The organism is Enterococcus malodoratus (assembly GCF_027659535.1).
Classification (GTDB): Bacteria; Bacillota; Bacilli; order Lactobacillales; family Enterococcaceae; genus Enterococcus_A; species Enterococcus_A malodoratus.
In genome coordinates, this window is record NZ_JAQDPG010000003.1 from 287,743 (window position 1) to 345,413 (window position 57,671).

59 protein-coding genes (2 of these 59 only partly in view) are annotated in these 57,671 nt (G+C 41.4%); 6 read left to right on the top strand and 53 right to left on the bottom strand.

Features of this window, described 5'->3' with window-relative positions; translation table 11 throughout:
* Nucleotides 1-172: the start of an ABC transporter ATP-binding protein gene (locus PGP85_RS07305; protein WP_270326815.1), read on the bottom strand. 746 nt of this gene lie to the left of the window's left edge; only the first 172 of its 918 coding nucleotides appear in the window; its start codon is at nucleotides 170-172; its stop codon lies beyond the left edge, outside the window.
* Between the two features lie 276 nt (nucleotides 173-448).
* Here PGP85_RS07305 and PGP85_RS07310 point away from each other — a divergent pair, with 276 nt between their 5' ends.
* Nucleotides 449-1,120, top strand: coding sequence for a DUF998 domain-containing protein (locus PGP85_RS07310; RefSeq protein WP_270326818.1), 672 nt, complete (start codon nucleotides 449-451; stop codon nucleotides 1,118-1,120).
* A gap of 48 nt (nucleotides 1,121-1,168) precedes the next feature.
* Here PGP85_RS07310 and PGP85_RS07315 read toward each other — a convergent pair whose 3' ends face one another.
* From PGP85_RS07315 to PGP85_RS07350, 8 genes are all read right to left on the bottom strand, one after another.
* Nucleotides 1,169-1,933, bottom strand: coding sequence for an acyl-CoA dehydratase activase (locus PGP85_RS07315; protein WP_270326820.1), 765 nt, complete (start codon nucleotides 1,931-1,933; stop codon nucleotides 1,169-1,171).
* Nucleotides 1,921-3,099 carry a double-cubane-cluster-containing anaerobic reductase gene (locus tag PGP85_RS07320; RefSeq protein WP_287035100.1) on the bottom strand — a complete coding sequence of 393 codons (1,179 nt, stop codon included), beginning with the start codon at nucleotides 3,097-3,099 and terminating at the stop codon, nucleotides 1,921-1,923. Before PGP85_RS07320 ends, PGP85_RS07315 begins: the two co-directional genes overlap by 13 nt.
* Nucleotides 3,100-3,624: 525 nt before the next feature.
* The gene (locus PGP85_RS07325; protein ID WP_270326824.1) at nucleotides 3,625-4,122 is read right to left on the bottom strand and encodes a GyrI-like domain-containing protein; all 498 of its coding nucleotides are present in this window, start codon (nucleotides 4,120-4,122) and stop codon (nucleotides 3,625-3,627) included.
* Between the two features lie 104 nt (nucleotides 4,123-4,226).
* Complete coding sequence (locus PGP85_RS07330) at nucleotides 4,227-5,522, bottom strand: sensor histidine kinase (protein ID WP_270326825.1); 1,296 nt, start codon at nucleotides 5,520-5,522, stop codon at nucleotides 4,227-4,229.
* Between the two features lie 14 nt (nucleotides 5,523-5,536).
* Nucleotides 5,537-6,250 carry a LytR/AlgR family response regulator transcription factor gene (locus PGP85_RS07335; protein ID WP_270326826.1) on the bottom strand — a complete coding sequence of 238 codons (714 nt, stop codon included), beginning with the start codon at nucleotides 6,248-6,250 and terminating at the stop codon, nucleotides 5,537-5,539.
* A gap of 245 nt (nucleotides 6,251-6,495) precedes the next feature.
* Nucleotides 6,496-7,149, bottom strand: coding sequence for a TerC family protein (locus PGP85_RS07340; RefSeq protein ID WP_270326828.1), 654 nt, complete (start codon nucleotides 7,147-7,149; stop codon nucleotides 6,496-6,498).
* 138 nt (nucleotides 7,150-7,287) lie between these two features.
* Nucleotides 7,288-7,710 (bottom strand): DUF2000 domain-containing protein, encoded by a 423-nt coding sequence (locus PGP85_RS07345; protein WP_090403113.1) that lies wholly within the window; start codon nucleotides 7,708-7,710, stop codon nucleotides 7,288-7,290.
* Between the two features lies 1 nt (nucleotide 7,711).
* Complete coding sequence (locus PGP85_RS07350; RefSeq protein WP_270326829.1) at nucleotides 7,712-8,515, bottom strand: helix-turn-helix domain-containing protein; 804 nt, start codon at nucleotides 8,513-8,515, stop codon at nucleotides 7,712-7,714.
* Nucleotides 8,516-8,648: 133 nt separating this feature from the next.
* On the opposite strand from PGP85_RS07350, the gene PGP85_RS07355 reads away from it, so the two are divergent.
* Nucleotides 8,649-9,389 (top strand): DNA alkylation repair protein, encoded by a 741-nt coding sequence (locus tag PGP85_RS07355; RefSeq protein ID WP_270326830.1) that lies wholly within the window; start codon nucleotides 8,649-8,651, stop codon nucleotides 9,387-9,389.
* Between the two features lie 70 nt (nucleotides 9,390-9,459).
* Here the strand turns inward: PGP85_RS07355 and PGP85_RS07360 are convergent, their stop codons facing one another.
* From PGP85_RS07360 to PGP85_RS07510, 31 genes are all read right to left on the bottom strand, one after another.
* On the bottom strand, nucleotides 9,460-11,655 hold the full coding sequence (locus PGP85_RS07360; protein WP_270326832.1) for an immunoglobulin-like domain-containing protein: 2,196 nt from the start codon (nucleotides 11,653-11,655) through the stop codon (nucleotides 9,460-9,462).
* Between the two features lie 135 nt (nucleotides 11,656-11,790).
* On the bottom strand, nucleotides 11,791-12,021 hold the full coding sequence (locus PGP85_RS07365) for a hypothetical protein (protein ID WP_010740881.1): 231 nt from the start codon (nucleotides 12,019-12,021) through the stop codon (nucleotides 11,791-11,793).
* Nucleotides 12,022-12,039: 18 nt separating this feature from the next.
* Complete coding sequence (locus tag PGP85_RS07370) at nucleotides 12,040-12,627, bottom strand: TetR/AcrR family transcriptional regulator (protein ID WP_010740882.1); 588 nt, start codon at nucleotides 12,625-12,627, stop codon at nucleotides 12,040-12,042.
* Between the two features lie 153 nt (nucleotides 12,628-12,780).
* A complete protein-coding gene (locus PGP85_RS07375) occupies nucleotides 12,781-13,488 on the bottom strand; it encodes an N-acetylmannosamine-6-phosphate 2-epimerase (protein WP_010740883.1) in 708 nt (235 codons plus the stop codon).
* 130 nt (nucleotides 13,489-13,618) lie between these two features.
* Complete coding sequence (locus PGP85_RS07380) at nucleotides 13,619-14,287, bottom strand: ribulose-phosphate 3-epimerase (RefSeq protein ID WP_010740884.1); 669 nt, start codon at nucleotides 14,285-14,287, stop codon at nucleotides 13,619-13,621.
* Nucleotides 14,288-14,323: 36 nt separating this feature from the next.
* Nucleotides 14,324-15,199, bottom strand: a complete 876-nt coding sequence (locus PGP85_RS07385) for a class II fructose-bisphosphate aldolase (protein WP_270326834.1) — start codon at nucleotides 15,197-15,199, stop codon at nucleotides 14,324-14,326.
* 17 nt (nucleotides 15,200-15,216) lie between these two features.
* Complete coding sequence (locus PGP85_RS07390) at nucleotides 15,217-15,927, bottom strand: GntR family transcriptional regulator (protein WP_010740886.1); 711 nt, start codon at nucleotides 15,925-15,927, stop codon at nucleotides 15,217-15,219.
* A 187-nt stretch (nucleotides 15,928-16,114) separates the two neighbouring features.
* Complete coding sequence (locus PGP85_RS07395) at nucleotides 16,115-17,149, bottom strand: zinc-dependent alcohol dehydrogenase (protein WP_010740887.1); 1,035 nt, start codon at nucleotides 17,147-17,149, stop codon at nucleotides 16,115-16,117.
* A gap of 26 nt (nucleotides 17,150-17,175) precedes the next feature.
* Entirely contained in the window at nucleotides 17,176-18,024 is an 849-nt protein-coding gene (locus PGP85_RS07400; RefSeq protein WP_010740888.1) for a PTS system mannose/fructose/sorbose family transporter subunit IID, read from the bottom strand.
* Between the two features lie 11 nt (nucleotides 18,025-18,035).
* Nucleotides 18,036-18,803, bottom strand: a complete 768-nt coding sequence (locus PGP85_RS07405) for a PTS mannose/fructose/sorbose/N-acetylgalactosamine transporter subunit IIC (RefSeq protein WP_010740889.1) — start codon at nucleotides 18,801-18,803, stop codon at nucleotides 18,036-18,038.
* Nucleotides 18,804-18,815: 12 nt separating this feature from the next.
* Entirely contained in the window at nucleotides 18,816-19,289 is a 474-nt protein-coding gene (locus tag PGP85_RS07410; RefSeq protein WP_270326837.1) for a PTS system mannose/fructose/N-acetylgalactosamine-transporter subunit IIB, read from the bottom strand.
* Nucleotides 19,286-19,714 (bottom strand): PTS sugar transporter subunit IIA, encoded by a 429-nt coding sequence (locus tag PGP85_RS07415; RefSeq protein ID WP_090403141.1) that lies wholly within the window; start codon nucleotides 19,712-19,714, stop codon nucleotides 19,286-19,288. The genes PGP85_RS07410 and PGP85_RS07415 overlap by 4 nt, the downstream gene beginning before the upstream one ends.
* Before the next feature lie 341 nt (nucleotides 19,715-20,055).
* A complete protein-coding gene (locus tag PGP85_RS07420; RefSeq protein ID WP_270326839.1) occupies nucleotides 20,056-20,985 on the bottom strand; it encodes a serine hydrolase in 930 nt (309 codons plus the stop codon).
* Nucleotides 20,986-21,003: 18 nt separating this feature from the next.
* A complete protein-coding gene (locus tag PGP85_RS07425) occupies nucleotides 21,004-21,936 on the bottom strand; it encodes a zinc-ribbon domain-containing protein (protein WP_010740893.1) in 933 nt (310 codons plus the stop codon).
* Between the two features lie 178 nt (nucleotides 21,937-22,114).
* Entirely contained in the window at nucleotides 22,115-23,152 is a 1,038-nt protein-coding gene (locus PGP85_RS07430; RefSeq protein ID WP_408639891.1) for a serine hydrolase, read from the bottom strand.
* A 237-nt stretch (nucleotides 23,153-23,389) separates the two neighbouring features.
* Nucleotides 23,390-24,217, bottom strand: a complete 828-nt coding sequence (locus tag PGP85_RS07435) for an ABC transporter permease (RefSeq protein ID WP_010740895.1) — start codon at nucleotides 24,215-24,217, stop codon at nucleotides 23,390-23,392.
* Nucleotides 24,217-25,230, bottom strand: coding sequence for an ABC transporter permease (locus PGP85_RS07440; RefSeq protein WP_244266014.1), 1,014 nt, complete (start codon nucleotides 25,228-25,230; stop codon nucleotides 24,217-24,219). Before PGP85_RS07440 ends, PGP85_RS07435 begins: the two co-directional genes overlap by 1 nt.
* A gap of 33 nt (nucleotides 25,231-25,263) precedes the next feature.
* Nucleotides 25,264-26,868, bottom strand: a complete 1,605-nt coding sequence (locus PGP85_RS07445) for an ABC transporter substrate-binding protein (RefSeq protein ID WP_010740897.1) — start codon at nucleotides 26,866-26,868, stop codon at nucleotides 25,264-25,266.
* 19 nt (nucleotides 26,869-26,887) lie between these two features.
* Complete coding sequence (locus tag PGP85_RS07450; RefSeq protein WP_438778758.1) at nucleotides 26,888-27,871, bottom strand: oligopeptide/dipeptide ABC transporter ATP-binding protein; 984 nt, start codon at nucleotides 27,869-27,871, stop codon at nucleotides 26,888-26,890.
* Nucleotides 27,872-28,864 carry an ABC transporter ATP-binding protein gene (locus PGP85_RS07455; RefSeq protein WP_010740899.1) on the bottom strand — a complete coding sequence of 331 codons (993 nt, stop codon included), beginning with the start codon at nucleotides 28,862-28,864 and terminating at the stop codon, nucleotides 27,872-27,874.
* A 391-nt stretch (nucleotides 28,865-29,255) separates the two neighbouring features.
* Nucleotides 29,256-29,690, bottom strand: a complete 435-nt coding sequence (locus tag PGP85_RS07460) for a hypothetical protein (RefSeq protein ID WP_010740900.1) — start codon at nucleotides 29,688-29,690, stop codon at nucleotides 29,256-29,258.
* Nucleotides 29,691-29,927: 237 nt separating this feature from the next.
* Nucleotides 29,928-30,665, bottom strand: a complete 738-nt coding sequence (gene dagF, locus PGP85_RS07465) for a 2-dehydro-3-deoxy-phosphogluconate aldolase (protein WP_178981532.1) — start codon at nucleotides 30,663-30,665, stop codon at nucleotides 29,928-29,930.
* Between the two features lie 23 nt (nucleotides 30,666-30,688).
* A complete protein-coding gene (locus PGP85_RS07470) occupies nucleotides 30,689-31,786 on the bottom strand; it encodes a DgaE family pyridoxal phosphate-dependent ammonia lyase (RefSeq protein ID WP_178981530.1) in 1,098 nt (365 codons plus the stop codon).
* On the bottom strand, nucleotides 31,776-32,882 hold the full coding sequence (locus PGP85_RS07475) for an amidohydrolase/deacetylase family metallohydrolase (RefSeq protein ID WP_178981528.1): 1,107 nt from the start codon (nucleotides 32,880-32,882) through the stop codon (nucleotides 31,776-31,778). Before PGP85_RS07475 ends, PGP85_RS07470 begins: the two co-directional genes overlap by 11 nt.
* 15 nt (nucleotides 32,883-32,897) lie before the next feature.
* Nucleotides 32,898-33,590, bottom strand: a complete 693-nt coding sequence (locus PGP85_RS07480) for a DUF4310 family protein (RefSeq protein WP_010740904.1) — start codon at nucleotides 33,588-33,590, stop codon at nucleotides 32,898-32,900.
* 266 nt (nucleotides 33,591-33,856) lie between these two features.
* A complete protein-coding gene (locus PGP85_RS07485) occupies nucleotides 33,857-34,636 on the bottom strand; it encodes a DUF4311 domain-containing protein (protein WP_010740905.1) in 780 nt (259 codons plus the stop codon).
* Between the two features lie 21 nt (nucleotides 34,637-34,657).
* Nucleotides 34,658-35,008 (bottom strand): DUF4312 family protein, encoded by a 351-nt coding sequence (locus tag PGP85_RS07490; protein WP_010740906.1) that lies wholly within the window; start codon nucleotides 35,006-35,008, stop codon nucleotides 34,658-34,660.
* Nucleotides 35,009-35,380 carry a glycine-rich SFCGS family protein gene (locus PGP85_RS07495; protein ID WP_270326846.1) on the bottom strand — a complete coding sequence of 124 codons (372 nt, stop codon included), beginning with the start codon at nucleotides 35,378-35,380 and terminating at the stop codon, nucleotides 35,009-35,011. It abuts the gene before it with no gap.
* An 18-nt stretch (nucleotides 35,381-35,398) separates the two neighbouring features.
* Complete coding sequence (locus PGP85_RS07500; protein WP_090403160.1) at nucleotides 35,399-35,731, bottom strand: PRD domain-containing protein; 333 nt, start codon at nucleotides 35,729-35,731, stop codon at nucleotides 35,399-35,401.
* Nucleotides 35,732-35,813: 82 nt separating this feature from the next.
* Nucleotides 35,814-37,664 (bottom strand): BglG family transcription antiterminator, encoded by a 1,851-nt coding sequence (locus tag PGP85_RS07505; protein WP_178981522.1) that lies wholly within the window; start codon nucleotides 37,662-37,664, stop codon nucleotides 35,814-35,816.
* Between the two features lie 356 nt (nucleotides 37,665-38,020).
* Nucleotides 38,021-38,455 (bottom strand): MerR family transcriptional regulator, encoded by a 435-nt coding sequence (locus PGP85_RS07510; RefSeq protein ID WP_178981520.1) that lies wholly within the window; start codon nucleotides 38,453-38,455, stop codon nucleotides 38,021-38,023.
* Between the two features lie 118 nt (nucleotides 38,456-38,573).
* On the opposite strand from PGP85_RS07510, the gene PGP85_RS07515 reads away from it, so the two are divergent.
* On the top strand, nucleotides 38,574-39,545 hold the full coding sequence (locus tag PGP85_RS07515) for an alpha/beta hydrolase (protein ID WP_270326853.1): 972 nt from the start codon (nucleotides 38,574-38,576) through the stop codon (nucleotides 39,543-39,545).
* 96 nt (nucleotides 39,546-39,641) lie between these two features.
* Here PGP85_RS07515 and PGP85_RS07520 read toward each other — a convergent pair whose 3' ends face one another.
* The 5 genes from PGP85_RS07520 to PGP85_RS07540 all read right to left on the bottom strand — a co-directional run bounded on the left by PGP85_RS07520 (nucleotide 39,642) and on the right by PGP85_RS07540 (nucleotide 44,703).
* Nucleotides 39,642-40,667 carry a DUF916 and DUF3324 domain-containing protein gene (locus PGP85_RS07520; protein ID WP_270326882.1) on the bottom strand — a complete coding sequence of 342 codons (1,026 nt, stop codon included), beginning with the start codon at nucleotides 40,665-40,667 and terminating at the stop codon, nucleotides 39,642-39,644.
* Nucleotides 40,668-40,742: 75 nt separating this feature from the next.
* Nucleotides 40,743-42,800 (bottom strand): lectin-like domain-containing protein, encoded by a 2,058-nt coding sequence (locus PGP85_RS07525; protein WP_270326854.1) that lies wholly within the window; start codon nucleotides 42,798-42,800, stop codon nucleotides 40,743-40,745.
* Nucleotides 42,801-42,818: 18 nt separating this feature from the next.
* The gene (locus PGP85_RS07530) at nucleotides 42,819-43,595 is read right to left on the bottom strand and encodes a WxL domain-containing protein (RefSeq protein WP_270326857.1); all 777 of its coding nucleotides are present in this window, start codon (nucleotides 43,593-43,595) and stop codon (nucleotides 42,819-42,821) included.
* 17 nt (nucleotides 43,596-43,612) lie between these two features.
* Nucleotides 43,613-44,344 carry a WxL domain-containing protein gene (locus PGP85_RS07535; protein WP_090403175.1) on the bottom strand — a complete coding sequence of 244 codons (732 nt, stop codon included), beginning with the start codon at nucleotides 44,342-44,344 and terminating at the stop codon, nucleotides 43,613-43,615.
* Entirely contained in the window at nucleotides 44,341-44,703 is a 363-nt protein-coding gene (locus PGP85_RS07540; RefSeq protein WP_270326859.1) for an LPXTG cell wall anchor domain-containing protein, read from the bottom strand. Before PGP85_RS07540 ends, PGP85_RS07535 begins: the two co-directional genes overlap by 4 nt.
* Before the next feature lie 342 nt (nucleotides 44,704-45,045).
* On the opposite strand from PGP85_RS07540, the gene PGP85_RS07545 reads away from it, so the two are divergent.
* Nucleotides 45,046-46,539, top strand: a complete 1,494-nt coding sequence (locus PGP85_RS07545) for a helix-turn-helix domain-containing protein (RefSeq protein WP_270326861.1) — start codon at nucleotides 45,046-45,048, stop codon at nucleotides 46,537-46,539.
* 51 nt (nucleotides 46,540-46,590) lie between these two features.
* Here the strand turns inward: PGP85_RS07545 and PGP85_RS07550 are convergent, their stop codons facing one another.
* The gene (locus tag PGP85_RS07550; RefSeq protein ID WP_010740918.1) at nucleotides 46,591-47,496 is read right to left on the bottom strand and encodes a magnesium transporter CorA family protein; all 906 of its coding nucleotides are present in this window, start codon (nucleotides 47,494-47,496) and stop codon (nucleotides 46,591-46,593) included.
* Between the two features lie 367 nt (nucleotides 47,497-47,863).
* On the opposite strand from PGP85_RS07550, the gene PGP85_RS07555 reads away from it, so the two are divergent.
* Nucleotides 47,864-48,247, top strand: a complete 384-nt coding sequence (locus tag PGP85_RS07555; protein WP_178981486.1) for a hypothetical protein — start codon at nucleotides 47,864-47,866, stop codon at nucleotides 48,245-48,247.
* Between the two features lie 49 nt (nucleotides 48,248-48,296).
* A complete protein-coding gene (locus PGP85_RS07560) occupies nucleotides 48,297-48,839 on the top strand; it encodes a DUF2922 domain-containing protein (RefSeq protein WP_270326863.1) in 543 nt (180 codons plus the stop codon).
* A gap of 132 nt (nucleotides 48,840-48,971) precedes the next feature.
* Here PGP85_RS07560 and PGP85_RS07565 read toward each other — a convergent pair whose 3' ends face one another.
* From PGP85_RS07565 to PGP85_RS07595, 7 genes are all read right to left on the bottom strand, one after another.
* A complete protein-coding gene (locus tag PGP85_RS07565; RefSeq protein ID WP_034709348.1) occupies nucleotides 48,972-49,313 on the bottom strand; it encodes a hypothetical protein in 342 nt (113 codons plus the stop codon).
* Between the two features lie 25 nt (nucleotides 49,314-49,338).
* Entirely contained in the window at nucleotides 49,339-49,938 is a 600-nt protein-coding gene (locus PGP85_RS07570; protein WP_010740921.1) for an alpha/beta hydrolase, read from the bottom strand.
* 64 nt (nucleotides 49,939-50,002) lie between these two features.
* The gene (locus tag PGP85_RS07575; RefSeq protein ID WP_270326865.1) at nucleotides 50,003-50,824 is read right to left on the bottom strand and encodes a class C sortase; all 822 of its coding nucleotides are present in this window, start codon (nucleotides 50,822-50,824) and stop codon (nucleotides 50,003-50,005) included.
* 57 nt (nucleotides 50,825-50,881) lie between these two features.
* Nucleotides 50,882-52,465 carry a SpaH/EbpB family LPXTG-anchored major pilin gene (locus PGP85_RS07580; protein WP_270326866.1) on the bottom strand — a complete coding sequence of 528 codons (1,584 nt, stop codon included), beginning with the start codon at nucleotides 52,463-52,465 and terminating at the stop codon, nucleotides 50,882-50,884.
* A complete protein-coding gene (locus PGP85_RS07585; protein ID WP_270326867.1) occupies nucleotides 52,455-56,456 on the bottom strand; it encodes a SpaA isopeptide-forming pilin-related protein in 4,002 nt (1,333 codons plus the stop codon). Before PGP85_RS07585 ends, PGP85_RS07580 begins: the two co-directional genes overlap by 11 nt.
* 296 nt (nucleotides 56,457-56,752) lie before the next feature.
* A complete protein-coding gene (locus PGP85_RS07590) occupies nucleotides 56,753-57,316 on the bottom strand; it encodes a VanZ family protein (protein ID WP_270326869.1) in 564 nt (187 codons plus the stop codon).
* A gap of 134 nt (nucleotides 57,317-57,450) precedes the next feature.
* Nucleotides 57,451-57,671, bottom strand: partial view of an LCP family glycopolymer transferase gene (locus PGP85_RS07595; protein ID WP_408639892.1) — the 3' portion only. 610 nt of this gene lie beyond the right edge of the window; only the last 221 of its 831 coding nucleotides appear in the window; its start codon lies off the right edge, out of view; its stop codon occupies nucleotides 57,451-57,453.

Here is a 57,671-nt window from a genome sequence, read left to right on the forward strand (position 1 = left end):
ATTTTTTCAACATGCCTAGCAGAATTCGAATCGTCGTAGATTTTCCTGAACCATTTGGTCCAATAAAACCTAAAACCTCGCCCTTATTCACATCGAAAGTAACATCTTTCAACGCCTGAAACTTGCCAAACTTTTTTTCCACCTTACTCAATGACACAACTTGATTTCCCATCAATTTCACCCCTATTTTGAATGGTTAAATTTCTCAATCGCGAAACTGCAACAACTTGTCTTCACGGTCCAACCAGTAATAGAACTTATCTCCTTACCATATCTCTATACCGTGAGAATACTCTCTTTTGACTCGTCGGTCAATGACTAGCGAGTCAATTTGAAATCAAAATTTTTCAATGCGGGAAAGAAAATGAAAAAGACTGACTTCCCCTTATTTCTCGTGTTTTAAACAAAAATACAGTATCATAAAGAAAACTTTCGTAAGGAGCATTCGATGACTTTTTTGAAGAAACTTTCCCCGCTATTTTTAATTCTCGCAGTTGTCGGTGACTTTTCATTGCCTTATTATTTAGGACGTTTCTATCCTGGTTTTGATCAAGCAACGATGATCATTAGTCAACTTGGTGAAGCAACCAGCCCTGTTCAAACATATTTTAATCGCGGCTCGATCGTTACTGGTACTTTGTTTGTTTTATCGAGTTTTGGCGTATACAGTTTTTTTCAGTCAGAATCAAAACGTTTAGCAAAAATCTTGGCGGGGGCCATTGCACTCTATGGTTTTGGCGACTGCATTCTCACTGGGTTAGTAAAAATCAGCGATTCGGCCAGTTTCTTTAGTCCAGCCTATTTTTTGCACGCTGCTTTTTCAGGATGCTCCATGGTGGCAATGATGTTTGTCCCATTATTGTTGGCCTATCAGGCAGCACTCAAACAACAAAGAGCCACGGCGATTTTCTACTCTATCTGTCTAATTGGTTCGATTATTGCCTTGATTCTATTTGCGGCGTATTACTTGCCGCTGATCGGCAGATTCCTTTCTTCTACGCGCGGCTTTTGGCAGCGGCTTTCCCTGTTCTTCCTTTACCTGCCGGCACTTAGTATTGCTATTAGACAATTCGCTTCATTTTTTGAAAATTCATCGACCAAAAGTCGAGAAAATAGCTAGACAGGACAAACAAAAAGGATGCGGCTGTTTTTAGCCACATCCTTTTACTCATCTTAATTTTTTTAAGCCAATCTGTGCCGCTCCAATCGCTCCGGCATATTGAGACAACTCATCTCGCCTTACTGGTGCTGCTACATATTGTTCTAGGACTTTTGCAAAGATAGTACTTTTCGAAAGGCCACCTGTAAAGAGCACTTCTTCTCCGCGAACAGGTCTTAGTTTGGAGTATTGACTGCTGATCCGTTGTGCTATCGAGTGTAAGACACCTAATGCAATATCTTCTCGATCCTCTCCCTTTGAAATTAAACCAATAACTTCTGATTCGGCAAAAACCGTACACATACTATTGATCGTAACTGGTTTTGCACTCTGAACAAATTGATCCAAATCCGAAATATCTTCACCTAAGGTTCGCATCATAACTTCGACAAAACGTCCGGTTCCCGCGGCACACCGATCATTCATACTGAATTCCACCACGTTGCCTTTGCCATTTAGCTGAATTGTTTTGCAGTCTTGACCGCCGATATCAATCACTTGTTTCACTCCGGGATGGAGGTATTCCGCCCCCTTGCCGTGACAAGTAATCTCTGTAACCACCAAATCGGCAGGCAGCAGCTTCCTGCCATAACCGGTCGTCACAAGCTTCAAATCATTCAGCACATAACTTCGTTTAAAATAATCAACAACATCCATCATAGCACCTTTGGGATTTCCAGCGGTCGGGATCAAATATTTATCGATGAACTCTTCGTTTGAAAAAAGCACACCCTTTGTAGTCGTAGAACCAGAATCTAAACCTATTGTGTACATACAGCCTCTTCCTCTAACATTTCGATAAACGCGGTTACGCGGGTGTTGATTTGTTCGATATCTGAAGTTGAATAATCTGTCTCCAAATACATGTATGGAATATGTTTCTCTTCATTCAAGAAGCGTTTGATTTTTAACGATTCGACTGAAAATGGAATACAATTTTGCAGGACCATATCGATCACGCCATCTACTTGATAGTCGTCGATCATTTGGCTAAGCAAATCTTTTCGCGGCTGGTTGTTCGACATACAGGCACAACCGATGTTAATGTATTTATCCGTCAATGCCTGATAAACATCTTCTTCGTTTTCATCAACTAAACGTTCAACTGCTTTAGCCACTGTACAGTTTTCATAAGCAACCACTAATCCGCCATTTTCTTCGATCGCACGAATAACCTTTTCTGTAACACCGCCCATTGGTGAACCAGTTACTAAGATCCGCGGCTTAGCATCCAACCGTTCGCCGGCCTCATATTGCTGTTTGACCTTCGCTGTCGTTTCTTCCAGCATTTGGATAACTTCTTCTTTGTCGAATTTATATTGCGAACCGTACATAACTTTGAAAATTTCTTGTCCGCTGATTGCGGGCGGATTTAATTGACCGAGACGATAGAAATTTTGTTTCGCTTGACGCTCACGATTTTTCAACACGATCGCCTCGTGGATTTTCTCATCAGTAATTTCCACTCCCAAGAAGTCTTCCAGCTTTTCTTTGAAACGGACCATCTCGCTGTACCAAAGCTTTTTGCTGGCTTCGCTATCTCTCGTATGAGGCAGATGCATCAAATACGTATCTTTGAATTCCTCCATATACTCATACATTTTTTTCTTTCCATCACAAGTCGTTTCTCCAACCACTAAATCGGAAAAATAAAAATACGGGCATTTATCGGTCTTGCCGAAACCATAACTCGATTTAATCAGTGGGCAAAGATTCCGCGGCAAATCTTCCTCTGCATCGGGAATCGTTTCATCTGAAGTTGAACACAGACTGATTTGGATCGCACCGCCAGCTAATACCAATTCCTCCGGCATAAAGGTACAATACACACCTACGACTGGTTTGCCTTGTTCTTTAATATCTTTAACCGCTAAAAAGCCTTGTCTTCTGGCCTCGCCAAAATCATCAAAAATCTCTGGTAAACTTGTTTTTAATTCCACATTATCCATCCCTTTCTCATTTTGAGGTATTTCTTTTGAACCACAGGTAATTTTGCTAAGCATAATAATGTACGTATTAGACACAGCAATTCAGTATTTCTCCTCAACAGAAAAGAGCACACCAAAAAAGGCCTGCTCCTGGATAAGTAGCTATTTAAACGTATCCGAGGAGGAAAAATATTTGGTTGACGCGCTTAGAACCTCTAAGTTTTCTGGCACTCAAAGTCATCGTCTAAACATTATTTCCACCTCCTGATGCGTTTCAATCAATTTTTTCATTGATGTCCTCATATGACATCCGTAAAGTTTGTGTAAGCATTTACAATATCTAGCTACAGTATAACGAAGGCAAAATGTCCCCGCAAGGCTTCCAAAAGAGAATCGTTCTCATTCCAATGCAAATATTCAAACAGATTAGAAATTAGAATATAAATGGGTTTTGAGCTAATCTTTTTAAAGAATTATTTGATTTTCTACAAAAAAACGTTCAAAATCATAAAGATCTTGAACGTTGTCTAACTCGTTTTATTTTCTTTTAACCGGTACCCAAATCTCCATGTTTTCACCTTGCGTATAGACCTCTAAATCCGGTCCGCCGGATGACATTTCGCCTGTCATGTAGCCTGTATTCAACAGCTCGAATTCTTCTGACTCAGGTCCCCATTTTGTGACGATCTCGACTTGAGTCATTCCAGCCGTTTTGCCTGTGCATGGGAAAACAGCCCAAGTATTCGCAGGTACTTCTACTTCTTCCATCCCTTCAGGTGCTTCAGCAGTCGTGGCCGCAGCGATATAGTAATCAAATTTTTTACTATCTTCGGGATCAACATTATAGAAACTCGCGCCGATCACACCAAACGGTTCCCGATCAATCAACGGGGCAACTGCCTCCTGCTTATTTCCCGAAATAAAACTATTCCAGAAGGCTTCGCAATCTTTCATCCCTTGCTGGTTTTCGTTTGTGGACCCCATTTTCACGCCGACTAATTTGAAATTCTCCAATTCTACGATTCTGTTTTCCATTTTTCATTCCTCCAATTAGTTGTTTGTTTCTCTTTGCTACACTCATAATTTAGCATTTTAAATGGAGGTTTTTAGCAGCTTGTCATGTTTGCTTAGGTTTCTCGTCATGTTTGCTCAAACAAGTTGAATGATAGTTTAAATGAATAATCATCGCTTTCATAATTTAACCGACCATGATGGTTTTCGACGATTTCTCGAATCGATTTCATACCAATTCCATGATTAGCCGAATCTTGTTTTCGAGTCGTTAAGGACGTGACTCTCCCCTCTGTGCTGTTCTCACAGGAAACGACCAATGAATGATTAAAATAGATCATTTTTAATTGAATATATTTTCGCTTTTGACATTGCTCACAGGCTTCCCGGGCATTATCTAAAATATTTCCGATCAAAGAAGACAAATCTGCATCGGAAAAGTTCATTGTTTCTGGGCATTTGATTTCGAACTCACAAGTAATCCCCGCTTGCTTGATTAATTGATAATGAAGACGCAGTAAAGCATTTACTCCAGTATGCTGAGTAAATGAAGGCAATTCACTTGAATCTAGCTGTTGAATCAAATCATTAATTTGCTGATTCGCGGTTTGCTCATTATTCATATCCAAGTAACCGACAATCGAATACAATTGATTCTTCAAGTCATGCTTTATTTTTCGAACCTCTTGTTGATGCTTTTCGACCTGTTGATAATACTCCTCTAATAACTCATGCCGCTGCTCTTGTAATTGGTATTCCTGATTCTTTTTGTATAGATTATCTGACATCTCGAAACCCAGATAGAACAATCCCAGCAATAAGATGAAACTTCCCATTAAAAAATAATCCTTAGTCAAAAATTGATTCGTGCTCATCACACTAATGACTAATATTCCTAAGGATAGGCTGCAAATAGACGCAATCAATAACTGAATAATCGAGAAATTCCGCTGGATCGAGATATCTCTTTTCTTTCTCACCGACCAGAAAGAAAAGATCAAGAGAAAATTGATCAGCATCGCAATTCGGTTCCCAACTCCACTCTCAACAATGAGATTCAACATATTATCGATGGGGAAAACTATCCGCGCCAAGAATGCTAAAACGCCTTCACTGATGACTGTAAATACAATAAACAAGATAGCAACCAAACACTTTTGATACCCTCTCCCTTTAAAGAAAAATTGAACACAAATCATAAAGAACAGTGTGCTAAACAAGTTGAGAACAGGTCGTAAATTTCCTGCATCCGGATTATTCGCAAAAATATTAATAAAGTAAAAAGGAATAACCGCTAAATAAATTAGTAAAAAAAGAGCGCGTTTTGGAACCCATGACTTCACTGGAAAGAAGCTGGAAAATAATAAACCCGAATTTAATGTACATAAAATTGTAACTGGAACAAAATTTTCTAAAAATGCCATTAGTATTCCTCTCTTTAGCGTGATAAGACAAACTGTTGAAATTGCTGATGGAAGGAAGCATGAAATTTTTTACTAATCGGCAGTTTTTCACCAGCTTTTAAATAAACTGAATTGCTTTCTACCGTGTTCAAGTATTCAAGATTAATGATAATCGAATTATGAATCTGGGCGAAAAGGATTCCCTGTACTTGTTCACGTGCATCCTTCAGGGTTCCATAATACTCATAGGTTTCTCCTTCGGTCGTATGTAAAAAGATTTTTCGACCAGAGCTCTCTATGTAACTAATTTGAGATAAAAAAAAGGTATAAATCTTCTTTTGTGCCACGAACTGGAAGACCCCTTTACGCTTCTGTAAATAACGAACCGCTGAAGACAAAATACCTAAAGCCTTCTCAGTTTCAAAGGGTTTGACAATAAATTGAAATGCCAATACTTCAAAAGCTTCTGACATTAATTCCGAATGGCTCGTCATAAAAATAATCACCGCATCTGAATCTGTTTCTCGAATTTGCGCAGCCGTTTTTAACCCATCTGTCCCTGCCATCTCGATATCTAAAAGATACATATGAAAAAAGTTGGGCTGTTGTTCTAAGAAGTCTAACAAAGCATCTCCTGAAAAGAAAACCTCTGTGTTGTATTTACCTGTCTCTCCATGGAAGACTTGATCAACTAATTCTTCCACCTGACCACTCATTCGATGATCATCATCACATATAGCTATATTCATCTGCCTCTCCTTTGTTAGCGTTTTCTTTAGTATACCTGAGTTTCCGCCGTCGTTGTTTTCAAATTATCATTTCAGTCCTGGTTCTTTTGAATTTTTTGTATATAACTGTCCGTTGATGCACTCCTAACTAACAGTCTCGATACTAAGTTGACTCTGAACCAAAACAACAAATAGGAAGTTTTTAGTAAATAAAAAGAACCGCTGCAATTGATTTGCAACAGTTCTGCCAACTTTAAAATATTCAATTAAGATTTTTTGCGATTAAATAGGAAATACATCCCTGCCAACAAGACACAAGAAGCAAGGGAAATGATATGACCATGACTTAAGCCGTGTAAAATATGGGCGATAAAATTATCCTCCACTAGCATTGATCCTGCTGTGTAAGCAATCAATAGAGCACCGATCCAAATCAGCCAAGGGAAACGATCCATTAATTTTAAGATAATCTGACTGCCAAAAATTACGATAGGAATACTAATAATCAGGCCTAAAACCGCCAACATAAAGTGTCCATCCGCCACACCGGCAATCGCTAAAACATTATCCAAGCTCATGACCAGATCGGCAATAATAATCGTGCGAACTGCTGATAAAAGTGTTGTTTCACTTTTGACATTCGCTTCTTCCCCATTGGATTTCAACAAATCATAGGCGATATAAAATAAAAGGATACTCCCGATAATTTTCACATAAGGTACAGTCAATAATTCCACAGCAATCAACATCAAAAGAATTCGCAATACGACCGCACCGGCAGTCCCGATCACAATCGCCTTATTCTGTGAGGCCGCTGGTAATTTTCTTGTTGCCAGTGCAATTACCACCGCATTATCCCCGCTTAATATCAAATTTAATACAATGATCGAAAGAACCTTCGATATTATTTCAATACTCATTAGAACACTCCACATTTCTAGTTCATTTTATCGATTTATTCCAACTATAAAATGTTGGATAAATAAATCATCTTGTCTAAAATACCACTAGTTACTGAAAAAAGCATGAAAATGAACTAATGATTCTGTTTGAGTGTTTTATCGCAGCAAAGGCAAGCTGCCCGTCAATTTATTAACCTGCTTCTTATTGCCAAATAGCGTGAGTCCAAAATAATCGATTGCCGATTCAGGAACCTTGGTCATTTTGTCGATGTATTCGTTGTAGGTTTTACAACCTTGCGCGACATCGAAAAAGTCAACGACCGTCACCTGTTCAAAATTTGGTTCATACAATCGTCCCCGCATGTTTCGTAAAAAATCTCGATTGCCCTTTAGGATTGGAATTGGAAATTCTATGATCCCCTGATGCTGATACCCGCTTTGATCAATTACATCTTGACCAACGACTTCGGGAAAAAGTTTCCCGATCGTTACCCCCATGACTGCCGTACTATTAGCAATAATTCCCAACGGCATCGTTTCATCTACCACCATGACACATTTCAACTCGTTGACTGACATCTTATTCCTCATTTCCTCTAACAAAAATTCTGCGATACTGATTAGGGGTCAAACCAATGAAACGACTAAAATAATTTGTAAAATGACTTTGGTCAGAAAAGCCCGTTCGGTCCGCTATTTCAATCAAACTGCAGCCTTGTTCCAATAATTCTTTCGCTTTGACGATCCGATAAGTTTCCAGATAACGATAAGGGGTAATTCCCTTTTCTCGTGTAAACTGGCGAACCAGCGAATGCTTGTTTAAATGAACGAGCTGACAAAGCTGGTCCAACGTAATTTTTTGATCGTAGTGCGTCTCCAAGTATTCACAAATCATCGTAATCGGTTCTTTGTCGTTCACCGCTGCTAGATTTGTTTCCTGTGAATATTTCTGAAGCAGCTCCTCAATAAACAAGATAAACAGCGTTTCCTTGGCTTCAGCTTCGCTCTCGTTCCTGATTGCGCAATGCAGCTGTTGAAAATCTTCAGCCAAATCGGTTTGAGCCTGCATCGGTGACAAAAATCGAGGAAATTCTGTTCCTGAAAAGGGTAGAAAAATTTCCTTTTTAAGATTGATGCATCGATAAGTCAATCGACTGCCATTGATTCCTTCGCAGCTATGATTGTCGTAAGGATTGAACGTCAATAAATCTCCTGGTTCAAGTGTATACTCTTGGTTATTCACGATCATTCTTCGCTCGCCTTCTTCGATCAGACCAACCACATAATAGTCATGAAAATGATTCGGAAAGTTTTGCGATACGCCAGTGAATGAATAGGCCTCTACGCCCAAATCTTCGTCATAGCAAATAATTTTCTGATTCATAGCCGTTCCCCCTTTCTTGTTCTAATTGTAGCAAGTCCAACGTCAGCCTGCTTGGAAGATATTGACCAATTAAAAAAACGAAAGTGAATCTATGGTATCATCGAAATAAAGACTCGATTGGAGGCGGATACATTTGAAACATAAAGATCATTACAACGATCAATACATTTTGGACCTTTCAGAAAAATTAACTCAAGCAATCCCTGATTTCCCTGCGACCATTTTTTCTAACGAGCTGATCGGCAACTTGGAAGATAAAGAATTATTTGCTCGCTTTGATTTTATTGTCGACGCATTAGAGAAAAACCTAAGCGAGAACTATTCTGAAAATATCCAAGCCTTTTGTAAAATTCTCGGCCCCGAACTTGAACAATCCACGGGAATGTTCAGTTTTGGCTGGTGGCTTTGGCCGATTGGCCGTTATGTAGAACGACACGGTAATGAAAACTGGCAAGTCTCATTAGATTTTTTAAAGGAACTAACAAAGCGTTTTACTGGTGAATATGCGATTCGACCCTTATTGAAAGAGCATCCGCAAGAAGTGATGGATGAATTGATTCGCTGGAGCCAAGAAGATAATGTGCATGTTCGCAGACTTGCCTGCGAAGGTGTTCGAACGCGTTTGCCTTGGTCAGAAAAAATTTTCGTTGCCCTTGAAGAATTTGATCGTTACGCCATCATTCTGACGAACCTAAAGGATGATCCGGAAAAATTTGTGCAAAAAAGTGTTGGAAATAATCTTAATGATCTCTACAAAGATGCCCCTGAAAAGGCGGATTATTTGATCAGCGAATGGCAAAAAATACCCAGCAGCAAAGCCCAAGAATGGATTGTCAAACACGGCCGCAGAAATCAAAAAAAGTCCGAAGCCTAATCCTCTCCCAATAAACGCAAAAAAGCCTTCCCCTTTTTCAAATCGAAAGAAGAGGAAGGCTTTGGAGGATCTAGTTTTCTCGCTTAGCTTTTCTAAGAACAAATGCTAATAGGACCATTACCCCACCTATCACAGATACTAATAGGCTGCCGGTTTGTTCACCGGTTTTTGGCAGCTGCTTGCCAGTTTGGGTTGTAACTTTTGTAGGCAAAGCTTTATTAGTCGTTGTTGTTCCTGAAACATTTTTCGTTTCATCATTTGTTTTATTCGGATCTGCTTTAGGCTCTTCAGCAGTTCTGTTCTTCACTGTTAAAGTGATTGTCTTTGCTGTTTCTTCCCCTTCTGGAGTAGACGCATAAAACTCAATTTTATGTTCGCCGGTTTCTACTAGAGTATTATCCGCCAACTTCACCTTGATTTCTCCATTAAGAACTTTGAATCCATCAATTGAGTCTTCAGGATTTTCGGTCTTAGCCCATTCCATGATCATGTCTTCGTTTAATTTATCGCCGACATATAGAACTTTGTCTTCGACTAGGATTTTTGGTGTGCGTTTTTCTGATTTTTCTTTTACAGTCACATCCATCACTCGCGTAATCGTTGCGCCTGACGCAGCCAAAGCTGTATAAGTAACTTTATAGTTCCCAGGTTTTGTATTGTCTACATTAGAATCAGCCCAGACCCCTACACTGCCTGATGCACTAGCTTTGGCCAATTTTTCCTCTTTGCCTGCTGAATTCATCACATATGCCTGAGCAAAACTATACGGATCAAACGCTTGTCCTACTTCAAGACTCAGGGTTGGTTGAACATCTATTCTAATCGTTTCATTCGTATCCAGAATAGTAATCGTTACTATTTTTTTGGTGACTGTATTGTATTCTGAAACAACCGCGATTTCGACCGCTAGCTTACCAGGTTTGTCTGTCGAATGCTGACCAGCTACTGCGATATTTGCCGTTGCAGTTGGTACTTGAGTTCCGTCTGGCTTTCTAACCACGATCCGATCACGAATTGCTTGGACGTAATCACTGCCCTTTGGCAAACTAAAATCAGCGATCTCTATTGAATACATCCCAATATTATCTTCAACTACACGAATAATCACGCTTTGAGTTGCCGTATTCCCTTGCGAATTTGTTACGGAATAAGTGAGTAAATACTCTCCAGCTGTAGTTGTATCTACTGTTCCTGTATGTGTAATTTTTGCGGTGATATCACCATCCGTTTTGTCTGTGGCACTGACACCTTTCATCGGATCAAAGCTGTCGCCTTTACGGATACTTTGTGTTGGCAAAACATTGATTGCCGGATGTGTATTTGTTGGTTCATTTGGCGGAAAAACTTCAACATCTAAAGGTTTTACTTCGGCCTTCTCTGTACTGGTTGTTGTAGAAGGCGTTTCTTTTCCACCCTCGCTGCTGGTTGTTGTTTCTGTTTTCGGTTTTTCTACAGGCTTAACACTGCTGCTCTCAGTCGCTGGCTTAGTCTCAACAGTAGTGCTTGGAGCCTTGCTGCTACCCGTTGTTGTCCCAGGTACCGCTGGCTGTTGGCTAGGAACAGTCGGCGTCTCTTTTGCCGGTGTAGACAAACTTGGCTGCGTCTTTGCCGCATCCTCTGTTTTTTCGGCTAGCTCACTATCTCGAATCACCTGATTTTGCTCCTTTTGAATAGTACTGATGATAGTGGACATCTGACCGCCTTTTTGCTGGCGAAGCTCATTTTGCAGAACCTCATCAAAGACCGTGGTATCAGATTCCACAACATAATCAATCGTTCCGTTTTTAAATTTGATCTGACGTTTTCGCTGGATCTCCCCTGATGCTGTTCCAGCTGGAGTCTCAAAATGAGCCTCCCCTAAGTCATAATCATAGAAAATGCTAGCGATTGGGGCACGCCAATCATAGATTAGCAGGCCTTGCTCCTTTGTTGAAAAAGAAAATGGCCCGACATAAATTCGTTCCGCTGTCTGCTCCCCTTCATAAACAAAATCAACACGGGTAAAATACGGATTCTTTTTTTGCTTTTCCAGTCGTATCAATTGTTTGCCGCTAACCGATTCTGCTAATTGCTGCTGATCCAAAACTCGAGAATTGATAAACATCTCATGTGGATCGATCTCACCCTTATAATCGACCAAATATTGATGAAATTGCTTTGTCTCCTTTGTAAAATGAATCATTTCTTGTTCAAGACTGGTTTCTTTCTTCTCGATCTCGCTGCGAATCGCTTGCCATTCTTTTTGCTCTTCTGCTAAAACATCCATCCTCATCCACCTCTCCCAAACTTGGTCAAATAACCAGTATAAATGAGAAATGAGCGATTTTTTTCATCAATGTTGCGGTCTTTTTCAACAAAAAAAGACGCTAGAACATGGATTTGTCCTAGCGTTTGAGTTCCATTAATCCTTTAGCTGATAATGTAATGCCGTTGCTCCGGCAAGGCCAATAATGCCTAGCGTGAACATCGCTTTGCTTGATAATAGAACGCCTCCGGCTATCAAACCAACGCCTACCACCGTATTGCTTTTTGCACTTGCCTGCAGACTTCTCTTTGATGGTCGCGGAATCTTTATGGAGACCCCCATATCTTCCGCCATTTTTTCAAAATACTTCGCTGAACTATCAAACATCTTTTTTCCTCCATTCGTTTATTCTTCGGTAAATAATTGGTCACTGATTGTCTCTAGCATAAAAGTAAATACTTCCTCTTGGTCATAAACCGTATTCGTAAGTGTCACTGTATAAAGCAAACTGCTTAGGACTCCAAAAGCCTTCTGCTCGGGTATCGCTAATTTGAGATTCGTGTAATCTAACGTATATTCAAAGAATGACAACGAGCTGTTCGTAAATTCTTCCCGTTCCTCATCATTCAAGCGATTTAACAAGGCCAAAAAATCTGGATTTGAGAAATCATATAAAAAAGGTGCTTGCTGATACTCTCGATATAAGGCAATCATGGCCTCGATAAATCCTTGTTTGTTCGGAGACTTTTTCAATATCGCTATCCAATTATTTCGTAGTCGTTCTTGTACAAAAATAAACGTTTCAAAAAAAAGTTCCTCTTTGTCTTCAAATAAAAGATAAAAAGATCCCGTCGCAATCCCCGTTTCCTTAGTAAGTTCGCCGATCGTTGTTTTTCGATACCCGAACTTAGTCCAGCTTTTTTCGCAAGCAATACAGAGTTTCTTCCTTAAATTGACCTTGTCTTCTTCGGAAAATCCTTTGCTTCTTTTCACTATTTCTAGACCTCCAAACTTCATGAATATATATAATTATGTATTCATGATAAACGATTTAAACCCTTTATGCAATCCCACAATCAGTTTTTTTCACAAAAATAGTCTAGAACGGCAGATTTCACTTCTGCCACTCTAGACTATTTAGTGCAACTAATCATTTTTTGATTTCAATCTTTCTACAAAACGTTCTGTAATTTCCATTGGTCGAGTGATTGCACCGCCTACAACGATCCCTTTCACGCCCATAGCTTGGATTTTTTTCGCTTGCTCCGGTGTATAGATCTGTCCTTCAGCAATAACAGGCACTTCGGCATCGACTAATTTTTCGATCAATTCAAAATCAGGCCCCTGACCTTTGCGCTCCTTAGTTTCTACGGTATAGCCGCTTAACGTCGTTCCGACAAAATCAACACCTGCTTGATAAGCATTTATTCCTTCTTCAAAAGTAGCGATATCTGCCATCAATAATTGCTCAGGATATTTTTCCTTGATCTGTTGGATAAATTGATTGACCGTTAATCCGTCATGACGATTACGGAACGTACAATCTAACGCAATAACTTCTACTCCTGTTGCTGTCAGTTCGTCCACTTCTTGCATACTAGCCGTAATGAACGGCTCTTCCGGCGGATATTGTTTCTTGATCAATCCAATCATTGGCAGATCCACCACCCCTTTGATTTCTTGGATATCTCGTACCGAATTCGCACGGATCGCTGCCGCACCGCCTTCTTTGGCCGCTAACGCCAATAGCGGCATGATTCCGCCATGCTCAGTATATAGTGGCTCACCGGGTAAGGCTTGGCAAGAGACAATTAAGCCGTCTTTTATTTTAGTTAAAAATTCTTCTTTCGTCATTTGTATTTCTCCATTTCAGTCGCATTCCGATTTATATCAATAATAAGAGGTTACCATGGTCAAAAAAATCTGTATAGACAAAAAAATTCCTACCTCAATAATTATTGAGGTAGGAACAACTAGGTTTCTATTAATTCTCACGTAAATTCTGGTTAAAGCTGACAACCTTTTCTCTGTATGAACCAGCACGATCATTGAAAAGTGCAGATGTTCCAACCACATAGATATTCGCACCGATCTTACTGATTGCGGCCGCTGTCTCTGAATAGATGTTGCCGTCAACTTCAATCAGCGGTTTCACCTTTCGCGACTCAAGCTGGCGATTCAACCGCTCAAGCTTTTCTACTACCGCCCATTGAAATTTCTGACCGGCAAATCCGGGATTTACTGTCATGATAAGAATCAGCTCTATGGAATCTAAATAGGGAAAAATTATCTCGATCGGTGTCTCAGGATTTACCGCGATTCCGGCTTTTAGTCCCTTTTCATGGATCTTCTTCAACAATTTAGTTGGTTCTTCAGTCGTTTCAATATGAAAGGTAAGATAATCTGGAGTCAACGGTGCAAACATATCAATATATTTTTCTGGCTCAACACAGGCCAAATGAATATCTGTCGTGAACTTACCAGTCTGAATAATTGGTTCCAGCACGTACGGAGCCATCGCCAAATTGTTTACATACACTCCATCCATCACATCACAATGCAGCCAATCAATCCCGGCTTCTTGCAGATCCTGTAATTCCTGCCCCAATGCCAGTTGATTCCCACACATGATCGATGCCGCAACTTTCTCCATTCGGTTCTCCTCCATTATTTTATTCGAATTGAAAGACTATGGGGCCATAAAAACTTTCATTGCAGCCTTTGCATTATCTTTCATTGCAGCTGTCGCGCTCAACGAAAGCTCATCGAAGAAAACAGCGTCTCCTGAAGTATTTTTCATGTCTTCTTGAACTGCTTTACCAGCAGCTTTATTCATATACGTATAATAGTTGATCTTGCAGATACCGTTTTTAATCGCTATCCGGTAATTCTCTTCTGACACACCTGACCCGCCGTGCATCACAAAAGGAACATCAATTTTTTCCTTGATTTGCGAAATTCGATTGAGATCCAGCTTGGGTTCTTTTAAATAAATACCATGAACCGTTCCAAAGCCAATTGCCAAACAATCGACGCCAGTTTCTTCGACAAATGCCTTGGCTAAGTCTGGGTCTGTGTAGACATCTTCCAAATCCTCATAATCCTCACTAGAATCAGAGCCTCTGCCTTCTCCGCCGCCGACAGCAGAAGTGAAGATATGCCCTAATTCTGCCTCAACACTTACTCCGGCCGCATGGGCAATCTTAACGATCTCCTTGCTCTCTGCTAAATTGACTTCATATTCTTTACTTGATGCATCATACATTACAGAAGTGAAACCCATTCGGATCGCTTTGACACACATCTCAAAGGTTGCGCCATGATCTAAATGCACCGCCACGGGAACTTTCGCTGCTCTGGCATATTGAAGCATGATCGGACCAATTTCTTCCAAGCCGATCAAATTTTCATGTACCTCCGCATGCTGCAAAATTACTGGAGAATTCAGCTCCTCCGCCGCTTGAATCACGCCTCGAATCGCTTCAAGATTTGGTACATTAAAGGCTCCAACCGCGTATTGACCTTCTTTCGCATCCTTTAAAAGTTCACTTAATGTCACTAACATGAATCTTCCTCCTCGTTTTATTTACTAAAACGATATTCAAGATTTGTTGAGAAGACATCGGTATATACATAGGAAAGCTCGATCGGTTTATCCTCCCAGTAGGCCATATTATTAACGACCATGACCACTGCCGGATTGGAAATGTTTAGATATTCGATTTCCGAGTAATTAGCCATTCGGGCGCTCACCCGCTGACTGACGATCTCTGGATATATTCCAAATTGGTTTAGCACCTTCCAAAGAGATTTGTCCGTCAAATCGAAAGAACCAATCTCTGGGCAGCGGCCGATAGGAATAAAGCTTTCAGACAATGAATAAACGGTTCCATCTACACTCCGCAAGCGCAAAAGATAGAAAACGTAATCATTTTCAGCTATTTTGAGTTCTTTACTCAATTTTTCATCGGCTTGAATCACGTTTTTCTTCAAAACCTTCGAACTGATTTTCTTTTTTCGTGAAACAATATCTTCATAAAAACCAGAGATATGCATACTGGAAACGATCTTTACATCTCGATCAGGAATAATAAATCCTTTTCCTTCAATATAAGTAACGATGCCTTGTCTTTCCAATGATTCTAAAGCGCGTTTGATCGTTGTTCTGCTTACATTAAAACTTTCAGACAACTTTCGTTCACTGGGAAGCGGTTTTCCTTGTCCGCTCAACACCTTAGCTAAATTTTGAATATCATCACTTATTTTTTTGTACTTTGGAATAAACTCTTCCACGTAATAGTCCCCCTTCACTCGTCTTGTCTTGGATAGGGAGATCATCAAAGATTTCTATCAAAACAGACAGGTAGCTACATAATAAATAATTATGAAATCAAATGGATTTTCACTATTGATTATAACTGATTTTTTATACAACTACCTACCTTACTATAGTTGCCAACGTTACTTTTTGCCTTATTAACTAGAATTTTACGACTACGCGATATTTATCCCCTTTAATAGCAGATTCAAAGCCTGCTAAAACATCATCGAAGGAAACAACTTCACTGATAAACGGACGCATATCTATTACCCGCTCACTGATCATTCGCGCTGCCCGAATAAAATCTCGACTATTCGAATTGGCCGTACCGCAAATGGAGTAGCCACCTTTATGCAGTTTATCTGGACTAAAGCTGACTGGCTCATCAGGATAAAAGGAAGAATAAAGAATCACTTTTCCGGTATTCGAAACCAGTTCGATCGATTCTTCCGCAACACTGTGAATAGGCGTAGTATCAAAAACGACATTCGCGCCGAGATTCTGACTAACTTCTTTGATTCGCGTTGAAAGATCTTCTTTAGAAGAATCCACCACATAATGAGCACCAATTTTCTTAGCCAAATCCAAACGCTCTGGATTTAGATCGCAGGCGACCACTCGCGCACCGCTTTTCACTGACAAAGCCACATGTAATAGTCCCATAATGCCGCAGCCAATAACGACAACTAAATCGCCATACTGGATATCCGCTGTCTCACAACTATGGACCACACAAGACAGAGGCTCAGTTAAGGCTGCTTCCTCAGCAGTTACTCCAAAGTAATGAAAGAGGTGCTTCGGCTCTACCAGCATATACTCAGACAATCCGCCCATTCCTTTATGCGGAAGTCCTTCCAAGTGTTTACTGTGATCAAAATCCAAACAATTTTGTTCTTCACCACTTTTACAAAAATCGCAATCCCCGCAGGCGAGATTCGTTCCAAAGACCACCTTATTGCCGACTTGCCATTTTGTCTTATCAATTTTATTTCCTAATGCGACGATTTCAGCAGCGATCTCATGACCGCCAATGAATGGATAGTCGACTTCCTTAATACCTGTGTAGACTCTTTGCTCCCACGTACAAATAGCACAGGCATCGATTTTGATCAGAATTTTATTTTCTGAAACCTCCGGCAAGGGACATTCCTCAATTCTTAAATCCTTTATTCCATAAAAAACGGCCGTTTTCATTTTCTGTCTCCTCTCCTAACAGTTGTCTAAAATATATTGAGTGCCCCAAACAATACACCAATAGCCACTAGAATCAGCATGACTCTGGTTGATTTCATTTTTCTATTTTTCAAAAGATACAATGTCAGTAATGTAATCCCCAGCGGCAGAATACCCTTGAACAATTTATCCAAAATATCTTCCTGCAGGCCTAATTTCACCGCACCTACCTTGATTACGAATGGCGAGGAAACAGAAACAAAATTGGCGGTCAAGGCCCCCAAAACAATTGCTCCCATCGCTGATGCGCCTGTGATCAAATACTGTAGAATATTACTGCTCAAGATTTTTTCAATCCCGGCTTTCCCCATTTTGTATCCCTGCATCCAAACAAAGTATGCCAATGAGAACATGATGCCGAACATCAACAACCCGTAAACGACTGGCCCCATCAGGTTCCCGTCAGAACCAAGACTGACACCAAAAGCTAACAGGATCGGTGTTAATGTCCCTTGCCACAACGTGTCCCCAATCCCAGCAAAAGGACCCATCAAACCGGTTTTTATCCCATTAATCGCATCATCTGTAATCGGTGCGCCATTTGCCCGATCTTCTTCCATCGCAATAACCATGCCGCAAATGATTCCGCCAAAATGTGGTTCTGTATTAAAGAACGCCATATGTCGTTTCAAGGCATTTCGATACTCTTCCGGATCATCTGCGTACAGCTTTTTAATAATCGGACTCAGTGAATGAACCAAGCCGGTAGCTTCTAGGCGTTCGTAATTGTAATTGGCATGACTGAAGAATGTCCAACGCCAAAAGGACCTGGTTACATCTCTTTTGGATAATTCTTTTTTTGGCTTTTGAATCTCATTTTCTAATGATTGTTCCATCTCTTCTCCTCCTAACTCAACCCGCCAATTTCATTTCTAGGCGTGATCGTATAAAGATAAGCAATGATCGCACCTAAAACAGCAATAACAATGACATCCAACCCCATATAGATCGACATGACAAATCCTAAAATGAAAAATAGCATCGTATTCGGTCGATTAATCGAACGCAGATTCATCGCGATTCCCAGCGCTGGCAGCAATCCGCCGATTACTTGCAGCACATGCAGCGGAGTTCCCTCCAAGTACCCGAGAATACTCGTAACCGCGCCTGCACCGTAGTAGGCGGCAAACGTGACTGGAATGACACTGATCAGAAAAAGAATGATTTGCGGTGGAACGACATGTAAAAAGTTGATTCGATCAAGATTGCCTTCTTCGGCTGCTTTATCCGCCATATGAACGAAAAAGACATCAATCGTCATATGAGCCACCCAAATCACTGTTCCTAACAAACCGATCGGCATCGCTAAAGTTACTGCAGTTTTTGGATCGGCGCCAGAAGCTATCGCCAAAGCGGTTCCCAATGTTCCGGCCAATCCCGGATCAACAGGTGCTGTTCCGCCGGCTGAAATGAATGCGATATAAGGAAGCTGGATCGCTGCTCCAATGATTACACCTTGAACCGGGTCACCTAAAATAATTCCGACTACCGTTCCAGCGACTAATGGTTTTTGCATAAAAGAGATACTTCCCAACAACGAAAGCCATGGTGTACCTGTTACGCCAAGATAATAAACAACCCCAATTAAAATTGCTTGAATAAAAGAAATTTGCATTGATACCCCTCCCTAAGTCAATAACTTCGCTACATCAATCGCTTTGTCTTCGGCAATGATTTGGATAGTGACCGCTGCTCCCACATCAACGAGTTTTTTCAGGCTTTCTTTCTCAGCTGAAGAAGCTGAAATGTTTTTATAAAATTTTGTTCTACCCTCTTTCGCACCCATCCCGCCGATATTTATTTTTTCCAATGAGATTCCTTGATTTGTCAACGCAACGTAGACCTCAGGAGATTTGGCCAAAATGATTACTTTATCAGCTTCAGTCAATTGCTTGATCGCATTGGCTCCGTCATTGGTACCAAAAACCTCTGTTTTGATATTCGCAGGTGCTACAGAAGTCACGATCATCTTCAAAAAAGTATCATTTGCCGTTTCATCATCTACAATAATAATTCGATTAGCCCCAGTGTAATTAAGCCATGAGGTCATGACCTGACCATGGATCAGACGGTCATCAATTCTCGCTAGTACAATACTCATTTTTCTTCTCCTGCCTTTGCTATCAAATTGTTATACACTTCATTTAAATCTTGAATACTTTCTTTACCACTTTGCAGTGCTGTTCGAGCCAATGCCTCCAAATCTTCGGTAAACTCGCGATTCACTACGATCTCCAGCAGCATTGCCATATTCACACCAGAAAGCACTTTCATTTTATGTGTGACTAAAAGCTTCATCACTTCATTTCCAGGCGTCCCTCCATAAAAATCGACTAAGACGATTACCCCTTCTCCAGTATCCAATGCCTCGACTTTTCCTTGGATCTCCTCTCTCAATTGAACCGGACTATCTCCATGGTACAAACCTACCGACGCGGAGCACTTTACTTCACCAGCAATAATTGCAATGGATTCCAACAACGACTTCCCTAAATCCCCATGAGTAACCACTAGCAAACCAATCAAACAACCCTCTCCTCTCTTAAAGCCTTTGGTTCTAAAAAAGAACCATTGGCTCTATTCACAAATCAAATATATAACCGTTGATAGTTTTTGTCAACATTTTTTTGAAAACACTTTCAAATATAAAGCGAATAATCCTTATCCAACAACAATTCATTCAGCATTAGTTTTCACAATAATATCTTTTGTTTTTACAGTTAGTTTTATAAGTAATCACAATTTCACATTCTCAACGATTGGAAATGACTAAATTATTCGTTTCTAACACCTATTTCTAACAAAAAAATCGCTTTTGCTTTAGTTGACTAAAGCAAAAACGATTTTTTTATTCAAGCATGGTCCACTTATTTTATTTTTGTCGCTGCTAGCGCAAAGTCACCGATCGCTTGTCGCGTTTCCGCGGAATTTTTACTGTTTTGTGTCAATACCACGATCGCAAACGGATTGGTTTCTGATAGAACCAGCCCGATATCATTTTCGACATAATCCAGTTCACCCGTTTTATTCGCCACCAGAATGTCTCCTGACAATTTACTAGGAATCTTGGTACGGATTGTTTGTCCCTGCATGATTTCAAGCATCGCTGATTGCGGATAGGTTCCTTGCTGCTGATAAAGCTGCTTCAAAAAAGTCATACAATCCGTCAACGAAGTATAGTTTTCCTGACCTTGACTGCGTGCTTCATTGTCTAGCATTTTTCGTTCCAGCCGCGTGTCCTGATAGCCCTGCGCTTGGAAAAAATCATTTAGCTTATCCATTCCAAAATAATCGATCAGCACATTGGCAGCATTATTATCACTTTGTTGGATCATCGGTACGACCCAATCATTTAATGTTCTATCTTGTATCTGCTCATTGGGATCTGCTTGCATAAAAGCGTAGTCCATAATAAAAACCTTGATCACACTGGCGGAAATAGTTGGAGCAGAATTGTTGCTGGAAAAGTCTTTATCGCCATTAAAATAGTGAATACCGTAGTAAACTTGTTCGGCACTTGCCAGCAATTGAGTAGAATCTAATTGCGGTTCTGGCTCACTTGACTGTTGAGTGCTGTTCGTACTAACCGTTTCAGTTGTTTCAAGAGTCGCTGGTGTATTCATTTTTTTGGGATTGGTTTTCTTAACAACTTTCGGCTGCACGGTTTGTTGCTGCGCAAAAAACTGATTCACTACTAAATAGGAAGAACCAGCTATTAGAACAAACAGTAGCACGATCCAACCATACTTAGCTTTTCTCGTTGGCTTCGGACTGGAATGTCTTCCCAAAAGGTTCATCTTCTTTCTTTTAAGATTTTAAGAGATCCAGACCTCGTTGACACCAGCATTTTTGGCTACACCATCCGTCAATGCTAAACGAGAAGAATAAGAAACATAGCCATAATAGATCTGAGTGCCGCCGCCATCCCATTTCACAGTGATCTGAACATTTGGATTGATTAATTTAGTATCAGGCATATCAGAAGGATATTGTTCATTCGTTTCATAACTTAGAACATCCCCACTGGCGTTGGTAATAGTCGCTTTTCCAAAATATTGCGTACCATTCACATTTTTCTGCGTCACACTGCCATTTGCACCAATCGTCAGCGCAGTCTGTCTTTGGCTGGTTTGTGAATAATAGAAATAATAAGTGTTCGCCCACTTTGCATAATCCCCGCTAAAACCGCTGGTATTTCCTGAAGTCGTTACCGCAGGACGATCCTTCTCTTGGGCCTTCTGAGTAGCTTCCTTATCTTCCTCTTGCTTCAAGCCTTCTTCATTTTTATCCGTCAGGTCATCTACTTCATCAGCAATCGCTGAAAATTCGCTTTTGCCTAGATCGCTGGCAGAAATTCGGCTTAACTTAAGATTGGATTTCTTATACTCGCCGTTGATCGTCAATTCTTTGGCCTCCGCAATAATCTCATCGTATTTACTTGTATCGACCTTGCTAGACGATACTGTGGTTGCTGGCAGATTCGCCTCATTATTCGAACGACCCGCCATCGCAAAACCAACACCTGCAATAACAGCCAATACTGCTACCCCAGCAATAATAAATGGCCATTTTGGAAGACTGGATTTTTTTTGACTTACTGTGTAGTTTGGTGAAGGATTGGGTTCTTGCAGATTGGCTCCCTGATTTCTTTTTGGCAACGTTTCTTCATTGGCAAATTCATAGCCACAATGTTCACAAAATAGAGATCGATCACTGTTTTCTTCCCCGCACCGCGGACATATTTTCATTTTAAAAGCGCCCCTTTTCCCATTATTTAAACCAACTAAAAATATTATTCCCTTTTTTTATATATTTATTTTAGCATATTAATAGTTATAAAAATCACAATTATTTTTTTATGGCACCTATTCCCATTTATTTTCGCAAAAAAAGAACTCATCCTGTTACAGATAAGTTCTTCTTCATCTATTTCAATTTACTGGCAGCCAAACTAAAGTCTGCAATCGCGGTTCTCGTTTGTACGATATCAGATACTTCATTGGTCAGTACAACAATCGCAAAAGGATTGTCTTCAGTCAAAACAAGACCAATGTCATTTTCGACATTCTGCTGCTCGCCAGTGATATTCGCTACGGTAGTATCCTTTGGCAGTTTTTCAGGAATCTTTGTACGAATGACTTGTCCTTTTAAACTCTCAACCATTGTTTTTTGCGGTTCTTTTTCGCGGCCGTCATAGATTTTTTTCAATAATTTCATACAATCATTTAGCGACGTATAGTTATTCTTTTCGGTTCCTCGAACATTGATGTCGACCATTCGACTTTCGATCCGCGTATCAGGATAGCCTTGATCTTTAAAGTAAGCATTCAGTTTATCCATCCCATAATGATCAATCAAAACGTTCGTAGCATTGATGTCATTTTGCTGAATCATTGGGTTGAGCCATTCGCCCAATTTCTTATCTTGGATCACTTGATCGCTGCCATCCTTTTGTGCAAGGGCATAGTCCATAATAAACAGCTCGATGACATTCGCTGCGATCGTTGATTCAGAATTATCGCTGGAGAAACCTTGTTTATTCTTAAAATAGTGAACGCCATAATAAACCTTACCTGCACTTTTAGTTAAATTCGCAGCATCTAACTTACCGGTGGTTTTCTTTTTCGTTTTTGCTGCTGTTTTTTTCTTTGAACTTGCCTGTTTCTTACTCGTGCTAGATTCTTTTGTCTTTTTCTTCTTAGAGGACTCTGTTGTCTTTTTCGCTTTTACTTTCTTCTCAGAACTCTTTTTAGTCGATTGCTTGGTGCTCGCAGACGTCTTTTTTGGTTCCTTTTGACTTTTTTTAGTGGTGACTGTTTCTTTTGGCTTCTCTGTTGGATTATTTAAAATGCGCGTCACCCCAAAATAAAGGCCGCCTGCCAATAGAAGTCCCGCCAGGCCGATCACGACATATTTTCCTTTGGATTTTTCATTTGGATCTGTATGTCTACCCAAAATCTCCACCTTCTTTCTTTCACATGACTATCAGTTATTCAATAATAAGTTTATCATATTTCATTATTAAAATAATTTCTTTTGAAAAAGAATATATAATTTATAAACACTATTTATTACAACGAACTCACAAGTCTCCTATGTATTTCATTTCTATCCCATTCTACTAAATTTTTCGTTTTATTAAAAAGATTTATAAAAATAAAGAAGCCTAGCTTATGAAATTCATAAGTCAGACTTCTTCGTTTATTTATTTTTGATTTTAGGATCGAGGTAATCGCGCAGACCATCTCCAACAAAGTTGGCGCCGATCGACATAGAGAAGATCGCGATACCTGGGAAGGTGGATATCCACCAATAATTCATATTATTGACTCCATCGGATACCATCGATCCCCATTCAGGTGTTGGCGGTTGGGTTCCTAAGCCTAAAAAGCTTAGCCCCGAGAATGTTACGATCGCATTTCCGATATCTAATGTCGCCATAACCAGCAGTGAGCCCAATGCGTTTGGGACGATTTCCTTGACCAAGATCCGTAAATGACTGGCTCCTAATACTTTGGAGGCAACGATGTATTCGTTCTCCTTCAACGTAATTACAAGACTTCGCATCAACCTTGCATAGTTGGGCCACCAAATAATGGTCATCGCCAAAACAGAGTTAAAAATACTTGGTCCTAATGCCGCTGCAATTACCATCGCCAAAATCAGCGGCGGAAACGCTGCAATCAATTCTGCGAAACGCATCATTATATCATCAATGATCCCGCCGACATAACCGGCGATCCCACCATAGATTGTTCCGATGACGATCGTGATACAGACCGTTACTAATCCCGCTGTAATCGACACACGGCTCCCCATCAAAACTCGTGAGAAAACATCTCGACCTAATTCATCAGTCCCCAGTAAGTGTCCTGCTGAGCCCGGTGACAAAAATCGTTCCATCATATCTTGTGCCAATGGGTTTCTTGGTACGATCAACGGTGCGAACACTGCTATGATCACCCAAAGACCACAGAGTACGAGTCCTAATTTGAATAAGAAATTTTTTTGTTTTAGTAATCGTTTCATCAGCTATACCTCACTCTCGGATCGATGACCCCGTAAAGAATGTCAATCAAGAGATTCAGTATCACGTTGACCATTGCAATCAATAATGAAACACCGCAAATTGCCGGGAAATCCAGCGTCGTTGCAGAAAGATAGGCGTATTGTCCAATTCCCGGCCACGAAAAGATCTTTTCAACAAAGACCATACCGCCTAATAAATTACTAAAGCCCATTCCCATGACCGTAATCACAGGAATCAACGCATTTCCTAGCGCATGTCTTAAAACGATTTGCCGTTGCGACAATCCTTTCGCTTTTGCCGTTCGAATAAAATCCAACGAAGAGACCTCCAACAGATTCGAGCGGGTCTGCCGTGAAATCAGTCCCATGGTAAAGAACCCTAGAACGATCGCCGGCAAAATCAAATGCGATAAAGCATCATTGAACAACGCCCAATTCCCACTCGTTAAGGCGTCTAGGACATAGAGCCCTGTTCCGCCTGTGGGTGCCGAGATTCGCGAACTGACTCGACCACCGCCCGGAAAGAGATGCCATTTGGAATAGAATAGCAGCAGCATGACTAACGCAAACCAGAAGTTGGGGATTGAGACCCCGCTGATTGAGATAGTACGAACTAGATAGTCAAACGGCTTGTTGCGATAGACCGCAGAGATGATCCCAAATGTGATCCCGAACAAAACGGCGATCAGCATAGCCATGACGGACAGTTCCAAAGTCGCAGGGAAAAACTGTTTCAAATCACTGATAACAGGATTGCCGGTGCGAATCGAAGTCCCTAAATCTCCCCGCAGCAAGTTGCTCAAATAGATAAAGTATTGTTCCATCAGCGGCTTGTCCAGACCCCAGCGCGCTCTATAAGCCGCCACCGCTGCCGGATCGCTCATCGCATTTGGACTCATATTTGATGCAATCGGATCACTGGGAACGAGATGTGAGATCATGAATACTAAGAACGTCACCCCAATGATCAAAAAGCAGACAAATAATAAGCGCCGTAATAAAAACCTAGCCATATTCCTCATATACTTTTGCCCCTTGCCTTTTGGTTAGTTGATGCCGACATCTTGGAAATTGATTTTTTGTACTTCGTAGTAGTTAACACCTTTTAAGTTGTCGCGATAAGCTAATACTTTTGGATGCTGTACTAAGAACGCGTAAGGCATATCGTTTGCTAACAGTTTCTGCAATTCTTCCGATGCCTCTTTACGCTTCGTTTCGTCCGATTCAGTTTGGATCGTTTGTTTCAATTCAGCCATCTTCGTGTTTGAAGTGTCCATCCATTTCGCACGTTCGCCGACTGTGTCGCCTGGTAAGAAGACTAATTGGTTATTGATATCCATGTAATCTGGATGCCAATGCATCATTAAGAAGGCTTCTTTTCCTTCACGGTATGAATCGATTACGACACCGATTTCAGAAGTTTCGATCTTGGCATTGATGCCGATTTTTTCTAAATCGTCTTTGATTTTTTGCCCTAAGGTTGTCCATGACATCCCCTCTGTATCAAAGTTCGCTACGGTAAATTTCACTTCAAAGCCGTCTTTATAACCGGCCTCTTCCATTAATTTCTTCGCTTCATCAAGGTCTTGATAATCTTTTTCTTTCTCTAGGCCGCCAACAAATCCTTTCGGAACGATATCTAATGGCAACACCGCTTTATCGCCTGAAATCTTCAACAGTTCTTCGTAGTTGATTGCTTTACGAACAGCTTCTTGAACTTTTGGATTTGCCATTGGTCCGCCTATTTTTTCATCTTGGTTCATTAATAAGAAGGTTGTTGTCGAGCCAACATAGTTTTTGATCTTCACGCCTTCTTGATCCTTCAATTGTGAAGCATTGTCTACGCCGATACCCAATGCGATATCGATGTCGCCTTGTTTCAACATTTGAATCTGGTTGTTCACATCTGGGATTTCTTTGCAGATAACTTTATCATTCGCTACCTTGCCCCAGTATTTATCGTTTTTTGTTAAACTAAGTTCTTCGTTCTGTTTCCATTTGTCTAAAACGTACGCTCCTGAACCAGCTGAATTTGCGTTCAACCATTTTTCAGCAGTATCTTTAGATGACGCATCCTCTGCATCGGTACCACCATGTTCTTTGACAACTTCTGAATCCAGAATCGCAAATGAATTGTTCGCCAATTTTACTAAGAACGCTGCATCTGGTTCTTTTAATGTGAACTTCACAGTGTAATCATCAGGTGTTTCGATATTTTCTACATTTTCCGTATGGTGACTGGTATTACTTTTCAGATTTTTCGTCCGCATCACACTGAACTTCACATCTTTTGAAGTCAAATCATTGCCGCTAGAGAATTTCACGCCTTCTTTGATTTTGAAGGTATGGACTTTTTGCGCATCATCCATTTCGTGTGATTCAGCCAATGACGCTTCAGGTGTTGAAGAATCATAAGAACGATACAAATAGTCATACATCGCGTAATACACCATGTTGCCGTAAACTTCATAGCCATGGTGAGGATCCAAAGTCTTCAAATCAGATGCCATCCCGACTACCAATGTATTGTCGCCATCACCACTGCCGCCACCATCGTTTGACCCGTCTGTGCTGCCGCCACCGCCGCCACAACCAGCTAGTGTCAACATCATCAGACAAATGACGCTCCACAACATCTTTCTTTTTTTCATACCCTGTACTCCTCCTTAGTTATTCCTCTTTATTACATAAATGACAAGCCACTAAGTGATTGTCCTTTACTTCTATTAGTTCTGGCACTTCCGTTTTGCATTTTTCCATCGCAAACGGGCAACGCGTGTGGAACTTGCAGCCTTTAGGCGGATTCGCGGGACTTGGTACGTCTCCAGTCAATACGATTCGTTCCACTTTTTCCTTATCAATTGAAGGGGCCGCCGAAATTAGTGCCTTCGTATAAGGATGCAAGGTGTCATTATATAAAGCATCGCGATCCGCTAATTCCACAATATTTCCTAAATACATCACGGCGATCCGATCGCATAAGTGATAGACAACACCTAAATCATGAGAAATAAATAGATACGTCAGATCCATCTGTTTTTGCAGCTCCACCAGCAGATTAATCACCTGTGCCTGAATCGACACATCCAACGCCGAAACAGGTTCATCACAAATAATGATGTCCGGCTTTAGAGCCAACGCTCGTGCAATACCGATCCGTTGTTTTTGGCCTCCCGACATTTCATGGGGATAACGCTGTTTATAATTTGCGGCTAAGCCTACCATCGTCAGTAACCGATCAATCTCCGCTTCGATTTCCGCTTTGCTCATCTCTTTTTTATGATGAATCTGGAAAGGCTCTGCCAAGATATCCTTGATTTTATTTCGTGGATTCAAGCAGGCGGAAGGATCTTGAAAGACTAGTTGAACCTTTGAACCAAAGGCTACTTTTTCTTTCCGGCTTTTGAAGGCGGTAACATCTTGACCGTCGATAATAATGTTGCCGCCAGTCACTGCGCCAAGATTCAGCATGGTTTTCCCCAGTGTACTTTTCCCACAACCGCTCTCGCCTACAATCCCGAATGTTTCGCCTTTGTGTACGGTGATCGAAACATCATCCACAGCCTTTAATGTTCCTTTTTTTCCTTTGCTGTCTCGAATGTCAAAATATTGTTTAACGTGTTCCATTCGAATAATCGGTTCTTGCGTCATCATTTACGTCGTCACCTCGGTCTCTTCTTCCGTCGAATACTTAAAACAACGAACTTTACGATCATTTTCAATCGTTGTAATCGCCGGCCGTTTCTCTTTGCAGATAGCCATCGCATAAGGACACCTAGGATGAAAACTGCATCCTTTTGGCATTTCATCCAATTGCGGGACCATACCATCAATACTGCTGAGCTCACCCTTTTGATCATTGATATTCGGGATCGCCGCAATCAATCCTTCTGTATATGGGTGTTTAGGATTGTCCAATATTTCACGAATCAGTCCTTGTTCCACTACTTTTCCGGTGTACATCACAATCACGCGATCGCAAACTTCAGATACAACCCCTAAATCATGGGTAATCAGAATGATTCCCATCTTCAGGCGATCTCTTAATTCTTTCAATACTTCTAAAATTTGAGCTTGGATCGTCACGTCCAGTGCCGTTGTCGGTTCATCCGCAATCAAAAGCTGCGGGTCGCAGGCAAGTGCCATCGCAATCATCACCCGCTGCCGCATACCGCCGGACATCTGATGAGGATACTCATTAAACCGCTGTTCTGGAGCTGGTATACCAACAATCTTTAACAGCTCGATCGCCTTTGCTTTAGCATCGGCTTTTGAGATATCTGTATGGATCAGCATTGATTCAATGATTTGATTGCCGCATTTGTGAAGCGGATTCAAAGAAGTCATCGGCTCCTGAAAAATCATCGCTAAATGATTGCCGCGATAATGCTGCTTTTCCTTCTCCTTCATAGCAACCAGATCGTTTCCCTTGAACAACGCTTTTCCAGTGACCGTACTCGTTGCTTCATCTAATAAACCCATGATACTCAAGGAGGTCACACTCTTCCCGCTGCCGCTTTCTCCAACGATCCCTAAGGTTTCATTTTCATTTAATAGAAGCTCTAAATTATTTACGGCAGTTACTTCTCCGTTATAGGTTCGAAATTTGACCGTAAGCTCTTCGACCCGCAGCAGTTCTTTCTCCATAAAATAATTAACTCCCTACCTTTGTATTTTTAAATTAAGGTTAAAAAATAACTACCGATTCTAATTTTAAAATCCACGAATAGTCGTTAGTTTATTCAGAATATTCGAAAAATATTTTATTTTTTGATTATACCAGTTGACAAAAGATTGTCAATACTCAGTTTATCAAGCTTTCACTAGAAGTCTAACAGGGACAACTCTAATTGCTCATAACCCAAAAATGTTAGATTTTTTATTAGATTATTCTGAGCGTCTCTAATTTAAGGGAACAGCGTTTTGTTATCGCTCAATTTATACCCCAAATAAAACCTGCGAAATAACAAAAAAAGAGCCTTCGACAATTTTCTTTTAAAAACTGTCAAAGACTCTTCGGTAAAGATTTAATTGGTTGTTACATTAATTTCTCAAAGCGGTTTTCGATGACGCCTAAGTGTAATTGGTTAAAATCTCTAAAAGATTGGCAAGGTGCTTCTTCCTTATCGCAATCCTCTGCAAGATAAATTGGTTTGAATCCAAGTTCTTTTGCCTCGCGTAATTGCTCTAGAGAATTCGAGATAAAATTGACCTTTTTATGAGCCAATTCAACTTGTAAAAAATCAACGAGTCCACGAGGAACCGTTCCAGTCTTCTCGCCATTGATAGAAAAATCTAAATAATCGGCTAAGTGGTGTTCCAGCAAAATCTGATTCATCATTGCTTGATCATAGAAAACGATTCCGATTTGCTGTTTCCGACTTTTCAAATAATCTAACAATTGATGGACCTTCATTTGATCTTCTTCCCGTAAAAAAATACTCTCACTTGAAAATACAAAAGTTTCGATCATCTTTTTTCCTCCTAGTCCATTTATTTGTGCATTATTTCACTAATCAAACGAAAAAAATTTGTTGCCCTTCCGGCCATTTAACTCGTTGAGGTGCAAATAGAACGCAACCTCCCAAGTTGTCTTATAACTTACAACATTTTTGAAGCGCTGTCAAATAATTATCGGCTATATCCGTGATTCTACTCTTAATATACCTAGCAAAAAGAGCATGACCTCAGCCATGCTCCTCCCTATATTCTATAGAAGATTTTTTACCTTATCTAATAGTATTTTGACCTCTTCCGGTCGTGTGTCCCCTGTTTCTGAATCAATGATCGAGCTGTACACATGAGGAATGACTTTCTTCACTCCGGCATCTAATGCGATTTTGAGGATCTCTTGAAAATTATCTAAATCAATACCGCCAGTCGGCTCCAACAAGAAATCATTTTCTGCACAGGCCTTTGCTACTGCCTGGTATTCTTCTTTATGCGCCAACCCCTTCATTGGGAAATACTTGACGGAACTTCCGCCCATATCTTTCAACAAGGCAATCGCTGTTTCGATTGGAACAATGGCTTCCGCTGTTTGAGAACTTAACGGACCAGTCGCGATGTTGACGTAACCAACTTTTCCGCAAGGTGAAACTAAGCCGTTGATTACGGTATCCTCTTGACCAAGCAACGCACGTGATGTCCCTACGCCGGTGAAAACTTGATTCACATGCTGCGGCTGCAGCTTACCTGAGATTCGCGAGACCATTTGGCTCTGATTAGGATCGCCGGCACCTAGCCCAACAGATAAAGCATTCTCCGTCGCCGCTTGATATTTTTTCATGTCTTCAATTGCTGCTTTGTCACTGTCGTAATTCTTTGACAATACGCCTAGCACGACATGACCTTCTGCTGCCTGATAGCAATCACGAGCGTTTTCAACTGAGTTTGCTAAGACATTCAGACACACTCGATCTTTATAATAGTTTGGGGTTAATGACATATCCATTTGCTCCTTATTCTGAATTAATTGATTTGCATAATTTCCTTTAATCGAACAATGATCCTGTGCAGTTCATGCTGATCCACCGATCTAATATCAAATTCGATGATGCCGTTGTTAGCTTGATATTCGCGGGTATAAATTGCCGGATTCTCCGCTTTTAGAGACGCGATCACATCTGTTGCCGATTTCTTCTGCACTTTTACACTAGCACGATAGATATCTCTTCCGGCCCCATCCTGCACGACCTTGGCTTCAATGCCTTCGATTTTATTGAGTTCCTCGATAAATGGCGCTAAACGCTGCTTCATCGAATCCCCAGACTCACTGCCATAATGCAGATGATCAACCAAAGCTTGAGTGAAGCCTAAGATATTATCCTTGCCGATTTTCATCGCTCGGCCGATCCCTTTGCCTTGCAGCCGAATCCACTCGATATATTTTCCTTTGCCGATTACTAGACCACTACTAGGTCCTTCAATCGCTTTGGCACCTGAGTAGATAACTAGATCGGCTCCAGTTTTACTGTATTGATAAAGGTCTTCCTCCGCTGCCGCATCCACGATCAAGGGAAGCTGATATTTCTTAGCGACAGCCGCCGCATCAGCCACCGTCAGCATGCTCTTTTGCACGGTATGATGGCTTTTGATATAAAGCAGTGCCGCGGTATTTTCAGTGATCATCATCTCCATTTGTTCAGGTGAACAGCCGTTGGCATAGCCTGCCTCGACAACTTGTCCTCCGCCCAAATTTACCATGACTTCAACGGGTGTTCCGTAATCGACATTGTGCCCCTTTGGCAAAATAATCTCTCGTTTTTTGATGCGATCCGTATATGGATGAAAAGCATGATACATGCTACCTTCGCCAATGATCGCGGCGACAGATTGGGCGATGCCCGCTGACGCTGAAGAAACGATTTGAGCATCCTCTACTTCTAATAGTTTGGCTAAATAAGCGCCTGTCTGGATAAAAAGTTCGCTCATTTCAAAAAAATGTTCGCCGCCGAAACGTTGGGTCGCCAAAACATTTTCTGACACTTTTGATACGCCTAAAATCGTCATTTTCCCTGAAGCATTGATTACCTCTTTTAGGCCAAATTTGTCATAGCTAGTTGTCATACATGGCGCCTCCAATAATTGTTTTCACTGGTTTGATCAATTCGTTAGTTACCCGTGTGAAGCCATTTGAATCTGTCAGTGTTTTTTCACCCTCTGCTAGATCAAAAATCGTAAGGTCAGCGTCAAAACCTGCCGCCAAACGCCCCTTCTTCTCTAGGTGGAAATATTTTGCAGGTACCGCTGTCACCTTATCCAGAATCTCTTCCCATGAATAACCGACAACTCTCAGTTTTTCCATTGTTGTGGCTAAGTCATAAACAGGTCCATTCTCACGATTGCGGTGATAAATATCGGTACTGATGGATGTTGCTTTGATTCCTTCTTTTAGCGCCGTTTCGGCCACATGAAAGTTAAAGCTGTCCGTGCCATGACCAATATCGAAGACGATTCCCTTTTCATAAGCCGCTTTCGCAAAATCTTTAATCCGATCCGTGTCCTTATCCAGAATGCCATTGGGTTTGCCGTTGAAACAATGGGTCAAAACATCGCCCTCAGCTAAAAGCGCTAAAACTTCCTGCAGCTCTGGCGGTGCCGAACCAATGTGAATCATCAATGGCAGACCGCCATTTTCACGTTGGATATCCTTCGCTAACTCTAATGGTGTAATGCCGTTCTCACCTACGACTGTTTTACTCATCCGAGCTTTGATTCCAACGATAAATTGTGGAAGTTCTGCTAGACGATCACGGACTAGCTTCGCCTGAATCTTTGTCAAATCAGCCAATTCGTCTTGTTCAACAATGCCCCACTTAGAAATATTGACTAATGCATAGACATTGGTTTTAACCCCCTTGGTCAATTCATAAAAATCACTAATATTTTCTGCTCCGGTCGTACCTGCATCTATGACTGTTGTCACACCTTTAGTCACGCCGATTTCGTCAGGAAAATCATAATAAAGGGTCATTTTTTCATAGCAATGTACATGATCATCGATCCAACCCGCCGACAAATAATGTTCCCCTGCTAAATCGAATACTTCTTTTGCCGATGATTCGATAACCGTATCCACATTCAAAATCACGCCATCTTTGATCGCAACTTCAACTTTTTCTTCATTAATAAGCTTTCCATTTTTGATTAATAAATCAAACATCCTTTAGCCTTCTTTCTACTGGAGTGCTACCGGGAAGATCGTCCCAAGTACCATCGCACCAAGGATTGCACCACCGGCAATCGGTTTTTTCCAAGCATAGAAGCCTAATGCGCCTAAAGTCGCCCCAATACCGATAGGAATCGACGCACCACAAGCACTCAAGATGATCAATGGTCCTAAGAAACGACCGGAAGAGTTTCCGGCACCCATCATTACATCTGCACCAAACGTTGAATTGGCTTGGTTGATCGTAAATTTCCGAATCAGAATAATCACACCGCCGACTAACAATCCTAAAACAGCACCCGTCATCAATGACAATGCAAAGTTATCGATTGGTGCGCGAATTCCCATACTCAAGAAGATCGCAGGAACGCCGATCCCGATACCCGTTAAGATTGATCCGCCTAAATCAAGAATCCCGACTAACGAACCTTCTAAAATCCGAGCAAACAAGAAACTCGCTCCAAACGCCGCTGCCGCTCCGTAAGAACCCCCGTCTAAACCTGCTTTCAACATCGCTACGATTGAAACTTCATTAAAAGCACCTACGCCATGAGTAACATACATATGTGTTCCAGCAAATACCGCCGCGGACATGATTCCCACTGTAATAGGAAACGCCCAATCAGCATACCAGAAACTCTTCGCTTTTTTCTCTTCAGAAAGCGCTACTTGTTCCTTTTCCAACTCTTCTGTGTTATCCATTTGTTTCCCTCCTACTTCATATTATGGTATTCATTTTTTTCAAAAATGAGTTTTATTTTCATCCGTATAACATTCTGCTAAACTGCTTAATTTATATATCCTGTAGAATCCTGTTCTCATTTATACACTTTACCTACTACGAAAAGCAGAACTGACATCCTACTTCATATTGATGCATTTACTTTTTTTCAATGAAAAAGTAAGTTTTATTCTCACCACGTATAACATTCTGTTTTATCTATTTGATCTACCCTAACAACCTTTTTTTAATTCAAACCAAGCATTTTATGGATATTTTCTAACCAGTTTGGTGCTTGCATCTTGAAGCTTTCCAATACTTGCAGATCGAATCCGCGGAAGAAGCCGCTTAGGACGAATAGCAAAATGATCGCACCCATCATCATCTTCGTTACTTTAGACCAGCCGATTTCATCGACACCTTTACCGATCAAGATACCCAATACAACACCAGGTACTGCATTTCCCATGATCAATTGCGCGATTCCGCCAAATAGTGTGCCCCAGAATCCTGTACGTTTGCCTGCGTCTAATGCTGCCAACCAGAAAATGACCGGCATTACGATATTGATTAATGTTGTTGCCGCTGGAACCAAAACGGCTACAGCAGTTACTTGCAATGCTGCTGGAATCGCAGCGGCTGTTGAGTTTAGAAAAGCTACCACGATCGCACCGATAACGGCACCTACAAAGCCCATTTTTCTAGGATCATGCATCGTTTCTGAAACATTTTTATTTTTCGCTAATAAGACCGAAGCTGCCCAGTTTGGAATGATTCGATGTGTGACATCCTGTGTAAATGCTCCTGCGCCAACTGTTGAAGCCCACGCATTGAAGAAAAATCCTAGCCCGAATGAGAAATGCGATGCTGGATCTCCCATACAGGCATTCATCTCACCTAAAGTACGAAAGGCACCCAACCCTTGCGTACTCGGAGCATGGAACATTCGTGCCGCTCCCATCGAGGCAGAAAAACCGAGCAAGCCGCCAATAATAATTGATTTTATTAAAATAACTGTAAACTCCACTTCATTACTCCCCTTCTACATTCATATTTTTTTTGAAATGACAGGAATCTGAATTCCCTCAGGATCATCCGTCATTTCTTGAGTAAACGCGACTTCATCAACTTGAAGTGTCGTCACATTAACCGTCACTTCCAACTCCACGTGATAAGTTGTTTTATTTCTAGGAAAGAAGAAAAACAGAAAACGTTCTTTGTATGTCTTTTGTTTGGCTTCGATCACATTAACTTCGATTGGTTCAATTCGTAAAATCACTTCAGATTCCTGCATCATTTTCTTTTGAATCTGGCCTAGCGCACTTGCAAAAGCATGTTGTTTCGAATCGCCTTTGCCTTCCACCGTCACGATGACTTGTTGGCACTCTTGAATACTCATCTACTCATCTCCATAATTCGCTGCATGTTTCTTTTCAAAAGCTTCGGTCAGTCGTTTGCCTAATTCTTCCTGATCCATGAAACCAAAGCCTAATACTGTTTTGCCATCATTGATCGCGGTTAAGCCTTCTTCAATTGAGCGCATCCCATGACGTTCTGGGTAGCCATATTTGGTTGAAGCTGTTAACGCTCCAGCACCGCCGCTTCCGCAAAATGAAATGCCCATATCCGCATTTTCCTGCTGCATGACATCACCTAAACGCATATCCGCGCCCATTCCTGGTACCACTACCGCTCTGCCGCCTGCTGCTTCTACACCTTTTGCTACGTTTTGTCCTTTACCCATGCGGTCTGCAATTACTACTGTGATCATTTATTTTTCCCCCTAAGTTTAATTTTGTTTAGCTGTTTCAAAATGAATCGATAACACATACATCTCGTCTTGCGATAAATCGCTGATCCTTTTCACAACACCTTCAGCTAGGTCGAGCGCTTCTTGTGAGACTTCACTGAACATTTCTGGATCAACTTCAGGAATCTTCTCCTGCTCTTTCGAACGTTTCAGCATTTCGTTTAAGTGATTGATCAAAATGGTCCATTGCAGCTCAGTTGGTTCGATCTTTACGGCCGCGAGTTCGCCTTTCAGCCAATCAATCAATTCTTGTAATTCCCCTTGGTGTTCACTCGTTGAAATTATTTGTAGCGCCTCTCCAGTCACGGTCATTCACTTCCTCCTCTTGTCTGCTTCAACTAACTATTCCCGACTTTTTTATAGCCGTGGAATGTTGAGCGGACATTTTTTCTTACTACTGATTTCCTTTGACGTAAGCAAACAGTGCATTGATCTCTGATTGATTAACGGCTAAATTATGTTCAGTAAATAGTTGCTCTATCTGGTTGTTTCTTAAATCAGACTCGGCTTGTGCCTCATCCGTCTTAGTTCCTTCCATCATGTATTGCTGATCAAACGTAATGCGATGAACCATTAGAAATACATGCAATAAGAAAGCTTCGCGGTATTCCTGATTCAGCTGATCTTCAAATAGAAGCAATAATTTTTCATAAATCGTATACGCCTGTAAAATCAGCTCTTTGCTGAAATCTTCCAGCGATGTTCGATTTCCAGCAGGTTCCAACCTCAATTTTTTGCTGCCCTTTTGCGGCGACTGACTTAAGATTTTTTTGACCGCCTGCTGAATCTTTTCCAAATCTTGTTTTGTCGGCAATGGATGAACTTTGATAAACTCACAATCCATTCCTTCTATTGGAAAAATACTGATGACCAATTCCGGTTCTTTTTGCTTAATGATTTCTTTCGCATTCAATACCGACGCAAAAGCCGCAATCTCGATATTCGAAAGTTCCTCCGAAATTTTCTGCTTGATCAGACTGGTCACGCCTAGACCGGTAGAGCAGACATAGACGGCCCGAACGCTTCTTAAATCTGCCGCCTTCTCGTAAGATACAAGAAAGTGCAAAGCGATATAGGCGACAAACGAATCATTGATCAGCAGACTTTTGCCGTGAATTTCTCGTCGTACAACCGTTTCGATCGCGTCGAACAGCTCAGGATATTTAGCTTTGATATCGTCTTTGAAAGGATTGTACTCATTCACAAATTTCTGTTTGCGAGATAACCGCATCGACAAATGCGCATAGAGATTGGTCAGCAATTGCGGATCGTTGGAAAAGGAATAGTTGATCTTTTTGCTTACCTTGTGGATCAAATTTTCCGTTAATGCCATCACATCTTGTTGCGGATCGTTCTCAAAGGTGTCGCTGTAAATGTAGCGGTATTCATCTTCAAACAACGGCAGATGATAATGAGCAAAAACTTGCTGCATCAATAAGTAAGAGAGTTCCCTTTGCTCTTTTGGATCATTCAACAACTGGTAGCGACCGATCGTGTATTCGTTTTGCAAACGCACCGTAGCAATCGCGACCCGAATCAACATATTCAGCAATTCGGCATAATTTAGTTCCGCCGTATCAATCTGCTTCAACAACTGCCGCATATCCGCGATGACTTGGTTGAAAACCTCTTGAAAAGCCGTCCCTTTAGCTGAATACAATTCATAGCCTTCTTGTTTCTCACTTTGCAAGAGCAGCTCCATGATCTTGTAGATGTCATAATCAGTCAGATCTTTTTGTAAAACCTCTTCGATCAGCAGACGAATCTGATGTTCAGGGCCTGTGATCAAAAAGCCTTTGCGGGGCAACCGCTCCAGTGTCATCTTTTGTGCTGTCAGTTGTTTTTCTAGAACCTCCAAGTCATTAATGATCGTGTCCTTGCTGACCATCAAGCGTTCTGCCAACTCAAATGAAGTAATGGCCTGATTCGTGAGCATCAGATGAATACTCAAACGATCTAGTCGCAGCGTTTGATCGGCAAAGAGTTCTAAACGGTCAACATCCATCAGTTCACTCTTCAGCTTGATCCGTTCTGAGTCGCTTAGCTTTAACCAAACCCCCTGACTTCTCTTACTGGTCAAATCTTGGTTTCGTTCCTGAAGCCACAAACGAATGCTGTCCAGATCATATTTAATGGTGCGCACGCTTACATTTTGCTGGTCAGCTACTTCCTTCGTAGTCACTGGTTCTGAATTCTCAAGAAATTGAAGTAAGACCTGAATCTGTCTTTTCGTTAGTTGTTGCATAATGCCCTCTCCTTATACGTTTAACTATAGTGATTAGTTTTCCCTGCAACAATATGAAATGATTGCACTTACTCTAGTGCAAAAAGTCCATATTCTATAGGAAATACAGTGTTTTTTTCTAAAACCAATAGGAATAATAGCGAAATAAACGACTGTTGCCAGTAATCCTGTTGCACTAATCTCTTACCTAAAGTAGCACCTTCTGTACTCGTCGTAGACCTTTTACCAAAAATATTTTTTCTTATAAAAATCTTTGGTAAATCAAAAACACAAAAAAGACATGATTTCTACTTTTATCGAAATCATGCCTTTTTAAATTCCCGCTTCGCTTCAAGCTATTGTCCTTGATAGAATCATCAATGAGAGAGTTCGTAATGCATTTTTATATCGGCTGGCAATTCATTTGGCGTTTTTGCTTGTACACTGTCTTCACTGCCATCCTTGATAGCTTCATCATAGTACCAGCATTTATATTGAATCATGCTCAATACTTTATTCAGCTTGGCTATTTCTTCTTCAACCACGCTTTTTTGGTTTTCAAAAAGTTCTTTGCGTGTTTGAAAGGTTTCGCTTCCTTGTTTGCTCCACTCCATGAACTGTTTGATATCTTTGATCTCTAAACCAGATTTTTTTAAACAATCAATCACCCGCAACGCCTCTAGCTCATTCTCTGAAAATTTTCGAATTCCAGATACGCGCTGAATCTCTGGAAACAGACCTTCATTATCGTAATACCGCAATGTAGAGACTGGTAAACCAAACATTTGTGATACTTGACCAATAGTATACATAAACTTCCCTCACTTTTTTTGACATTATCCCTTGACCTAAAGTCAGGTTTAGGTATTAACATACTAATAGGATCACTACAACTTGTCAATTATTAATAGTAAGAAGGAGCGAACAAAGATGGAAAAAGAACTTATACTAACAAAAGAATGGGACAAGGTCTTCCCACAAAGCGAAAAGGTCAATCATCAAAAAGTAACTTTTCACAACCGCTATGGAATTACTTTAGCAGCGGACTTATATACCCCAAAAGAGGTCGCTGGAAAATTACCCGCAATTGCTGTAAGCGGACCTTTCGGCGCCGATAAGGAACAATCTTCTGGATTATATGCGCAAACAATGGCGGAAAGAGGCTTTTTGACACTCGCCTTTGATCCATCCTTTACTGGAGAAAGCGGCGGTACTCCGCGCAATGTAGCTTCTCCCGATATCAATACCGAGGATTTTCAAGCGGCTGTTGACTTTTTATCAGTGCACGGACAGGTTGATCCAACAAAAATCGGGATTATTGGAATCTGCGGCTGGGGCGGAATGGCCTTGAATGCGGCAGCGATTGATACTCGAATCAAAGCCACAGTTACCGCTACAATGTATGATATGTCTCGCGTGAATGCCCAAGGTTATTTTGACGCACTCGATGAAAATGCTCGTTTTGACTTAAAAGAAACATTAAATGCACAGCGGACAGAAGATTACAAGAATGGCCACTACGCGCGTGCTGGTGGCGTAGTTGATCCTCTTCCTGATGATGCTCCTCAATTTGTAAAAGATTATCATGCGTATTACAAGACGGATCGCGGCTATCATTCCCGCTCGTTAAACTCTAACGATGGCTGGAACGTCACCTCATCGCTGTCCTTTATCAACATGCCGATTTTGCAATACAGCAATGAGATTCGCAGCTCCGTCTTGATGATTCATGGCGAAAAAGCTCATTCTCTCTACTTTAGTCAGGATGCCTTCAAAAAACTGACTGGAGATAATAAGGAATTGTTGATCATTCCCGGAGCTTCGCATACGGATCTATATGATCAGACGACCATTATTCCCTTTGATAAAATGACTGAATTTTTCCAAGCGAATTTAAACTAGATTTTACTAAAGAAACGAAAAAGGCTTCCGGCTTACTCTTGCAAAAGAGCACCGGAAGCTTTTTTTGAATTCAACGTCTGATCAATCGTATAATAGTTATTCGGTGTCTGCCTGCTTTTTTCTTCGAATAAATAGAATGATCAGTACACTAGCTAGTAACAGGAAAAATCCGATCAGAATGTATAACCAAGTGTAGTCTGGTTTTAAGGTAACATCCTTTTCATTCAATTCTTTTGCGGTATCGCCATCAATCCGAAAATCACGTTCAAACGTCCAATGATTTTCAAACTTGGCGGGGTCGCTGCCATCCTTATTGCCGGAAACAGACAATGACATGTGGTAGACTCCAGGCTTTAGTGCTTGTTTTTTCAACGAAACTGGCAGAGAAAAACTTGAGTTTGGAGCGATCTGCAGATGTTCTTTTTCTTCCTGATAAAGCACCTTGTCACTGCCTTTTTTTGTCACCTTAGCAGATAGTGCAACTTGATTGATATACGTTTTTTGATCATTTTGAAGATCCGCTAAAATGACATTCCGTGCATTGATCTGACTCGGTTTCACTTCGTGCAAAACCAAATTCGGTACGACTTTCTTTTGATTTTGACGCATCAATAAAGCGACGACGTAGGAATAATCGTTTTCAATCGATAATCCTTGAGTGCTTTTGGTCGTTTTTTCTTCTGTCGCCGGTTCCTCTTTAAACGTAATGCCGCCGGCGATGACTCCGTCAAAGGACTTATTCGGCATATCAACTCTGAACGGAACCGTTTGTTCACTCTTTGGTTTCAAAACAACTGATTCAGGATAATGCACGTGCTCCTTTAGATCGTATGCCAAACTTTTATCCTTGTTTAGGGCATTCTCGCCATACTCAACAATCACATTTGAATTCGTTGTCGCATTGTTAACAGAAACGTCGACCTTCACTTCTTTTTCGGTATCATTTCTAAGTGTTGCCTTTAATTCAGTCGTTTGACTTGGAGCGAGCAGTAAATCAAAATACGTTTTTTCTTTATCGATTTGATGTTCTGATGGCAGTGGCGTCACCGCAAAATTAAATTCACTGGCGATCCCGACAAAAGAATCCAGCATAAGCGACCCAAACAGCATAAACAATATCATCCCGATTGTTTTAAATCCTTTCAAACAAAGCTCTCCTCTTCTATTTATGAGCAAAATCAGTTGTTTCTAAATTTGCTAATTCCCTGGTACATCGGTCAACGTCCAAGACAAGGCACCTTTAAAAGTACCCAAGCGCTGATACTCAACAGGCACGGTGATCTTGATTCCGCGTTGTTGACCAGCATCTAATAGTCCGCTTAAATCCGTTTCCCCCTTTTGATCGCCTTCAGAAATAGTTATCGCCGCATCGCTGATTGTATCCGACTGACTATCCGTCACAAACGACAAAACATCAGGCATTACTACCGTTCCGTCAGTCAAGGGCTGCGTTTGTTTTAGCTGAACTTGCCATTTATTCGTTGCGCGCTCATCCATGATCCGCAAGCCCTCAGTAGCTGTCCCGAATTTTACCAGTGCCGTAGTTGAAATTTTATGGGAACCAAACACGATTTGCTTTGGTGCCTCCATGAAATAGAGCTCACCTGGTCGGAAATAGAAATAAATATCTTGGGTCGTTTCGGAAAAGGTTCCTTCCGCATTCCCTGAGTCATTTTTGAAAACAAAGCCGGCTACGGCAGGAGGTGTTTCTTTATAATGATCGCCTATTTTACCCGTAAGCTGCTTTGAAGGAGCGACCTCTTGATTGGTTGCTGCATCTTGATAAAAAACCGTAATGGTCTTTTCTTTGGGTTTGGCGATCTTAACGGCCATCTCGTTTGATTTTTGCAGCAGCGCCCCGTTTTCGAGGTATTCGAAGTTCATGGCTAGGCGCTTTTCAGGTGTGGAATCTTGTAATTTGGTTTTTAGTTCGATCACCATGTCTTTTTCCAACACTAAATAATCGGTCAGATCTAAGGTGATTCGTGTTCCTGCCACAATAATGTCCTTATCAGATGCTTGGATACCGTCAATCTTTAAGGAACCCTGTTCATAAGCTAATTCTGAAGGAATGTTGATACTCATCTGCGGCTGGTGTTCATCCGCAAAGTCACGATGACTCTTCAAATCATTATCGATGTGCAGGGTATTTTTTAGCGTGACGATGTCTTCCTTATTCGCCTCTGCCTCCGTTTCGAACCCAGTGTCATTGACACTTAGTGCGGCTGTAGATTTTACACTGGAAGGGATTTGGGTCATTGCCAAGGCGTTCTCTTGATATTTTCCGCCTGTTGATGAAGTAAATCCCCAATAAACTGTCGTCCCACCAAACTTCGCATTAAGATCAGTGACCTCATGTGACGAGGAACCGATCCCTTCTAAATCATAGCTCAATTGCTTAATGCCGGCATTCCAATGAACTGTCAACATGCGCCACGTTCCATCGGATAGGTAAGTGGGAGCAACTGTTACCCCGGTGTGCTCATTGTCATAATTATTGTTATTCTCTTTGGGCGTGACAAACGCTACATGTCCATGCCCGCTGTTATCACCGCTGATCTCTCTGTCCATTCGGTCTGAAGAACCTTGATTTTTATACGTGTCAAACTCGATCGACAGCCCATTTCTTATATAGGGTTCGCCTGATTTGGTCGAGTAAGCACCTATGCCCATCCCCGAAGAACCGATAACTTGAGTCGCATCGTTCTCCATTCGCGGATCATTGGTCAAAGTGAAGGTCATCCCATCACCCGCACTCCCTCGCTGATCACCTAAATACAGATAACTCTTAAAAGTAAAATCAGACAGTAAACTAATCGGCTTTTTAGACCAGATCGCCCCTTTTTGTGATTTTTGCGCTGGGTTCAATTGAAGCAGCTTGCCATCTTCCAAGATACTCGTACTGTTGCCGATCGGATTCTGAAAAACCTTATCAATCGGGATGATGTTCGGATCTTGTGGCAAATCCGCAGCAAAAGGAGCGGCCGATCGTTTCACTATCCTTCCAGATTGCGGCAAATCGTCAACAGAAGCAGCAGTTTCTGGCAGATCACTCGTATCCGTATCCTTCACCGCGGAGCTTTCAGATACTGCGGTACTTTCTGAAGTCTCTTCTGTTTGCGATTGTTCTGTACTTTGTGAAGCGCTTGTCTGTAATTTTGTAGAGGAAACAGTCGTTGCCTCACTAATGATCGAAAAGCTAGTCATGCTTAATAATCCACTTGTTATAAGGATCAGTATTTTCTTTTTTGCCATCTCTTTTACCTCTATCAGTTAGTTTCCTGGTACATCGGTCAGCGCCCAAAGCAGTTTTGTTTGGTACTTTACGGCATCTTTCGGGGTAGCGCCCGGAATGGACAATGACACTGCTTTGGTCACATTGGCCTTTTTCATGCCTCCATCTTCGGTCGGTTCTTCCATTTCTTCTACTGCTCCCCAAGAAGTAAGCCATAGCCCACTGCCCGTTCCTGCTTTTGCAGAGGTTACTACGACAGCATTCCCAGGAATAAGAGCTAGGTTATCGGCAGCAATTGGCTTCGTATCACTTGATGAATTGCTAGTGACTGTTGGAGCCGATAATGAGATTTGTGCTCCGGTTAAAACATCATTTTTAGTCGAAGTAGCAGCCGTTAATTGTTCCGGCTGTTCCACAGTCAATGTCCAGCCTTCGTTGGTTCCTCGATTGTCTGAAATTTGAACATAGTTTGGACTGTCTTCATGGCCGGTTTGATATTTTTGTGCTCTCGCAAAATGGACTTGGTCCTTATTTGAAATCCGATTTTTGCCAAAATCAAAGCTGGAGGCATAATCAATCGACAGCGGTCCTTGCGTGCCTGGATTGGGGCCATTCGGATCAGTTGGATCGATTGGCTGAACAGGATTTTCTGGGTCTGGGTCTTCTGGGTCAACTGGATCAGTTGGATCTGACGAAGGAACAAATTCTATTTCGCCGCTAGAGTAGTATTCCTTCGCTTCTTTCGCAGCAGCCGCAGAAGAAAAACCAACCAATGTAACACCGACAACAAACGCCTCTACTAGTCTTTTTTTCATTTTTCTGCTCCTGACCCTTAATTATTGTCTGGTGTATTTGCCAAGGTCCACACTAATTTTGTTGAATATTGCTGCGCCAACTTCACTGATTCGCCGGGAACAGAAAGCTGAACAGCATCTTTATTCTCATCAGCCGTTGCCCCAAAACGATACACCCAGGTGCCGACTCCCGTTCCTGCTTTTGCATTTACAGCTAAAACATCACTTTGACCAGGGGTGAATACCACTTCAGAACTCACCGTCGTTGGTTTATATTTTTGATCGACAGACGAGGCCACTTGACCTTTCGTAAACTTCAACTGAGCTCCGACTAATTCTTCTCCTCCAGCCGTTTTGAACTGTTCAGGTTGAGCGATATTCATTTTCCAGCCTTCTAACGTCCCTCTTCTGTCGGTTATTTGAACATAAGTCGGCTTTTTTGATCCGTCATTCATTTCATCAGAGGCAGCATAATAAATCTTATCTGCAGTCGAGATTTTTTGCGTACCAAACTTGAATTTTGAACCGTAATCGATCGACAACGCACCGCCTGTTCCTGGTCCGGGGGGGTCAGTAGGATCAACTGGATTTGTCGGATCTGGATTTTCCGGGTCAACCGGCGGCGTCACGCCTTCATCACCAGCTTCAAAAGTAATCGTTCCTTCTGTGTTGTAATCCTTAGGAAAAACTTCTGCAGCGGATGCTCCCGCTATATTCAGTGTCAGGCTCAATAATATTGCTGTCGTGGTTAAGGCAATTGCTTTTTTCATTCTAAAATTTCCTCTTTTCTTTTAGTGTGTCGGACAAGATAAATGACTGCTCCACATAAGAATAATCCTATGTAGAGATACTCTGGAGCACCGGCCTCTCCCGTTTTAGGTAAAAGTGCGTGTCCAGATGATGAAGCGTTTTTTGCTTCCTTTGCTGGAGAAGTGTTTCCGTTACTCTTCCCATCTGAGACGGGTTCGTGCTCGACTTTTTCTTCACTGGTGTCATATTCATAGGTTCCATAAAAACTTGTTTGGCCATTTGTCTCAAACTTTTCCTCTTTTTCAGCGGCCGCAGCCGTCTTTCCACTTAAAGTCACTGTGAGCAATGCAACGAAAATGATTCTCGTAAGGTTCTTCATACGTATGCCTCCTTTATCACCTATTTAATTGCTGTTGATTTGGCTAATTGATCGAGTATCGAGAATACATGGCCGTCAAACAAAGACAAACATGAATCAGGATCAAGGATTTTGACGAATTTTTTCATTTTAAAACAACACCTATTTTTTTTCGTATCGCAAAAAAGGTATGTTTCACTGAACCAGTAAAATTCGAATAAAACTTAGGATATATCCAAGACTTACTGTTTTATAAATGTTTATCATGTGTGTTATAGTATCAATGGCACTCCCCCTATTTCAAATACAATTCATGTACATGACTATACACAAACTGTAAAAATAACAGAGGTGACAACGAAGATGATCAAAAACGTAATTCTGCGAAAATTGAATCTGCTCTTTTACATCATTCGAAAGGAACAAACTTCCTTAGCAGAACTTTCTGAACGGCTGGAGATTCCAAAACGCACGGTCAAAGAGGATCTGAAAAGAATTAATGAATTGATGGAGGACGAGTTCCTGCTGACTAACTTTCTTGTTTCCAGCCGCCATGGGGTAATCTCGATTCATCCTGAATACCAGCAAGACGCTGTTAAGAATGCCTATGCGCTGAAACTTTCCCTACTGAAGAGCCAAGTGATTTTCAATTTCTGTGTCCTTTTGATCACCAAAGTCACCATTAGTAAAGATGACCTTTTGAATACCTTATTCATCTCTGAGGCCTATCTTGCAAAACTTACCGTCCAACTAAGCGGGTTTCTCAAACGCTATAAAATCAAGATCCTCATCGACAACGATCACTACTCACTTACCGGAAACGAACTGGAGCTGCGGCTCTTTTCATATATCCTGCTGCAGGACAGCTATCAAAGCCTCGAATGGCCGTATAAAGATGTCACCAAAGCCCAAATTCGAGAAAACATTCCCGAGGAAATCATCAAGTTTTCCCATACGATCTCAAATACGAAACGCAACTCACTCTATCTGCTGCATCAACTGCTGCGGTCACGTTATGAGCATCAGCGTTTTTTAAACTTGAAGAGTGATCCTGCGATAGAAGAAGTGATTGAATTAATGGTGTCTCATTATGACGGAGCTTATGTATTGCACGCTGGTGGCTATGGGGAAATTCCCGAAGCGTACTATCGGCAAGAGCTGTTATACTTCAATTTTGTCCAGCACATTTTTACCTCTGATTCGATTCCATATCGGGAAAAGGTCGAATTAGGGAGATTGTACAGTCAATCTGATACCTATTTTTGCCGTTTTTCCAATGAGCTTTTTCAGGCCTTTTTGTCTGTTTCAAAGTATCCAATCTCAGAAGATAGCGCTCATCTCTATCGGTATTATTTAGTCTTGTTCAATACGCTGTTCGCCTTACTTGGAGACCGTTTTGAAACATTTCTTGATCTTTATATTCCTAGATCGGCCTTTCATTTAGACACTACCAATGACTATATTTCCTCCATTCGTCAAAAGATGAAAAGCCTGATCGATGATCCGCGCCAAGCTGCTTACGCCAGCAGTCTGCTTTACGCCCTGTCTACTTCTGAAAAACAGACAAAAATCAAACTCTACTTACAGATGAATAAAGATTTTATCGCTACTTATGTCATAAAAAATCGCTTAAAAGCCCTCTTTAATTCGGAAAATATCTTTGTCACGGATGATTATTCAGCAGCGGATATCGTGGTGACGGATTCGCTGGAGGAATCAACAACTGAGGAAATACAGATCTTTTACTTTGATTCATTGAACAATGACGAGGCTTGGGAGCATTTACTGAACTTAATCCGCAAATTGTATATGAAAAAATGCTCAAAACCACTCCTCGATGAAACCGCAAAAAGCTAGGAAGACCAATGGTCTCCCTAGCTTTGTTTTTATATAAAGTTTTTCTCTAGCCTATTTCATCAATCTTCGCAATACATAAGACAAGCCAAACCATAAAAGCAGGCTGATCACGATCGTGATGATCCAACCGGAAGCATTGTGTTCCAACGGCAACGGCACGTTCATTCCAAAAAAACCAGAAACAATCGTCGGAATCGTCAGTAAAACAGACAATACCGTCAAAACTCGCATCGTATCATTCAGATTATTGTTCAAGACATTATTGTATGTTCCTGACAACTGCTGCAAAATCTGCGAAGACAGTTGCGTCATTTCAACTAATTGCTGAGCTTCGATCAATACATCATCCAGGCTTTCCTTCTCCTGATCACTCAATCGGCGATAGATGCCGTGACTCTTGATCTGCTGCACCAATAATACATTTTGCCGAGAAGCCGTGACGAAATAAACGATCCCGGTCTCTAAATCCGACAATAGTAATAAATTCTGCTTCGTAGTCTTATCCTTCAGCAAGTTGCTGATCCGCTTGCGATCGCGATCCATCCCTTCAACAAAGGGAAAATACTGATCTGAAATAATAAAGAGACTGCCAAATAGCAGCTCAAACAACGTGCTGTTGGGATTTTTCTCCAAATAATTTTTGATCTCAAAATACAAATATTTACTCTGCTGATTTGTTACCGTAATCAATGTCCGATTCACGACGATGAAGGTCATCGGTACTGTTTCATAATGGTTATCGATCTTGCGGCGATTCGGCGCATTGAAGATCAGCAGCAATACATCCGTCACCTTATCATAATCTAAATGAGCCCGTTCGTTACGGTCCAACGAGTAATCGACGAATTCACTGTCGATCCCATAATCACGATATAGATTTTTCAATTCGTCTTCATTTTCTGCATCGATATTGATCCAGCTGTTCATCTTATTATTGAAAACTTCTTTTGTATACATAAGCCTATCTCCTAGCTGTATTACGTCCGTTAGCATTCTATCACATAACGTGTGTAATGTACCATTAGAGTCCTTTTACTGCGATTAGATGTTCTCGCTCTGCCCTTCATTCAATCCATTTTTTTTCGATTAGACATCAAAACAAAAAACTTTTATTGTACTTCTTTACGACACCTCAAGTCAAAGACCAACTTCGATTTTGACTGTCCAACTTCGAACATCTAAAACGATAACTCAACGTTTCCAAGCCCTAAATGTTCGAAATTGAACGGTTGAGATCGAAATTGCGGTTCGCTTTATTTTTTGAAATCCGCTATCTTTTAGTCATCGGCCGGAACAAAATAAATGAACACGGAGGAGAGCATCCATGAATGAACAGCTTTTAACGAATCGACAATTGTTCAATCTAAAACCAAAAACACTGGAAAATCGCATCACTCAATTTTATCAACGGACACAAAATAGCAGCTTAACAATCAAATACATTTTGGCATTACGCGTGAGATACCAACTTGGGGCGGAAGAGTTCGCCGATATTTTAAGAGATCTTGTCCGAGATATTTTCATGAATACCAAGGCGACCCGCACCATGAAACGCTTCTTCTATTATTTTCAGGATTACTTTATGGCCCCGGAATGGCGCTCTTTACGCTTAAGATTATTCACCATAAGAAGCTTTGGCGAAAAGGTTTTATCCGTTTTCCATTCCTTATTTTCTATCGCCCGTCCTGATGAAACCAACGAACCTTGATAGATGACCTATTATTCTTGCAGAAAAAAACGAAAGGGACCGTAAAAAAATGAAAAATGATTTAGTCGCGACATTTAAGAATGAACTTGGTTACGAGCACGACTGGACCTACAAGGGCGTGAATGCCGATCTGCCTGCAGATGCAATCAAAGACGCGTGCCAACTTTTGACCAGCTTAGATATTTTTGAACAGAATGGTGTAAAACAATTCGCTTCCGTTGTTACCGCAAAGATCGTAACAACCACCGAAACAGAAATCTTTGATGTAAAAAACGATCCAAGTGACGAAGACAAACGGCTGCCTAAAGAAACCAAAGAAATAAAAACAGCTAATCCTAGTCTATTAATGAAACACCTAGAACAATCTGTGGCAACAAAGGAAAACAATTCTGCTATTTTCCCTACTATAACCCTGCCAGCTTCACAACTTGCTAAAACTCCTGCTGAACCAAAGAATAATTTGGTGACTAGCAGTTCAGATAAAATGTCACGACCTCAGTCTCAGCCAGCACAAAGAAATGGGCGTGGATTTAAACGAACACTCGCCCGCCTCTTGGGAAAGAAAGGTAAAAACAAGGACGACCCTTATTGAATGATGTATCAAAGCGTTAATTCTGCCCTTTTCTAAAAGTGGACCAACCTCTCAATCCGGAAGGGAGGTGATTCACTATTCAAATCAAAATATGAGCACAAAAAAAGAGCTGAAAGATTTCTCTTCCACCTCTTATTTCTGGTTATCTACATGCATGAAGCCCCAGTTGGTCGGCATATAATAGCCATTCACTGTCATGTCTTTCAAATCACTGGAGACTAGCTGTCCTGTGATGTAATATATTCGTTTTGCCTTACGCTCAGCATCGCCAAGCTTTGCCAGTAAACCGTTCAGGTCATATTCTGGCATCAGATAATAATGAAAATTGAAGCCCTTCAAACGTTCATGAGTAATCGCGCCTTCAAAGGTCAATAATTTTTGTAATTCGTCATCATTGAACGATAAGTCTGTCAGCTTCAAGGTCAAGCCTTTGTAATCAAATGAGTCTGTCATCATGCCACCCCTTCGACTCATTTTACCACATCCGAAAATACTGTCACTACCCTTTCAACCACTCGCGGGCACTTTGAACTTCATCCATGGTCAATTGGTGACCGTAATTGGTTTCGACTACTGTGACTTCTCCACTGCGATCGCGAAAGGCCGCGACTAATTCCGCAAAAGAGTCATCGCTGACGATCGGATCTTTCGCCCCGCCGTAAGAAACCCAAATTCTTTTATCTGATAAATTAAATGATTGAGTATGAACTTCTAGCGACATTGGATGGAAAAAGATTCCTTCAGCTAATGCCGTTTCACGCTCCAACAACATATGCGCCGCAATATTGGCTCCGTTTGAGTAGCCTACTAAGATCCAATCCTCTAACGCAATCGCTTTTTCTGCGCTGATTTCATTAATTGCTTCCAGCAAATGATCGGTTTCTTTTTCTAAACTTTCAAAATCAAACTGATTCAAGCCGTTCCGTTTAAAGAAACGATTCATTCCCTCTTCTTCAATCGTGCCGCGAAAAGACAGGATCGTACTATCTGCATCCAAAAATTTCGCCAATTCTATTAAAGACGTTTCATCGCCGCCTGTCCCATGCAGCAAGATAAATTTCTTTCCATTCGGTTTTCCTGCTTGATAAAGATATTCCATCTTCACGCACCTCACTTACTAATTGTAAGTTAACATGAATAGTGTCTAAGGACAAATTTTTTGTTTAGGATGCTTTTTCTTTTTGTTTATTCCGCCAATAATTAAATAGGATCAACAGTAGCATGACTCCGCTAGTAATCAGTACGGCTTTTAACATTAGATGATTTTCCTTTGTCATGCGTTTCTTCTTCACTGTTTTCTGCGGTTGATAAGCGACTCGTTTTCCCCGTACTAACAAGCGATGAGAGTTGACTCCATAAGGCGTACAGGTCAATAATGTCGCGTAGTCCTTTCCTTTGACTGCCTTCAAATGCTCTGTCTGTTCCGGCTCGATCACGGAAATCTTGTCCACCTCATACGCCAGCGTCCGATCCAGCACATGAATATAGAAATGATCGCCCTTTTTTAATTCAGTCAAATCCGTAAATAATTTTGCTTGGGTCAAACCAGTATGGGAAGTCAGCACCGTGTGCGTACCCTCTCCTCCAATCGGTAAGGCCGAACCTTCCAAATGCCCCGCCGCTTTTCGTAAGACCTGATCCTTTGTCCCATGATAAATCGGCAAGTTCACCCCAATACTAGGAACCTCAATCTGCCCCATCGTCCCATCAACATTGAGGACACGATAATAATTATCCGGCATCACGATCCCCGAACCCGGCATAAACGGGTCGTGCGCCGGTTGTCCCAACAGGTTTTCATTATAAATCTGAGCGTGTTGAAAAAGCTCTGCGATTTGTTCAGGGGTAAGTTTATCTGCCGCTTTTTGGTAATTATCCATTACTTGCGTCGCGTTTTTCTGATTCAGGTAATTCCCGATAAAAGGGTAAGCAATGATCCCGATCCCCGAAATTAATAGCAGAACGATCAATATGATCCGTTTCATTGTTTGCCCCCTTTCTATGTATAGAAAAAGCCGAGGGCTGCTCGGCTTTAGCTTTATTTAGACCGTTTTCTTCTTTTTGTTCATCGTTAAAATGATCGCCAGCCCGATCAGGACAATCCCGAAAACAACTAGCAGTAAGGTGCCGACTCCACCGGTATTTGGCAGGGTGAAGCCTTTCTTATTGACGATATCTTTTACTACAACGTGATTTGTATCTTCATCATCAAAAGATGCTTTTACTGGATCTTGAAGCAGATTATATCCGCTTGGTGCTTTAGTTTCTTCGATGTAGTACACCATGGCTGATCCATCCGCCTTGTGTGTTTGTAACCCGGAGAAAGTAGCGAGTCCGTTGTCACCAGATTCAACTTCATAAAGGGAATACTCACCCGGAACTGTATCGCCATCCTTGAACGCCTTGATTTCATCAGAGGCATTTTTATAGATATAGTATTTGTCGCTGCCATCTAAGTAATAAAGTTTAAATTCAGCACCACTTAGATTGTTGCCATCTTGATCCTTTTTCTTAATACTTACTTCACCCGTATTCACTTCAGTTGGCGGTGTTTTAATCTCTCCATCTGGAGTCGTGGTATTTTCATATTCAATCGTGGCTGTATTAGTAACCTCATTTTTCTCCACATCATTGATGTTCTTGTTAACGGTCGTTTTAAAATCAATTCTGATTTTCACCGCATCTACATTAGCCGCTAGTTTAGCAATTCCCTCGGGGGTTAACGCAATAATTATTTTTTCTTTATCTGGGCCACTAGCTGGTGTATGGGTAACGCCAAAATCGGCTGGATTTGCCAACGTTTCAACAACGGTCGTTCCGTTCGCTTCGGTTCCAAATACTTCCACACTGTTTTCCACAAAATTCAATTTTTCATCCAATTCATCGACAATAGAGAAACGTTTGTAATCGCTAAAGTCCGTTGGGATATTTGCGGTTACAGACCATTTAACTTCATCGCCGACATTGACTGATGGTACCTCTGGTTTTTTCTCAGGATTTAATCCCTCATTTTTGGGATAGACATGCACATCAGTCAACCAGCTTTCGCCATCTTTCCCGGTCATAGGAACGGCAACAACAAATGGTTTCACCTTCGATGTGATGTTCACTTCTTTACCATCCACTTTCGGCGTGTCGTAGGTGAGGTTTTCTTCTACAAAATAGTAGCCCTTTGGCAGGTTTGAAAAGATCAGTTCGCCATTAGCATCCGTTACTTGGCTACCATTATTCACATTAGCACCTAAAGCATACGTATAAATTTTTGTACCGTCACTAACTTCGAGCTTGCCACCAGCATTCTTTTTGTATGTCCAACCAGTGCCGCCTTGAGGAACTGCATGTTGCTCTTTTTCAGCAGCACTTGCTGGTACGCCATCGATCAGCTCTAACTCTCCAATCTTGTATACATCAAAACCAACACCGCTAACTGGCGGATTTGTAATATCAGATTGGACCGTTCCATCGTTTTCTTTCCCTGTCGGATAAGGATTTTCATCATCGACCCAATATTTATGAATGTGCAAATTTCCAGTATCTGGTGCAGCCGCGAACCCTGTCACAGCCCCTCCCAACATTGTCGCTAACATCAATAGTACCGCTACTATCTTACTTAATTTATTTTTCATCTTCTTTCCCCTTCTCGTAAGTTGATTTATTTTTTCGATTCTGCAAAAGAATGACCACAGAGCCAAGTAATACAATGCCTAATACAACCAAGAACAATCTCATGTATCCGCCCGCTTTAGGTAACGTATTCTTTAGATAATTAGGTAAATAATAATTCCCATTGTCCACTCTAAAGGCGGGTGGCAGCGGATCGCCTCTTCCTCTGATGGTTTCGATCTCACCATAAAAATTCACTGTAACGATCCACGAACCCAACGGCAGCTGATATCCCGGATGTGTTTTCGTTTCCACCAGTAGATAATCCCCGCGCGTCAAATTCTCAAATGTTACTCGCCCCTTATCCGAAGCATTCTCACTACTGATTTTCTCGATTGGATTAGCCATATCCCATTTGGTATCCGATGCTTCAGGATCTTCACTGCCGCTGCTTCCAGCCTCGCCATCTTTTACTTTATAAAGAGAAAAGTGAACACCGCCTAATGGATTACGGTTCGCATCTTCTTTCGTGAAATAAATCGGTTTGGCTTTGTTGGTAAAATAAATATTGGTTCGATCATCGCTGATTTTGTGGCCGGGGTCTTCGCCGTCCACAGCTGCATTTCCTGCTACGATCTTATACTTCACATCAAATATCTCGAATTGTTGGGTAGCTGTGTTCCAAGCTGTCTTAATCAACCAATAGCCCTCTGCTCGTTGATAGCCGCTATACGTTCTTGTTTCGCGAACAGCATACCAATCGTAGTTTTTGTCCTCCCCGCCGTTTAAACCAGTCTGTCCGATGGTCGCAAAGTATCCTTGATTATCTGTAGCAGCATTCGATGCTATTTTCGTCCACTGCCCCCAATTGTAAGGATAAGTCTCATTAAAGTATCCGTCAGAATTCCAGCGATAGATATCGAATTGGACCTTTTGCTGATCGGTTGAAGGCATTGCTTCTTCTTGTTCATTAACTTTAAAGAGCGAAATATCTGGTTTTCTATTTTTCAAAATATAGCGATTGCCGTTTGCCTCACTAGGCAGCTCAAAATCTGGCTTATCAACTTCTGTTCCATTCGCCCAGCTCGGGGCAGAAAATATCGATTTTTCACTCATTCGAACGACCCAATAAACCTCTCGATAAGTGGACAAATTAGCTGGTGGATTATTATATGGCAGGACATAATCTGGATAAGTAGCAACTTCAACAATTGCATAATACTTCGTTAGATTGGTAATCTCAGGAACACGAATTCTTCCCAAAGCATCCGTAGCGATTGGAGCATCATTAACCTTTGTCCATACGTCAGGTTTGGCTTGCGGTCCATTTCCAGGATTGTAAGGATTACTTGTACTCCAGTTTCCATCCCACTCATAAACATCAAAGGCGACTTTCATTTCTCGTCCTTGTTCATCCACTAGCTGATTGCCATTTGAGTCCACCGAAGGCATCATTTCGCCGTCCATCCCTTGTTTATACAAGGTGAAGGGGACTTCTGCCGCGACAGTGTAGTAGAGCTGCAAGGTTAAGCTTCCATCTTCTGCTATGGTTCCAGTGATCTTGCCGTACGCGATTGACAAATCTTCGTCGTATTCGTAAGACTTCAGTAACTCCATCGATGGCTCGCCAACAACTGTTTGTCCCAGATAACCCGACTTTTCTTCTGACAGTTTCAGTTCAAAGTTATCTTTCGCCGTGTTTCCTTCACTCTTTTGAACATAGTGCTCTACCGTATAATTTGCTTGGGGAAGCTTTTTATTCCATACCGTCACGGTTGGTCCTCTTGAGGTTGTAGATGGAATGTCAAAGGAATCCGACACTACAGCCGTGCCATTCCAATTGGGTGATTCTTCTTCATCGTAGCCGGCCGCGGCCTTCGTCTCGACAAAACGATACGTGCCATTTGTTAAGCCCAGCGCACCAAAATCAACTTTCACTAATCCGTTGGCCGTCTTCTCTACAGTGATGCCGTTCTCTACTTCGAAATATTGGATGCCATCAGTTTTAAAGGTTAGCAATTCGCCGTTCTTTTTAACGTCGTTCCAATTGGTTCCATTTTTAATTTGCAACTTGAACTCTGCACCATTGATCGGAATATACGCATCATTCTCATCCCGTTCGACATCGAATTTTTGCAGCAAAGCCTGATTTGTATTCAAGGTGATACTGCCGTAAGGGTTTTGCAGATTCGCAGTCGCGCCATCTCGCTTCGGCATCGGTTCAGGTTCCTTACGATTCAAGGTCAGCGCACTATGAGTATAGATCGCCGCCTCATTTCGAATAGCTCCTGATGGTGTATCTGGCAGGTAACGGACAGTTAAGGAAATATTATATGCCGCAATTCTTCCGCCAATCACATTGGAATCTCCATACGTTATCGAATAGTAATTCTCCAAGAGTTCGCGATCTTCTTCCGCATAATAGCCTCGTCGGATCGTATAATCCGCTGCTTTAGCGGCGAATTGCGTAATGTTGGTACTGACACCTGATTTAGGATTCACGATCGTTCTTCCTGTATAGGCCCCGTCTGTTAAATCGCTGATTTTTTCCTGTTCATTGTTGGTCTTATCCATCAATCCATAATGCATCATCACCGTGGAAACCCCAGAAGTTTCTTTGTATACTCCATATTGATAGGGTGCTGATTTAACTCGCGTTTTAAATTGGGCCTTCGTTTCACCAGCGCCTTGTGTCAAAAGGGTAAAACCCGTTCTCGTTTTCGGCTTTTGTATCTCACTATTATCCGAACCAGAACGATATGTCGGCCCATTCCCATAATCCGCTAAAACATAGGATTGGAAACCGGCTGTTGAGGAAGGATATACTCCTTCTTGCTTTGAATAATTTTCTTGTGTCAGACCAATCGGAATCGGGATATACCCCGCGATCGTCAACGAAGTCAGATCCGCACCCGCAGGCAGCACATCTTCTACATAACCACTGGCCTCACTTCCAGCGATTTGCACGGAATTATCCGTATAATTGGTTCCCCATGGAAGCCAGACATCACGCCCCGGCTTATCCGTATAAAACCCTTGATACTTATTCCCCGCGCCGCCGTTCACCGCGTAGTCTACTCGATCTCCGCCTAATTCAATATTGGCTGCCCCATTAAATTGAATACCCCACCTCAACGAATTGTTGGACGCAGCAGAGCCAAACTTAAAAGAGAAGCCGTTCGCAGCACTCAACGCAATTTCATTGAAGGTAATACTCTTTGTCAGGGCCCCTCCACTCGCATCCTGACCAAAGGAGACATTTTGCACACTCGCTTTCGTGACATAGTTCATAAACCCTTGAAAGGTCAACGTAGAGTCAATCGTGTAAATAGGGGAGGTTCCAACCCCCTCTAAAAATTCAACGCGGATCACCTGTGTGTTTTCTGTGGCGGAATTTTCAATATGATAGCGATAAATGTGCTCCCCATCATCAGTCGTAACCGTGCTCCATCCACTAGGCACCGCGTACCAGTGCCCACTATCGTGATTCTCATTTTGTGGAATAGTTAAGATAAAATAATCATTTGGAAGCAGGTTTCGACCTAATTTGTCAGCCGCAATCGTCCAATCGAAAGAAAAACTATAGGCCTGATTCGGTACAGCATGACTCTTCGAATCACCAGTCAACGATTCACGAGTTCCGTTGTTATCACGGAATAGCTCCCAATCCTCCACAACCACCGCATTCAAAATATTTTGAGTAGAAGCACGATCCTCTTTAACGGTCGCTTCATTCTGAACAACATTTTCAGACTGCTCTGAACTCGACTCGCTGGTGGACTCCGGCTCTGTGCTCGCCACACTTGATTCATTACTGACAGCCGCTTCATCCAATTGTGAATCGATCGTCGGCAACAAGTCATTCGTGCTCAGCATTTCACTTAAGGGTTGAGAAGAAGAAGTTTCCTCGTTAGTTGTCCCTAATGAAAGAGTTGGAAACAAGAAGGATAGAAGAATACAGAAAACGACAAGCAAACAAATCAGTTTCTCTTTATTCCATTTTTTAGTCGTCATTGTTTGATAAGTCCTCCTTCCATTTATTCATTTCCTTCGTTTCTTTTGACAGAAAAAGAATTCACATTACAAAAAAAGCCATTTTATACCATTTAAAGAAAATTCATTAATTAAAATATGACTATTGTAATTTAATTTTACTATTATTTATTTAATAATTCAAACTTTTTATAGATATTCGACAAATAAATATTAAAACAGAGCTATTTATCATTAAAATATTACTGATTATATAAAAATAACTTTTATAACAAAAAAAGACCGGAGAAAAATTCTCCAGTCTCACATTATGCACTTTATGCCATGCGTCTTTTTATTTGCGTACAAAGGAAATAGCCGATCATACAACCCGTAAAGTTTGTAATGACATCCCAAATATCAAAAGTCCCAATGTAAAAGACGTATTGGATCGTCTCAATCCCAATGATCGTGATCAACGCAATCACTGCCGCCTCAAGCTTTTTCGCCCGCAGCCCGTACAAACAGCCTAATGGAATGAAATAAGCCGTATTCAAAAACAATTCGATGATCTGTTGGCCATTATTCAAATACAATTCAAAAGGATTCAAATTGAATGAATGATAAGCCCGCGCTTTCGTAAAGAGCATGATAAACAATAATAGAAAGTAGCAGCTATAAAACAGATACAGATAAATATTCCATAACCGCTTCTGCTCCCACTGCCAATAAAACAGCCACAGACTCAAAAAGATAAATAACCACAACGCCTCATCCGTATATTCAAACCGCTGCGCCATCCGATCCAAGCGAGGATAATTCTGCAAAGTCGGCATGACCAAATAATAGACCATCCCATAGCTCAGCAGCAAAGAAACAATCCCTGCGATGATTCTCTTCATTCGATCCCCTCCCCGATATCCTTATAGCAAATAATTATAACGAAACATTGATGAGGGTTCATTAAAAAGGCCGCTTCGCTAGAAAAGCTTAAAGAAAACCCAGAGGTTGGGGGGCCTCTGGGTTTGATTAAGTCTTATTTCAGTTGGGCTTTCAATTCATCTTGAACCCGTTCCAACTCACTCGGATCAATCCGCTGATAAGAGAGACCATCCTGCATGAAGCCGGTGCCCTTCATTTGATTCGATTTGATATGATCAAATGCTGCTCGATAATCTCCCATCAAAGTGCGCATATCCGTAAAGGTCAGATCAGTCTTCACGTTCTTACCCACCGTCTTCAAAATCGATGAATAGT

Excerpts from the sequence above, each read along its gene's own strand:
- PGP85_RS07365 (WP_010740881.1), bottom strand. The coding sequence starts at position 12,021 with ATGTTTGATAGTTCAGCGAAGTATTTTGAAAAAATGGCGGAAGATATG.
- PGP85_RS07340 (WP_270326828.1), bottom strand. The coding sequence starts at position 7,149 with ATGAGTATTGAAATAATATCGAAGGTTCTTTCGATCATTGTATTAAAT.
- PGP85_RS07505 (WP_178981522.1), bottom strand. The coding sequence starts at position 37,664 with ATGCAACAACTAACGAAAAGACAGATTCAGGTCTTACTTCAATTTCTT.
- PGP85_RS07330 (WP_270326825.1), bottom strand. The coding sequence starts at position 5,522 with ATGGCATTTTTAGAAAATTTTGTTCCAGTTACAATTTTATGTACATTA.
- PGP85_RS07310 (WP_270326818.1), top strand. The coding sequence starts at position 449 with ATGACTTTTTTGAAGAAACTTTCCCCGCTATTTTTAATTCTCGCAGTT.
- PGP85_RS07455 (WP_010740899.1), bottom strand. The coding sequence starts at position 28,864 with ATGGAGAAAGAACTGCTGCGGGTCGAAGAGCTTACGGTCAAATTTCGA.
- PGP85_RS07560 (WP_270326863.1), top strand. The coding sequence starts at position 48,297 with ATGAAAAATGATTTAGTCGCGACATTTAAGAATGAACTTGGTTACGAG.
- PGP85_RS07510 (WP_178981520.1), bottom strand. The coding sequence starts at position 38,455 with ATGTATACTATTGGTCAAGTATCACAAATGTTTGGTTTACCAGTCTCT.
- dagF (WP_178981532.1), bottom strand. The coding sequence starts at position 30,665 with ATGTCATTAACCCCAAACTATTATAAAGATCGAGTGTGTCTGAATGTC.
- PGP85_RS07470 (WP_178981530.1), bottom strand. The coding sequence starts at position 31,786 with ATGACAACTAGCTATGACAAATTTGGCCTAAAAGAGGTAATCAATGCT.
- PGP85_RS07460 (WP_010740900.1), bottom strand. The coding sequence starts at position 29,690 with ATGATCGAAACTTTTGTATTTTCAAGTGAGAGTATTTTTTTACGGGAA.
- PGP85_RS07530 (WP_270326857.1), bottom strand. The coding sequence starts at position 43,595 with ATGAAAAAAAGACTAGTAGAGGCGTTTGTTGTCGGTGTTACATTGGTT.
- PGP85_RS07405 (WP_010740889.1), bottom strand. The coding sequence starts at position 18,803 with ATGCAAATTTCTTTTATTCAAGCAATTTTAATTGGGGTTGTTTATTAT.
- PGP85_RS07425 (WP_010740893.1), bottom strand. The coding sequence starts at position 21,936 with ATGAAAATATGTCCGCGGTGCGGGGAAGAAAACAGTGATCGATCTCTA.
- PGP85_RS07590 (WP_270326869.1), bottom strand. The coding sequence starts at position 57,316 with ATGAAGAGAATCATCGCAGGGATTGTTTCTTTGCTGCTGAGCTATGGG.
- PGP85_RS07345 (WP_090403113.1), bottom strand. The coding sequence starts at position 7,710 with ATGTCAGTCAACGAGTTGAAATGTGTCATGGTGGTAGATGAAACGATG.
- PGP85_RS07375 (WP_010740883.1), bottom strand. The coding sequence starts at position 13,488 with ATGACGAAAGAAGAATTTTTAACTAAAATAAAAGACGGCTTAATTGTC.
- PGP85_RS07545 (WP_270326861.1), top strand. The coding sequence starts at position 45,046 with ATGATCAAAAACGTAATTCTGCGAAAATTGAATCTGCTCTTTTACATC.
- PGP85_RS07540 (WP_270326859.1), bottom strand. The coding sequence starts at position 44,703 with ATGAAGAACCTTACGAGAATCATTTTCGTTGCATTGCTCACAGTGACT.
- PGP85_RS07360 (WP_270326832.1), bottom strand. The coding sequence starts at position 11,655 with ATGGATGTTTTAGCAGAAGAGCAAAAAGAATGGCAAGCGATTCGCAGC.
- PGP85_RS07575 (WP_270326865.1), bottom strand. The coding sequence starts at position 50,824 with ATGAAACGGATCATATTGATCGTTCTGCTATTAATTTCGGGGATCGGG.
- PGP85_RS07445 (WP_010740897.1), bottom strand. The coding sequence starts at position 26,868 with ATGAAAAAAAGAAAGATGTTGTGGAGCGTCATTTGTCTGATGATGTTG.
- PGP85_RS07480 (WP_010740904.1), bottom strand. The coding sequence starts at position 33,590 with ATGGATAACACAGAAGAGTTGGAAAAGGAACAAGTAGCGCTTTCTGAA.
- PGP85_RS07385 (WP_270326834.1), bottom strand. The coding sequence starts at position 15,199 with ATGTTAGTGACATTAAGTGAACTTTTAAAGGATGCGAAAGAAGGTCAA.
- PGP85_RS07570 (WP_010740921.1), bottom strand. The coding sequence starts at position 49,938 with ATGGAATATCTTTATCAAGCAGGAAAACCGAATGGAAAGAAATTTATC.
- PGP85_RS07325 (WP_270326824.1), bottom strand. The coding sequence starts at position 4,122 with ATGGAAAACAGAATCGTAGAATTGGAGAATTTCAAATTAGTCGGCGTG.
- PGP85_RS07490 (WP_010740906.1), bottom strand. The coding sequence starts at position 35,008 with ATGAGTATTCAAGAGTGCCAACAAGTCATCGTGACGGTGGAAGGCAAA.
- PGP85_RS07520 (WP_270326882.1), bottom strand. The coding sequence starts at position 40,667 with ATGATATTGTTTATGCTGTTTGGGTCGCTTATGCTGGATTCTTTTGTC.
- PGP85_RS07410 (WP_270326837.1), bottom strand. The coding sequence starts at position 19,289 with ATGAGTATTGTACTAGCGAGAATTGATGACCGTCTGATCCATGGTCAG.
- PGP85_RS07580 (WP_270326866.1), bottom strand. The coding sequence starts at position 52,465 with ATGAAAAATAAATTAAGTAAGATAGTAGCGGTACTATTGATGTTAGCG.
- PGP85_RS07525 (WP_270326854.1), bottom strand. The coding sequence starts at position 42,800 with ATGGCAAAAAAGAAAATACTGATCCTTATAACAAGTGGATTATTAAGC.
- PGP85_RS07450 (WP_438778758.1), bottom strand. The coding sequence starts at position 27,871 with ATGATGACGCAAGAACCGATTATTCGAATGGAACACGTTAAACAATAT.
- PGP85_RS07585 (WP_270326867.1), bottom strand. The coding sequence starts at position 56,456 with ATGACGACTAAAAAATGGAATAAAGAGAAACTGATTTGTTTGCTTGTC.
- PGP85_RS07435 (WP_010740895.1), bottom strand. The coding sequence starts at position 24,217 with ATGAAACGATTACTAAAACAAAAAAATTTCTTATTCAAATTAGGACTC.
- PGP85_RS07535 (WP_090403175.1), bottom strand. The coding sequence starts at position 44,344 with ATGAAAAAAGCAATTGCCTTAACCACGACAGCAATATTATTGAGCCTG.
- PGP85_RS07380 (WP_010740884.1), bottom strand. The coding sequence starts at position 14,287 with ATGGAGAAAGTTGCGGCATCGATCATGTGTGGGAATCAACTGGCATTG.
- PGP85_RS07350 (WP_270326829.1), bottom strand. The coding sequence starts at position 8,515 with ATGAATCAGAAAATTATTTGCTATGACGAAGATTTGGGCGTAGAGGCC.
- PGP85_RS07420 (WP_270326839.1), bottom strand. The coding sequence starts at position 20,985 with ATGAACCTTTTGGGAAGACATTCCAGTCCGAAGCCAACGAGAAAAGCT.
- PGP85_RS07495 (WP_270326846.1), bottom strand. The coding sequence starts at position 35,380 with ATGATCACAGTAGTAATTGCAGACCGCATGGGTAAAGGACAAAACGTA.
- PGP85_RS07555 (WP_178981486.1), top strand. The coding sequence starts at position 47,864 with ATGAATGAACAGCTTTTAACGAATCGACAATTGTTCAATCTAAAACCA.
- PGP85_RS07440 (WP_244266014.1), bottom strand. The coding sequence starts at position 25,230 with ATGGCTAGGTTTTTATTACGGCGCTTATTATTTGTCTGCTTTTTGATC.
- PGP85_RS07550 (WP_010740918.1), bottom strand. The coding sequence starts at position 47,496 with ATGTATACAAAAGAAGTTTTCAATAATAAGATGAACAGCTGGATCAAT.
- PGP85_RS07515 (WP_270326853.1), top strand. The coding sequence starts at position 38,574 with ATGGAAAAAGAACTTATACTAACAAAAGAATGGGACAAGGTCTTCCCA.
- PGP85_RS07315 (WP_270326820.1), bottom strand. The coding sequence starts at position 1,933 with ATGTACACAATAGGTTTAGATTCTGGTTCTACGACTACAAAGGGTGTG.
- PGP85_RS07565 (WP_034709348.1), bottom strand. The coding sequence starts at position 49,313 with ATGAGTCGAAGGGGTGGCATGATGACAGACTCATTTGATTACAAAGGC.
- PGP85_RS07395 (WP_010740887.1), bottom strand. The coding sequence starts at position 17,149 with ATGAAAACGGCCGTTTTTTATGGAATAAAGGATTTAAGAATTGAGGAA.
- PGP85_RS07500 (WP_090403160.1), bottom strand. The coding sequence starts at position 35,731 with ATGACCGTGACTGGAGAGGCGCTACAAATAATTTCAACGAGTGAACAC.
- PGP85_RS07335 (WP_270326826.1), bottom strand. The coding sequence starts at position 6,250 with ATGAATATAGCTATATGTGATGATGATCATCGAATGAGTGGTCAGGTG.
- PGP85_RS07475 (WP_178981528.1), bottom strand. The coding sequence starts at position 32,882 with ATGTTTGATTTATTAATCAAAAATGGAAAGCTTATTAATGAAGAAAAA.
- PGP85_RS07400 (WP_010740888.1), bottom strand. The coding sequence starts at position 18,024 with ATGGAACAATCATTAGAAAATGAGATTCAAAAGCCAAAAAAAGAATTA.